Source organism: Marinobacter pelagius (assembly GCF_003315345.1).
GTDB lineage: Bacteria > Pseudomonadota > Gammaproteobacteria > Pseudomonadales > Oleiphilaceae > Marinobacter > Marinobacter pelagius_A.
In genome coordinates, this window is sequence record NZ_QNRO01000014.1 from 56,582 (window position 1) to 113,935 (window position 57,354).

47 protein-coding genes and 1 pseudogene (1 of these 48 running past the window's edge) are annotated in these 57,354 nt (G+C 60.0%); 16 read left to right on the forward strand and 32 right to left on the reverse strand.

Features of this window, described 5'->3' with window-relative positions:
- From nosZ to DET50_RS12900, 11 genes are all read right to left on the reverse strand, one after another.
- On the reverse strand, positions 1-1,849 hold the 5' portion of the coding sequence (gene nosZ, locus DET50_RS12850) for a TAT-dependent nitrous-oxide reductase (RefSeq protein WP_113863242.1). It extends 50 nt beyond the left edge of the window; only the first 1,849 of its 1,899 coding nucleotides appear in the window; its start codon is at positions 1,847-1,849; its stop codon lies beyond the left edge, outside the window.
- Positions 1,850-1,915: 66 nt separating this feature from the next.
- Positions 1,916-3,994, reverse strand: coding sequence for a transcriptional regulator NosR (nosR, locus tag DET50_RS12855; protein ID WP_404932744.1), 2,079 nt, complete (start codon positions 3,992-3,994; stop codon positions 1,916-1,918).
- Between the two features lie 173 nt (positions 3,995-4,167).
- Entirely contained in the window at positions 4,168-4,569 is a 402-nt protein-coding gene (locus DET50_RS12860) for a ribonucleotide reductase subunit alpha (RefSeq protein WP_113863244.1), read from the reverse strand.
- A 37-nt stretch (positions 4,570-4,606) separates the two neighbouring features.
- Complete coding sequence (locus DET50_RS12865; protein WP_113863245.1) at positions 4,607-4,993, reverse strand: putative zinc-binding protein; 387 nt, start codon at positions 4,991-4,993, stop codon at positions 4,607-4,609.
- 42 nt (positions 4,994-5,035) lie between these two features.
- Complete coding sequence (locus tag DET50_RS12870) at positions 5,036-5,785, reverse strand: Crp/Fnr family transcriptional regulator (protein ID WP_113863246.1); 750 nt, start codon at positions 5,783-5,785, stop codon at positions 5,036-5,038.
- Positions 5,786-6,156: 371 nt separating this feature from the next.
- Positions 6,157-6,963 (reverse strand): peptidylprolyl isomerase, encoded by an 807-nt coding sequence (locus tag DET50_RS12875; protein ID WP_092001953.1) that lies wholly within the window; start codon positions 6,961-6,963, stop codon positions 6,157-6,159.
- 143 nt (positions 6,964-7,106) lie between these two features.
- A complete protein-coding gene (gene narI, locus DET50_RS12880) occupies positions 7,107-7,787 on the reverse strand; it encodes a respiratory nitrate reductase subunit gamma (protein WP_113863247.1) in 681 nt (226 codons plus the stop codon).
- Between the two features lie 19 nt (positions 7,788-7,806).
- Positions 7,807-8,547 (reverse strand): nitrate reductase molybdenum cofactor assembly chaperone, encoded by a 741-nt coding sequence (gene narJ / locus DET50_RS12885; protein WP_113863248.1) that lies wholly within the window; start codon positions 8,545-8,547, stop codon positions 7,807-7,809.
- 10 nt (positions 8,548-8,557) lie between these two features.
- Positions 8,558-10,135: a nitrate reductase subunit beta gene (gene narH / locus DET50_RS12890; RefSeq protein WP_113863249.1), complete on the reverse strand. Its 1,578-nt coding sequence runs from the start codon at positions 10,133-10,135 to the stop codon at positions 8,558-8,560.
- Entirely contained in the window at positions 10,132-13,875 is a 3,744-nt protein-coding gene (locus DET50_RS12895) for a nitrate reductase subunit alpha (protein ID WP_113863250.1), read from the reverse strand. Before DET50_RS12895 ends, narH begins: the two co-directional genes overlap by 4 nt.
- A 112-nt stretch (positions 13,876-13,987) precedes the next feature.
- Positions 13,988-15,256 (reverse strand): MFS transporter, encoded by a 1,269-nt coding sequence (locus DET50_RS12900; protein WP_113863251.1) that lies wholly within the window; start codon positions 15,254-15,256, stop codon positions 13,988-13,990.
- A 186-nt stretch (positions 15,257-15,442) separates the two neighbouring features.
- Between DET50_RS12900 and DET50_RS12905 the strand changes: the two genes are divergently transcribed.
- The 3 genes from DET50_RS12905 (at position 15,443) to ubiT (ending at position 18,713) form a co-directional block, all read left to right on the forward strand.
- Entirely contained in the window at positions 15,443-17,302 is a 1,860-nt protein-coding gene (locus DET50_RS12905; RefSeq protein ID WP_113863252.1) for a histidine kinase, read from the forward strand.
- Between the two features lie 16 nt (positions 17,303-17,318).
- Positions 17,319-17,975, forward strand: coding sequence for a two-component system response regulator NarL (gene narL, locus DET50_RS12910; protein WP_113863253.1), 657 nt, complete (start codon positions 17,319-17,321; stop codon positions 17,973-17,975).
- Between the two features lie 234 nt (positions 17,976-18,209).
- Complete coding sequence (ubiT, locus tag DET50_RS12915) at positions 18,210-18,713, forward strand: ubiquinone anaerobic biosynthesis accessory factor UbiT (protein ID WP_113863254.1); 504 nt, start codon at positions 18,210-18,212, stop codon at positions 18,711-18,713.
- Between the two features lie 67 nt (positions 18,714-18,780).
- Here ubiT and DET50_RS12920 read toward each other — a convergent pair whose 3' ends face one another.
- Both DET50_RS12920 and DET50_RS12925 read right to left on the reverse strand, forming a co-directional pair.
- A complete protein-coding gene (locus DET50_RS12920; protein ID WP_113863255.1) occupies positions 18,781-19,404 on the reverse strand; it encodes a bacteriohemerythrin in 624 nt (207 codons plus the stop codon).
- A gap of 134 nt (positions 19,405-19,538) precedes the next feature.
- Positions 19,539-20,381 carry an iron-sulfur cluster assembly protein gene (locus tag DET50_RS12925; RefSeq protein ID WP_113863256.1) on the reverse strand — a complete coding sequence of 281 codons (843 nt, stop codon included), beginning with the start codon at positions 20,379-20,381 and terminating at the stop codon, positions 19,539-19,541.
- Between the two features lie 233 nt (positions 20,382-20,614).
- Here DET50_RS12925 and DET50_RS12930 point away from each other — a divergent pair, with 233 nt between their 5' ends.
- Positions 20,615-21,094 (forward strand): hemerythrin domain-containing protein, encoded by a 480-nt coding sequence (locus tag DET50_RS12930; protein WP_113863257.1) that lies wholly within the window; start codon positions 20,615-20,617, stop codon positions 21,092-21,094.
- An 18-nt stretch (positions 21,095-21,112) separates the two neighbouring features.
- A pseudogene (locus DET50_RS12935) lies at positions 21,113-21,826 on the forward strand (succinate dehydrogenase iron-sulfur subunit); the annotation flags it as partial.
- A gap of 13 nt (positions 21,827-21,839) precedes the next feature.
- Here DET50_RS12935 and DET50_RS12940 read toward each other — a convergent pair.
- Together DET50_RS12940 and DET50_RS12945 are read right to left on the reverse strand one after the other, a co-directional pair.
- Entirely contained in the window at positions 21,840-22,043 is a 204-nt protein-coding gene (locus DET50_RS12940) for a YgaP family membrane protein (protein WP_113863259.1), read from the reverse strand.
- A gap of 80 nt (positions 22,044-22,123) precedes the next feature.
- A complete protein-coding gene (locus tag DET50_RS12945) occupies positions 22,124-22,495 on the reverse strand; it encodes a DUF488 domain-containing protein (protein ID WP_113863260.1) in 372 nt (123 codons plus the stop codon).
- A 331-nt stretch (positions 22,496-22,826) separates the two neighbouring features.
- On the opposite strand from DET50_RS12945, the gene rnk reads away from it, so the two are divergent.
- From rnk to DET50_RS12970, 5 genes are all read left to right on the forward strand, one after another.
- Positions 22,827-23,213, forward strand: a complete 387-nt coding sequence (gene rnk, locus DET50_RS12950) for a nucleoside diphosphate kinase regulator (RefSeq protein ID WP_113863261.1) — start codon at positions 22,827-22,829, stop codon at positions 23,211-23,213.
- Between the two features lie 107 nt (positions 23,214-23,320).
- A complete protein-coding gene (locus DET50_RS12955) occupies positions 23,321-23,959 on the forward strand; it encodes a TetR/AcrR family transcriptional regulator (protein ID WP_113863262.1) in 639 nt (212 codons plus the stop codon).
- Complete coding sequence (locus DET50_RS12960; RefSeq protein ID WP_113863263.1) at positions 23,943-25,271, forward strand: efflux RND transporter periplasmic adaptor subunit; 1,329 nt, start codon at positions 23,943-23,945, stop codon at positions 25,269-25,271. Before DET50_RS12955 ends, DET50_RS12960 begins: the two co-directional genes overlap by 17 nt.
- Positions 25,268-28,426 carry an efflux RND transporter permease subunit gene (locus DET50_RS12965; protein WP_113863264.1) on the forward strand — a complete coding sequence of 1,053 codons (3,159 nt, stop codon included), beginning with the start codon at positions 25,268-25,270 and terminating at the stop codon, positions 28,424-28,426. The genes DET50_RS12960 and DET50_RS12965 overlap by 4 nt, the downstream gene beginning before the upstream one ends.
- 44 nt (positions 28,427-28,470) lie before the next feature.
- Entirely contained in the window at positions 28,471-28,941 is a 471-nt protein-coding gene (locus DET50_RS12970; protein WP_113863265.1) for a cytochrome c, read from the forward strand.
- Between the two features lie 6 nt (positions 28,942-28,947).
- Here the strand turns inward: DET50_RS12970 and DET50_RS12975 are convergent, their stop codons facing one another.
- The 3 genes from DET50_RS12975 to hemN form a co-directional block, all read right to left on the reverse strand.
- Positions 28,948-29,838 (reverse strand): U32 family peptidase, encoded by an 891-nt coding sequence (locus DET50_RS12975; RefSeq protein ID WP_113863266.1) that lies wholly within the window; start codon positions 29,836-29,838, stop codon positions 28,948-28,950.
- Positions 29,839-29,851: 13 nt separating this feature from the next.
- Positions 29,852-30,847: a ubiquinone anaerobic biosynthesis protein UbiU gene (gene ubiU / locus DET50_RS12980; RefSeq protein WP_113863267.1), complete on the reverse strand. Its 996-nt coding sequence runs from the start codon at positions 30,845-30,847 to the stop codon at positions 29,852-29,854.
- Between the two features lie 244 nt (positions 30,848-31,091).
- Positions 31,092-32,507: an oxygen-independent coproporphyrinogen III oxidase gene (hemN, locus tag DET50_RS12985; RefSeq protein ID WP_113863268.1), complete on the reverse strand. Its 1,416-nt coding sequence runs from the start codon at positions 32,505-32,507 to the stop codon at positions 31,092-31,094.
- A 218-nt stretch (positions 32,508-32,725) separates the two neighbouring features.
- On the opposite strand from hemN, the gene DET50_RS12990 reads away from it, so the two are divergent.
- The gene (locus DET50_RS12990) at positions 32,726-34,258 is read left to right on the forward strand and encodes a cryptochrome/photolyase family protein (protein ID WP_113863269.1); all 1,533 of its coding nucleotides are present in this window, start codon (positions 32,726-32,728) and stop codon (positions 34,256-34,258) included.
- 3 nt (positions 34,259-34,261) lie between these two features.
- On the opposite strand, the gene DET50_RS12995 is transcribed toward DET50_RS12990, so the two are convergent.
- The 7 genes from DET50_RS12995 to DET50_RS13025 all read right to left on the reverse strand — a co-directional run bounded on the left by DET50_RS12995 (position 34,262) and on the right by DET50_RS13025 (position 42,263).
- A complete protein-coding gene (locus DET50_RS12995) occupies positions 34,262-35,380 on the reverse strand; it encodes an ABC transporter ATP-binding protein (protein WP_113863270.1) in 1,119 nt (372 codons plus the stop codon).
- An 18-nt stretch (positions 35,381-35,398) separates the two neighbouring features.
- Positions 35,399-36,268 (reverse strand): carbohydrate ABC transporter permease, encoded by an 870-nt coding sequence (locus DET50_RS13000; protein WP_113863271.1) that lies wholly within the window; start codon positions 36,266-36,268, stop codon positions 35,399-35,401.
- The gene (locus DET50_RS13005; RefSeq protein ID WP_113863272.1) at positions 36,261-37,187 is read right to left on the reverse strand and encodes a carbohydrate ABC transporter permease; all 927 of its coding nucleotides are present in this window, start codon (positions 37,185-37,187) and stop codon (positions 36,261-36,263) included. The genes DET50_RS13000 and DET50_RS13005 overlap by 8 nt, the downstream gene beginning before the upstream one ends.
- A gap of 64 nt (positions 37,188-37,251) precedes the next feature.
- The gene (locus tag DET50_RS13010; RefSeq protein WP_113863290.1) at positions 37,252-38,511 is read right to left on the reverse strand and encodes an ABC transporter substrate-binding protein; all 1,260 of its coding nucleotides are present in this window, start codon (positions 38,509-38,511) and stop codon (positions 37,252-37,254) included.
- Positions 38,512-38,546: 35 nt separating this feature from the next.
- Positions 38,547-39,983 carry a carbohydrate porin gene (locus DET50_RS13015; protein WP_113863273.1) on the reverse strand — a complete coding sequence of 479 codons (1,437 nt, stop codon included), beginning with the start codon at positions 39,981-39,983 and terminating at the stop codon, positions 38,547-38,549.
- A 110-nt stretch (positions 39,984-40,093) separates the two neighbouring features.
- A complete protein-coding gene (locus DET50_RS13020) occupies positions 40,094-41,560 on the reverse strand; it encodes an ATP-binding protein (protein ID WP_113863274.1) in 1,467 nt (488 codons plus the stop codon).
- Positions 41,547-42,263, reverse strand: a complete 717-nt coding sequence (locus tag DET50_RS13025) for a response regulator (protein ID WP_113863275.1) — start codon at positions 42,261-42,263, stop codon at positions 41,547-41,549. The genes DET50_RS13020 and DET50_RS13025 overlap by 14 nt, the downstream gene beginning before the upstream one ends.
- A gap of 121 nt (positions 42,264-42,384) precedes the next feature.
- Between DET50_RS13025 and DET50_RS13030 the strand changes: the two genes are divergently transcribed.
- On the forward strand, positions 42,385-43,611 hold the full coding sequence (locus DET50_RS13030) for a transporter substrate-binding domain-containing protein (RefSeq protein ID WP_113863276.1): 1,227 nt from the start codon (positions 42,385-42,387) through the stop codon (positions 43,609-43,611).
- A 9-nt stretch (positions 43,612-43,620) separates the two neighbouring features.
- Here DET50_RS13030 and DET50_RS13035 read toward each other — a convergent pair whose 3' ends face one another.
- Entirely contained in the window at positions 43,621-45,309 is a 1,689-nt protein-coding gene (locus DET50_RS13035) for an HAD family hydrolase (RefSeq protein ID WP_113863277.1), read from the reverse strand.
- Positions 45,310-45,431: 122 nt separating this feature from the next.
- On the opposite strand from DET50_RS13035, the gene DET50_RS13040 reads away from it, so the two are divergent.
- From DET50_RS13040 to DET50_RS13055, 4 genes are read left to right on the forward strand one after another with little or no spacing between them, the layout of a single operon-like run.
- Entirely contained in the window at positions 45,432-46,271 is an 840-nt protein-coding gene (locus DET50_RS13040) for a cytochrome c oxidase assembly protein (RefSeq protein ID WP_113863278.1), read from the forward strand.
- The gene (locus tag DET50_RS13045) at positions 46,268-46,861 is read left to right on the forward strand and encodes an SCO family protein (RefSeq protein ID WP_113863279.1); all 594 of its coding nucleotides are present in this window, start codon (positions 46,268-46,270) and stop codon (positions 46,859-46,861) included. The genes DET50_RS13040 and DET50_RS13045 overlap by 4 nt, the downstream gene beginning before the upstream one ends.
- Before the next feature lie 56 nt (positions 46,862-46,917).
- A complete protein-coding gene (locus tag DET50_RS13050; RefSeq protein ID WP_113863280.1) occupies positions 46,918-47,064 on the forward strand; it encodes a DUF2256 domain-containing protein in 147 nt (48 codons plus the stop codon).
- Positions 47,061-48,581: an FAD-binding domain-containing protein gene (locus tag DET50_RS13055; protein WP_113863281.1), complete on the forward strand. Its 1,521-nt coding sequence runs from the start codon at positions 47,061-47,063 to the stop codon at positions 48,579-48,581. Before DET50_RS13050 ends, DET50_RS13055 begins: the two co-directional genes overlap by 4 nt.
- On the opposite strand, the gene DET50_RS13060 is transcribed toward DET50_RS13055, so the two are convergent.
- The 6 genes from DET50_RS13060 to DET50_RS13085 form a co-directional block, all read right to left on the reverse strand.
- On the reverse strand, positions 48,582-49,046 hold the full coding sequence (locus DET50_RS13060) for a universal stress protein (protein ID WP_113863282.1): 465 nt from the start codon (positions 49,044-49,046) through the stop codon (positions 48,582-48,584).
- A complete protein-coding gene (locus tag DET50_RS13065) occupies positions 49,018-50,637 on the reverse strand; it encodes a BCCT family transporter (RefSeq protein WP_113863283.1) in 1,620 nt (539 codons plus the stop codon). The genes DET50_RS13060 and DET50_RS13065 overlap by 29 nt, the downstream gene beginning before the upstream one ends.
- A gap of 88 nt (positions 50,638-50,725) precedes the next feature.
- Positions 50,726-51,220, reverse strand: coding sequence for a hypothetical protein (locus DET50_RS13070; protein ID WP_113863284.1), 495 nt, complete (start codon positions 51,218-51,220; stop codon positions 50,726-50,728).
- A gap of 152 nt (positions 51,221-51,372) precedes the next feature.
- On the reverse strand, positions 51,373-54,498 hold the full coding sequence (locus DET50_RS13075; RefSeq protein ID WP_113863285.1) for an efflux RND transporter permease subunit: 3,126 nt from the start codon (positions 54,496-54,498) through the stop codon (positions 51,373-51,375).
- Positions 54,495-55,793, reverse strand: coding sequence for an efflux RND transporter periplasmic adaptor subunit (locus tag DET50_RS13080; RefSeq protein WP_113863286.1), 1,299 nt, complete (start codon positions 55,791-55,793; stop codon positions 54,495-54,497). Before DET50_RS13080 ends, DET50_RS13075 begins: the two co-directional genes overlap by 4 nt.
- 5 nt (positions 55,794-55,798) lie before the next feature.
- Positions 55,799-56,968, reverse strand: coding sequence for a TolC family protein (locus tag DET50_RS13085; protein WP_473741717.1), 1,170 nt, complete (start codon positions 56,966-56,968; stop codon positions 55,799-55,801).
- Positions 56,969-57,354: the final 386 nt, after the last annotated feature.

Genomic DNA, 57,354 nt, shown 5'->3' on the forward strand with positions numbered 1-57,354 from the left:
GACAGAACCAGTTGCAGTAATACCAGTGAACGCCCGGCTTGTCTGCCACAAAGGTCACCGAAGACGTCTGCTGCGGACTGATCTCCATGCTCACACCATGGTTCACCATACAGAAACCATGAGTCACATCCTCGATGGTGTCCTGGTTAGAAACATAAACCGTGACCTCATCGCCCTCCTTGACCTTGAACTCAGTCATCCCGTACTGCGGCGCAACCGAGGTCATGTAAACACGCACCTTGTTGCCGTCACGGATCACCTTGTTATCGGCCTCCAGGGTCACACCATCCTTCTTCGCCTGTTCAACCGCAGAGGCAAAGTAAGGATCGTCACGATCGTAAATCTTCTTGGTCTTGATCTGGTCACGACGCACCAGGATGCAGTCATGGGGCTCCGCAAAGGTCGGGCCATCGTGCACCAGCTTCATTTCCTCGCCGGAAATATCGATCAGCTGATCGTTCTCCGGGTGCAACGGGCCGCACGGCAGGAAGCGGTCTTTCGAGAACTTCGACAACACCACCAGCCACTTGCCATCGGCGTCCCGGGACTCGGTCAGGGAGGCGTGGTTGTGGCCCGGCTGATAGTGAACATCCAGCTTCTGGCGGATGTAGTTCACCTTTTCGCCGTTGTAGTGCTTGATGGCGTCAGCAATGTTCCACTTACACACCTGGCTGTCGATGAACAGCGTGGTGTAAGCATTGCCCCGGCCGTCATAGGTGGTGTGCAGAGGTCCGAGACCCAGTTCCGGCTCCGCCACAACCACGTCACGCTCGTCCTTCAGCTTGCCGTCAAACAGATCGTCCAGCTTGTCGATAGCGATCACGGTACAGGTCGGGGACAGTTTGCCGTTGGCGATGAAATACTTGCCATCGGGCGAGGTGTTCAGGCCGTGCGGGTTCTTCGGAACCGGGATGTAACGGGTCAGTTCCGAACCATGGCGGCCATCGACCACCGGCACCTTGGAATCACCCAGGGTCTCGAAGTTACCGTCCTTGACCGCCTGCTCGATACGCTCAATGTTGAACACCACGGCCCAGTCGCGGTCGTTGCGCATGGTACCGGCCAGGTCCAGGGCCTTCTCGGAGTTGTAGCAGGTGGAACAGGCGTATTTACCGGTGTAGTCGGCATCGGTGTTATCCAGGTTACCGTCCACAATCACCTGGAAAGCCACCTTCATTGTGTCCGCGTCTACCGCATTGAACATGGTGAAGCTGCTTTCAAGACTGGTATCGCTGCCATCGTTCGGATGGGGAATCACATACTCGGCGTTGCAGAAAACATACTTGGTCCGGGGGACCTTCTGCAGACGCAAACCATGAATCGCCTGAACGTTGGGAATGGTGGTGATCTTGTCACACTTCATGATGTCCAGACGGATCCGGGCAACCCGGGTGTTGGCCTTGTCGTTGATGAACAGATATTTGCCATCGTAGCGGCCATCCGTCATGGAAATGTGCGGGTGGTGAGCATCACCGTTGGAGAAGCGGCTGCTTTCCCCGAGCACTTCTTTACTCTCGTTGGTGATGCCCCAACCGGTGGCGGAATCCACGTTGAAAACCGGAATCCGCATCAGCTCGCGCATGGAGGGAACCCCAAGTACACGCACTTCACCGGAGTGGCCGCCACTCCAGAAACCGTAATACTCGTCCAGCTCGCCGGGGTGCACCACAAATTTGTTGCGGGCTTCCTCCGCCGCGGCCGCGAACGACTCCCTGGACATCACGGCCGTACCGAGACCGGTTGCACCGGCCACGCCGGCCAATGCCGCAGCGCCCATGAACCGGCGGCGGCTCTGGCCGCTTTCCGGAAGCTCTGGCGTATCCTTGCTCAGATCATCTCTTTTCTTCATAACATCCAACTCCGTTATTGGTAATGGCGGTTTTTGCTTCTCATGCTTTCTTTTTTTTGGGACTGCTCAAGTCACCTGAACCACGGGGATTTCCTCCGGATGGCCCGGTGCGTTGTGGCCACGACGCTTACCGCGACGCTTGACGATCAGCGGCGGGCACTTGTGGTCATCGAAATAGGTCATCTGGCAATCCAGGCAGTAATGGCATTCCATGTAGTTGATGTGTCCGTCCGGATGGATGGCCTGAACCTCACACTCGTGGTCACACAACCGGCAGGGGTTGCCACATTCCTTGCGGCGCTTGAGCCAGTCGAACACCCGCAGCTTGCTCGGCAACGCCAGCGCTGCGCCCAGCGGGCACATGTACCGGCAGAACACCTTTCGGGTGAACAGGTTGACCACCAGCAGCAGGGCAGCGTAGGTGACAAAGGGCCAGCTGCGGTCGAACTTCAGGGTGATGGCAGTCTTGAACGGCTCCACCTCGGCCAGGCGCTCGGCGGTGGCCATGGAATCCAGCGAGACGCCGAACAGTACCAGCAGAATGATGTACTTGATGGCCCACAGCCGCTCATGCACGGCGAACGGCACGGTGTACTGTGGCACCTTGAGCTTCCGGGCAATCTCGTTCAGCAATTCCTGTAGCGCCCCGAACGGACACAACCAACCGCAGTACACCGCTCGACCCCACAGCAGGATGATGCCGGCGACAACGGCCCAGAGTATGAAAATGACCGGATCGATCAGGAAGGTCTTCCAGCTGAAGCCGCTGATCAGGCTGTTGACGAAGGTCAGTACGTTGACGATGGACAGCTGCCCCATGGCGTACCAGCCGATGAAAAACAGGGTATAGGTCAAGAAGGCGTGGCGGATCCAGCGCATCATCTTCGGCTTCTTTACCAGCCAATCCTGGAAAAACAGAATGAACATCAGCACACCGATACCGATGCCGAGCACCACAATCTGGAACTCGCGCTGATACCACACCTGTACCCACATGGGCTGGTCCGCCAGCATTTCCTCTTCGGTCATGACCGGTTCCGGGCGCGTGTAGTACTGGTCCGGCAACTGGTAAGTCAGCGGGAATACCTGGAATTCGCTGTCCAACGGACCGGTCTGACGTTTGACGGTCAGTTCGAGGGTCCATTCAGTGCCGGGATCGAAGTTGTACTGCTGGCGAATAATGAAAATCGCCATCTCGTTGAAATCGGGCATGCCCTCGGCGTACACATCGCTCAGCCGGTAGTAATCGAGATCCCGGAAGTTGAAGGTGTCACCGAACTGGCGGATCTGGATGCGATCGAAGATACCGCCACGAACGTAACCGGAGCCCTTGAAGGAGTATTCACCGTTGGCCATAACCGCGATGGCGTGTTCACCTTCCTTCAGCTCGCCGGTCAGCCACTGGAACTGGCTCTCGCCCAGCAGGTTACGGCCGATGGTTGGTACATCCAGGTAAGCCGTGTACAGGTCAATCAGCGGCTTGCCGCGGTGTTTCTTCGGCGTTGGGTCGATGCCTTCCGCATCCGTACCCTTGAAGGCGTCATCCACCTGGCCCCGGGTCAGTTTCATCCGGCGCACCGAGCCTTCTCCGAGCAGCGTCTGCCAGCCCTTGTCCTGGAAGCTTTCGGTCTGGACGTTTGCCATGGGTGGGCGGGCTTCGCTCAGGCTTTCAACGAGCCCCAGCTCGGCCCCAACCCGGTGGGCCGATTTCATGATGACCTCGTTCACCACCATAACCGTGACCGTTGCGCCGGACAGACCGTCAACAGCGACCTTGCGCTCCGACGACGTCCCACCCACCGTTACTCTTTGGTCTGCCTTGAGGCCCACGTATTGGTCGGTAAACTCGTGTAGCTTGCTCTCGGGGATGCCGACCAGAAGGATCGGTTCGTGATGCTCGATAACATGTGAGCTCACGATTTTTCCTTCGGTATCGAGAACGACCACAATATTGAGCGGCTTGCCGGAATACGCCGGAGTCTGGACGAAATCGAGACTCTGATAGGCATAGCCTTTCAGTTCATCTCCGGCATACAGTTCCTGGATGGCGCGGTTACCCTCTCTTGGAACCAGGTCGGTCACGGACGGCATGGCTTTCTGGATTACCTGGCGCGCAGCCACAGGCTCGTATTGCCCCACTGGCATGGCCAGAACGGCAGTGCTGACAAGGGTAAAAAGAAATACTGCAAAGCTTCTTACTGCTAAGCTCACGAGAGCCCCCATATCCATAGGTATATCAAAAGCTTGGTCAATTATTGATGGAAAGGAAATACCCCTAATTGAATACACCCCGGGGGGCAGGCCCACCGGGGCTCGGGTCAGCCCAGGTCGATTGCTTCGCCCTGGCCATTCAGAGGCAGGTAGTTGCTGATATGACCCATGCGGATACCTTCCACCATCATTGTCAGGGGCTGCTGGGCCTCGTCACTGGAGGGCGCGGTGCCACCGCGACCGGACATGGCAGCTACGAACACCATGTCCCAGGGCTGGCCGGTGGCTTGCGATTCCTGCGCCAGCACGTTGAAGTCGGGGGCTTCGTCCGGGGTTTTATCAACGCAGATAACGGGGGTCAGTGCACCACCCTCGCCGCGCTCGAACGCGGCTTTTTCTTCTGCAGATGCGTCATCCGGCAGCTCTGCTCGGCAGAAGACAAACAACAGACGCTGGGGTTCGGGCTGTTCACGGGTGGCCTGGATGAGATCCTGGTAGTTGCTGATCATGGGTGTTCCTTGAAAAGAAAGGGGTGTCCGCCGGGCCTTACGCCTGGCGGGCAATCAGTCGTTCGCCGAGCGAAAGGCTGCGAACTTCGTCGCAGACTTCCTCGACCGCCTCGTCACCGTAACTCTGGCCGTAGTGTTTCTTGAAGCCGAATTCGTACAGGCGGACGTGTTCATCCGGTTCCACACCGACGTTTTCCAGGCAGGCACGGGCGCAATGCAGGGGGCAGCCGTCGATCACGGTGATCGGGCGGCCGGACCGGGCGGTTTTAACCAGCGCCGGTACTTTGCCGCCCACACCTGAGATGCAGGACATCTCGAAGCTGCCTTCGTGGTCCAGGCGGACCGCCGCGTTGTTGGCGAGCTGCGCCACGTCGGAGCAGCCGGAGCAGGAATAGATCAGCGGGCGTTGCTTTCTCGGTTTCACACATCCTCCTCTGGAAGAGCCTGGAGGTTTCAGGGCAATGAATTACTGGCTGATTTCAATCAGTCGCTGGGGATCGGAGATAAACAGCTTGCTCCGGTTGACCCGCACGAGGCCGTTGGCTTTCAGGTCGGCCAGGATCCGGGAGAAGGTTTCCGGCTGCATGGCCAGTCTGGAGGCCACCAGGCATTTGGGCAGCGGCAGCTCCACTTCCCCACCCTGTTCGGTGCCGTTTGGCAGCAGGTCGATCAGGTAGCGGATCAGTCGGTCCCGGGCGTTCTGGACGGTCATGATTTCGAGGTCGTGGAAACGGGTGACGGCGCGCTTGGCGTAGTGGCTCAGGGCAGCCTGGGCGTACTCGGGATGCTGGTCCAGCAGCTCGCGGTAGGCTTTGACCGGGATCATCAGCACTTCGCTGGATTTCAGGGCTTCGGCGTAGCAGGCATAGCGGGGTGGATCAGCGTAGATCATGACTTCGGCGAAGCAGTCGCCCGGGGCGATGCTGTCGAGGGTGCGGTCGATGCCGGATGAATCCAGGCGATACAGGCGCAGGCGGCCGGAGATCACGAAGAAGAAGTGATGGGCCGGCATGTCCTGGCGGTACAGCAGCTGGTGGTGGCCCAGGCGGAGGCGCCGGGACTGCTGGATGAGGCTCTCAAGGTCCCGGGGCCGGAGGTTGCGGAACAGCGGGTGGCTGCGCAGTGCCTGGAGGCCATCTTCGTCGTCAAACGGTTTGTTGACGGCTACGAGTACGGGTTTGCTGTAGCGGGTGTCGGCTGATTGCATCAGTGCCATGTGAGTGTCCCCCTGCATATACATGCATTCAAAATCTTGATTTAAATAGTAGATGCAAACTGGTTGAAAATCGCTCCCCCGATGGGGGTATTCGGGTGGTTATTCCTGAGTAATTGATTTAACTCAAAGATTAGTTTTGCTATCTACTTAAGTAAAATCGGGGCGCGGACTGGACGGGAGTTTCTCTTCAAATCCCCCCTCCCTCTGTAGTTCAGTGGCGCTTCAGCTTTGGAGCACAGCCTGGCAGGAAGCCCCTTTCCAAAACACGCTCCTTCGGCACGTCCATGTGACGCTTGAGCTCCGCCATCCTTGGCTCCGCACAGTTTTGGAAAGGGGCTTCCTGCCAGTCTCCAGAGTTTTCTCCAAACGCCTTACTGCATCAGCGGAGAATCCGGCAGTTCCAGATCAACTCCTTCCACACCAGTTTCCGCAGCCAGTACCTGCAGGTACTGCCGGAACGCCCTTCTGGTCACGCTTTCGCTCAGGTACTGCCGGATCTGGGGCTTTACATGCTCATAGGGCAGTTGTTCACCGTCGATGCGCTGGTCGACGCGGACGATGTGCCAGCCGTAGCGGGTTTCGATCAGTTCCGGGTTCAGGCCTTCCTGGAGGCTGAGGACCGGGCGTTCGAATTCTTCCACGGTCTGGCCCTTGCTGATCTGGCCTAGGCTACCGCCCTGGTGGCGGGACTCGCAGGCGGAGTATTGTTTGGCCAGTTCGGCAAACTGGGAGCGGCCATCCAGGAGGGCTGACAACAGTTGGCGGCCGGCCTCTTCCTGGCGGATGCGTTCCTGGACGTCGTCCGGGGCGGCGGCGAGGAGGATGTGGCTGACGGCCATCAGTGTCGGGCTGCGGAAGCGGGCCGGGTTGGCGGCGTAGAAGCGTTCGCAGTCTTCCTCGGTGGGGTCCGGGACGTTGAGTTCCAGCTCCAGAACGCGGGCGATGCGGTCTTCTTCGTCTTCAATGTCGTCCAGCTTCAGGAGCGCGGCCTGTTGCAGGAGCAGTTCGCGGATGACGAGGCTTTTGGCGGCTTCGTGCCAGGCCTCTGCCACTTCTTCCGCCGGGTGGTGCTGCATTTCCCGGGCGATGTCGTCTTCCGGAATCAGCGTTTCGCCCACGTAGACCGGCGGGAACTGGTTTCTGGGCTTGTCGGCTTCGCCAGTGGGGATCAGTTGCATGGTGCTAACCTCGGTGGTGAACCTGAACTTGGGGTCAGAAGAAGGCTTTCTTCAGACCCCGTTTTCTTAAGCAAACTCAGGAGCTGGGACTTAACCCCGGGGTCAGATGAACGCTTTCATCTGACCCCTTTTTCATCTCAGGTTCACGCCCGCTTGCGCACCACCTGGTACTTCCGTCCGAAATACTCCACCGGCACACTCAGCATGTGCACCAGGCGGGTGAACGGGAACAGTACGAAGATGGTCAGGCCCAGGAAGATGTGGGTCTTGTAGATCCAGTTCACGTCCGCGATGTAGTCCGCCACACCGGAGCCCTGCAGGGTGAAGATTCCCTGCGCCCAGGCTGTGAACTTGAGCATGGTGGCACCATCCAGGTGGCCCATGGTGGGCAGGATGGTGAGCAGGCCGAGGGCCAGCTGGATTACCAGGATGATGATGATCATGTTGTCTGCGAAGGTGCTGCTGGCCTGGACCCTCGGGTCGGTCATGCGGCGGTAGGCGAGCATGCCGCCACCGATGATCGCCATCACGCCGGCGATGCCGCCAACCACAATGGCCATCACCTGTTTCTGACCCGGGGTCATCAACCATTCATAGGCCCAGTGGGGTGTCAGCAGACCGACCAGGTGACCAAAGAAAACCACCAGTACACCTACGTGGAACAGCACAGAGGCCATTACCATGTTTTTCTTGCGCAGCATCTGGCTGGAGTGCGCCTTCCAGGTGAACTGGCCATGGTCATAGCGCGCCCAGGTACCGACAAACAGTACGATCAGGGCGATGTAGGGGTAGACCCCGAACAAGAGTGTATTGATATAGGACATCGTCTTTTCCTCCTGCGCCTCAGGCGCGCCCTGCCGGACGGGGTGTCGCATCCGTCATCAGCTGATCACTCAGGTGAATGGTCTGGGTCTGTTCCAGTTCGCGGCGGCGCTGTCCAACCACGCCACCGGTGCTGCAGGAACTACCCTGGTCATCCACGAATTTCACCATTTCCTCTTCCCAGACCTTGTCCAGGGCTTCGGGGGTATCGTCGCGCTCTTCCGAGGCCACGATCTTTGCCAGTTCCTGGCGGTCGGTATTGCGACCGGACAGGATCAGCAGGGAGTCCATGGCGACGTGGTAGAAGCTCTGGCGCTGGAACAGACGTTCGCCCAGCAGGCCCAGGATGTGGTGGATGTCTTCGAGCCAGTTCCGGATTTCCTCCCACGGGCGGGTGGAGAGGTACTCCAGAAACAAAGGAAGGTAGTCCGGCAATTCACGGGCGTCGATTTCCAGCCCGTTGCGACGGTACTCTTCCATCAGGTCCACCATGGCCTGGCCGCGGTCGCGGGATTCGCCGTGGACGTGTTCGAACAGCAGCAGGGAGGTGGCCCGGCCCTTGTCGAAGATGCCCACGTAGTTTTCCTGCAGGTCCAGCAGGTCGCCGTCACACAGCCGGTCGAGGCAGGTGAGCAGCTGCTCCTTGTTCTGCCGGGGCAGCCGGCTGTCCTCGAGGACAGCGGCTACCAGGGCATCCTTGGAGGCCTGAAGTTCTTCGGTCGGGTATTCCAGTACCCGGGCCAGTACTTTGAGAAGTTGCATCTTGGCCTCCTTATTCCTGCAGCTGTTTCGGGTCGACCTGCTTCACGGTGGCCAGCTTGCTCACCATGCTGGTGGTCTGCTTCTTGCCACCGAACAGGCTGAAGTCGCTGTCGCCACCGCTGCAGCCGTCGCCGAAGCTGAAGCCGCAACCGCCGCGCTCGCCATAGGCGGTAGCGTCCGGGAAGGCTTCCTTGGCCAGCTCGCGGTGGCTGGTCGGGATCACGAAACGGTCCTCGTAGTTGGCAATGGCCAGGTAGCGGTACATTTCGTCCGCCTGAGCCTTGGTCAGTCCTGCTTCCTCGAGGGCACGCAGGTCTTCCTTGCCTTCCACGGTTTCCGCGCGCTTGTACAGACGCATGGCCATGATCCGCTTGAGAGCCAGAACGATCGGCTTCTCATCACCGGCAGTCAGCAGGTTGGCCAGGTACTTGACCGGGATCCGCAGGCTTTCGATCTTCGGCAGTACGCCGTCGAACTCGACCTTGCCGGCTTCAGCGGCAGACTGGATCGGGCTGAGGGGCGGCACGTACCAGACCATGGGCAGGGTGCGGTATTCCGGGTGCAGCGGCAGGGCCAGTTTCCAGTCCACCGCCATCTTGTACACCGGGCTCTGCTGGGCGGCTTCAATGACGTTCATCGGGATGCCGTCTTTCTTCGCCTGTTCGATCACTTTCGGATCGAACGGGTCCAGGAAAATCTCCAGCTGCTTTTCATAGAGCTCATGCTCGCCCGGGGCGCTGGCCACTTCCTCGATGCGGTCTGCGTCGTACAGCAGCACACCCAGGTAGCGGATCCGGCCTACACAGGTCTCGGAGCAAACGGTCGGCATGCCGGCTTCGATACGCGGGTAGCAGAAGATGCACTTCTCGGACTTGCCGGTCTTCCAGTTGAAGTAGATCTTCTTGTACGGGCAGCCGGAGACACACATCCGCCAGCCGCGGCACTTGTCCTGGTCGATCAGGACGATGCCGTCCTCTTCACGCTTGTAGATGGCCCCGCTCGGGCAGCTGGCGACACAGGCCGGGTTCAGGCAGTGCTCGCACAGGCGCGGCAGGTACATCATAAAGGTGTTTTCGAACTGGCCGTAGATGTCCGCCTGGACCTGGTCGAAGTTCTTGTCCTTGCGGCGCTTGGCAAACTCGGTACCGAGAATTTCTTCCCAGTTCGGGCCCCATTCGATTTTCTGCATGCGCTGGCCGGAGATCAGCGAGCGCGGCCGGGCAACCGGCTGGTGCTTGCTGTCGCCCGCGGTGTGCAGGTGCTGGTAATCGAAATCGAACGGCTCGTAGTAGTCGTCGATTTCCGGCAGGTCCGGGTTGGCGAAGATATTCGCCAGCACCCGGAAACGGCCACCGATCTTCGGGCGGATCTTGCCGGAGTTGTCGCGCATCCAGCCGCCCTTCCACTTGTCCTGGTTCTCCCACTCTTTCGGGTAACCGATACCGGGCTTGGTCTCGACGTTGTTGAACCAGGCGTATTCCATGCCTTCACGGCTGGTCCATACGTTTTTGCAGGTGACTGAACAGGTGTGGCAACCGATGCACTTGTCCAGGTTCAGCACCATGCCGACTTGGGAACGGATTTTCATTTTACAGCCTCCTGAACAGTGTCGTTGCCTTCGCCGTCGAGCCAGTCGACGTTGTGCATCTTGCGGACCACCACGAACTCATCGCGGTTGGAGCCGACGGTGCCGTAGTAGTTGAAGCCGTAGGAATACTGGGCGTAACCACCGATCATGTGGGTCGGTTTCGGGCACACGCGGGTAACCGAGTTGTGGATACCACCCCGGGTGCCGGTGATCTCGGAGCCCGGAATGTTCACGATCCGCTCCTGGGCGTGGTACATCATCACCATGCCCGGCATGACCCGCTGGCTCACCACCGCCCGGGCCGCGATGGCGCCGTTGGCGTTGAACAGCTCGATCCAGTCGTTGTCTTCCACGCCGATCTCTTTGGCGTCGTCTTCGCTCAGCCAGACAATCGGGCCGCCGCGGGACAGAGTCAGCATCAGCAGGTTGTCGCTGTAGGTACTGTGGATACCCCACTTCTGGTGCGGCGTGATCCAGTTCAGCGCTTTCTCCGGGTTACCGTTGCTGCGCTGGTTGATCATGCTACCCACCGCCTTGGTGTTGATGGGCGGGCGATACACCAGCAGGCTTTCACCGAAGGCGCGCATCCACTCGTGATCCTGGTAGAACTGCTGACGGCCGGTCAGGGTGCGCCAGGGGATCAGCTCATGGACGTTGGTGTAACCGGCGTTGTAGGACACGTGCTCGTCTTCCAGGCCCGACCAGGTGGGGCTGGAGATGATCTTGCGCGGCTGCGCCACGATGTCCCGGAAGCGGATCTTTTCCTCTTCCTTGTTGGTGGCCAGATGGGTGTGGTCCAGACCGGTGATGTCGGACAGTGCCTGCCAGGCCTTGACCGCTACCTGGCCGTTGGTTTCCGGCGCGAGGGTCAGGATCACCTCGGCAGCATCAATAGCGCTCTCGATCTTCGGACGGCCTGCGTTGGCACCCTCGATGTGGGTGTAGTTCAGGTCCTTCAGGAAGTTCACTTCCTTCTCGGTGTTCCAGTTGATGCCCTTGCCACCGTTACCCAGCTTGTCCATCAGCGGACCGAGGGAGGTAAAGCGGGCGTAGGTGTTCGGGTAGTCCCGCTCAACGGTGATGAAATTGGGCGCGGTCTTGCCCGGAATCAGGTCGCATTCGCCCTTCTTCCAGTCCTTCACGTCAAAGGCCTGACCCAGCTCTGCCGGCGCATCGTGCAGCAGCGGCAGGGTGACCACGTCTTTCTCGACACCGAGGTGGCCTTCGGCCGCCCTGGAGAAGGACTTGGCGATGCCCTTGTAAATTTCCCAGTCACTGCGCGCTTCCCAGGCCGGATCGGTGGCTGCGGTCAGCGGGTGGATGAACGGGTGCATGTCGGAGGTATTCAGGTCGTTCTTCTCGTACCAGGTCGCGGTCGGCAGAACGATGTCGGAATACAGGCAGGTGGTGGACATACGGAAGTCCAGGGTCACCAGCAGGTCCAGCTTGCCTTCCGGCGCCTCATCGTGCCATTTCACTTCCTGGGGCTTGGCACCACCTTCATGACCCAGATCCTTGCCCTGCAGACCGCTCTTGGTGCCGAGCAGGTACTTGAGCATGTACTCGTGGCCCTTACCAGAGGAGCCCAGCAGGTTGGAACGCCAGATGAACATATTACGCGGGCAGTTCTCCGGCGCTTCCGGGTCTTCGCTGGCGAAGGCCAGGGAGCCGTCCTTCAGGGACTGGGCCACGTAATCGGCCACTTCCATACCCGCCTTCTCGGCTTCGGCAGCGATGGTCAGCGGGTTGCGGTTCAGCTGCGGCGCAGACGGCAGCCAGCCCATGCGCTCGGCGCGCACGTTGTAGTCGATCAGGCTGCCACCGAATTTGGACTTGTCAGCCAGCGGCGACAGGATCTCGTCGACACCCAGCTTCTCATAGCGCCACTGGCCGGAGTGGGCGTAGAAGAAGGAGGTGGAGTTCATGTGGCGCGGCGGACGCTGCCAGTCCAGACCGAAGGCCAGCGGCTGCCAGCCGGTCTGCGGGCGCAGTTTTTCCTGACCCACATAGTGGGCCCAGCCGCCACCGCTCTGACCGATGCAACCACACATGATCAGCATGTTGATCAGGCCGCGGTAGTTCATGTCCATGTGGTACCAGTGGTTCATGCCGGCACCCACGATGACCATGGAACGACCCTTGGTCTTGTCAGCGTTATCCGCGAACTCACGGGCAATGCGGATCACTTTCTCGGCGGGTACGCCGGTGATCTTTTCCTGCCAGGCCGGAGTGTAGGGCTTCACTTCGTCATAGGAAGTGGCGCCGTCATCATCGCCCAGACCACGGCTGATGCCGTAGTTTGCGACCATCAGGTCGTAGACGGTGACCACGCGACCCTCGGAACCATCCGCCAGCTTGACCTTGCGGGTGCCCAGCTTGTGCTTGAGGATGTCCTTGATCTCGACATGCTGGAAGTGGTCGTGCTCGATGCCACCGAAGTACGGGAAAGCGACATCGACAACTTCGTCGTGCTTCTCGACCATGGACAACTGCAGGTTGACGTCTGTGTCCTTGGCGGTCTGCTTCAGGTTCCACTTGCCCTTCTCGCCCCAGCGGTAGCCGATGGAGCCGTTCGGAGCGGTCAGTTCGCCGGTGCTTTCGTCAATGGCGATGGTTTTCCATTCGGGGTTGTTCTCTTCACCCAGGCCATCCACCAGATCACTGGCACGCAGGAAGCGGCCCGGCGCGTAGCTGCCGTCGTCCTTTTCTTCCAGCATGACCAGGTACGGCATATCGGTGTAGCGGCGCACGTAGTCGGTGAAGTACTCACTGGGCTTGTCGACGTGGAATTCCTTGAGGATCACGTGGCCCATGGCCATGCCCAGAGCAGCGTCGGTACCCTGCTTCGGGTTCAGCCACTCGTCGGACAGCTTGGACACTTCCGCGTAGTCCGGCGTGATGGCCACGGTCTTGGTGCCCTTGTAACGGACTTCGGTGAAGAAGTGGGCGTCCGGGGTCCGGGTCTGGGGCACGTTGGAGCCCCAGGCGATGATGTAGCCGGAGTTGTACCAGTCGGCGGACTCCGGTACGTCGGTCTGCTCGCCCCAGGTCTGCGGGGAGGCCGGCGGCAGATCGCAGTACCAGTCATAGAAGCTCATACAGACGCCACCGATCATGGACAGGTAGCGGCTGCCGGCAGCGTAGGAAACCATGGACATGGCGGGAATCGGAGAGAAACCGATGATACGGTCCGGGCCCACCTTTCTGGCGGTATAGACGTTGGCGGCACCGATCAGCTCGTTGACCTCGTCCCAGCTGGAACGGACAAAACCACCCATGCCCCGGCGGGGCTTGTACTCGGCGGTTTTCTTCGGGTCCTCGACGATGGAGGCCCAGGCTTCGACCGGGTCGCTGTGCTGGGTCTTGGCCGCACGCCAGAGCTTCATCAGATGCTTGCGCATCAGCGGGTACTTCAGGCGGTTGGCGCTGTACATGTACCAGGAGTAGCTGGCGCCACGGGGGCAGCCACGAGGCTCATGGTTGGGCAGATCCGGGCGGGTGCGCGGGTAGTCGGTCTGCTGGGTTTCCCAGGTCACCAGACCGTTCTTGACGTAGATCTTCCAGCTGCAGGAGCCGGTGCAGTTCACGCCGTGGGTGGAGCGCACGATCTTGTCGTGCTGCCAGCGCTGGCGGTAGCTGTTTTCCCAGTCGCGGTTGACGTCGTGGGTTTCGCCGTGGCCGTTGGCGAACGGCTCGCGCTTCTTCCTGAAGTAGTTCAGTTTATCGATCAAATGACTCATGGTCTCTCTCCGGATCGGTTTCCGATGTGGAACCATTGTGGAATAGAGAAACCCTGAAATCTGCGTGGTTACTACTACATAACCCGGTTCTACCACCCTGGTGGTAGGCGCTCTATATCCCCGGGTGGAGAAGGCTCATACGCTCGTGCTCGCGGTTGTCCCGGGAGAACAGGAACAGGCAGCTGCACAGCAGAAGGAAAAGGATCATGAACACGGCGCTGCGGATACCCAGCCAGTGGTTTACCGCACCGAAAACGACGGGCAGAACAAAGGCGACCAAACTGGCCGCAACCAGCAACAGACCCGCCACAAACGCAGCGACTGACCGGTTACCCAGGATCACCAGACGCTGCAGGCCACCCATGGCACAACCCAGGGCCACGCCGAGCAACACCACAAATGCGCCTTCCATCATCAGTGGCAGGGCAAACTCCAACCGAATGGTGTCGTCCACCCCCCGGATGAATAACGTCATAGGCGGGTAGGACAGGACAAAAAGGGAGACCAGGCAAAGCAGCAGCGACCGGCTGATCACCCGCCCACTGCCAAAGCGATCAGACAATCCACCACCGACAATCTGCGCCAGGGCACCGGGTATGACAAACCATTGGGCCAGACTCGCCCCCGTCTGAACGGGCAATTCGAACTGAGAGGCCAGGTAATCCGGTAACCAGAGCGCAAGCGCGAAAAAACTGCCGGCCACCAGGCCGAAATAGGCGCACAGGTGCCAGGTCCGGTGATGGCTCAGCTGGCGAAGCAATACCCGCACCGAAGTCTCACTTCCAGGCTCGGCCCGGGAATCCTCAGCCGACGTCAGCAGCATCAGTAACGCAAGGACCAGGAGCAGAACAATAAGGTAGGCCACTGGCACGCCATGCCAGGAGAAGGCCTTATGGAAAAGGGGGACGAGGTAATAGTTAAACCCTGCCCCGGTCACACCGGCACCAAAGATACCCAACACCAGACCCAACCTCCGGGGTTCACAATGGCCGGTCACAAATTGCAGACCTGCGCTGTAGAAACCACCGGCCAGGCCAAGCCCGCTGGCAACGACCAGGTAACCGGCGTAGGTGTCTGCGGTGAGCATGAAAACCATACACAGGGCCAGCCCCGCCAGGCAGAACAGCATGATATTCCGGGCGCCGAACTTGCGGGCCGCCAGACCGGCGGGTACCGCCAACAAGGCGCTCACGGCCATGGGTACCGCCAGCAGAATGCCGAACTGGAGGCTGGACAGTTCAAGCTCCGCCCGCAGGTGCACCCCGGCCACCGCAAACAATGTCCAGCATCCGGCCGCCACGACAAAGCCGAACAACGCCAGGGGCAGCACTACCCACAGCGACGCCAGCGTGTCGTCATCCGGATCCATTTGCACCGTCATAGCCTTAACCCTTGATAACCCAACTTTTAGTCTCATCTTTTGCTCCTCAAGGGGTCAAAGACTATGATGGGTTACCAACTATCGGGGTAATTGACTATCCTCAAGGAGGTATCAAGAGCGGTGAAGTGCGGTCATAATTGAAGCCCCGCCAGCAAACTTTCGACAAGGCGTCGTGCAACTGACAGCATGAAATCCAGAAGCCCCCTAGTTAACCGTATCGCCATCGTTGTTGGCGCCATCGTACTGACCGCCGTCGTCAGCATGGCGACCACGCTCGCGGTCTCCAAGAGCATCGAGGGCAACGCCACCGCCATCAACCTGGCCGGGGCGTTGCGCATGGGAGCGTTCAACCTGCTGTCCCACGCAGCGGCAACCGGGCTCCACAGGGAAGATGAGCAAGGCCTGGCCGGCATGATGGACGACTATGGCGAAAAACTCTCCGATGCCACCATCCTCCGGGCCCTGCCCCAGGCTGTCGATCACCCGTTGAGTGCACAGTACCAGAGCATTCTTGACGCCTGGCAGGAAGAACTCCGGCCGGCCTTGCAAAACCACCCCGCCGGTGCGCCGATCACGCCGGCCATGCTCGACGCTGCGGAAAACTACGTGGCGGAAGTCGATACCATGGTGGGCATGCTCGAGCAGCGAACCGAAGCACGGATCGACCTGCTGCACCTGATCCAGATCATCAGCCTGGTGTTCTCAGTTCTGATCGTGATCGCCTTGTTCCTGGACCTCAAGAACCGGGTATTGCGGCCCCTGCGAAAGCTGGTGGGCATTGCCACAGCGGTGGGTGAACAGGACTTCTCCCACAAGGCGGAGCTGAAGGGCTCAGATGAACTGGCGCAGCTGGGCCAGGCGTTTGACCAGATGACCAGCGAACTCGCCCTCACCTACTACGAGCTGGAAGAACGGGTCCGCTCCAAGACCGAGGAGCTGGAGAAGAGCCACTCGGCGCTCCAGTTGCTGCATTCCGCCAGTCGCAGCCTGTTTGCCAACCATGACCTGTGCAGTGGGGCTGTCCCCATGCTGCAGGATCTCGAGCAGTTACTGGGTATCGGGCCAATTCACCTGTACCTCCACGACCGGGAGTCCGCGGAACCGGTGAGAGCCGTGACCACGGCCACCAAGGAACGCCCGTTCTACTGCCGGGACCACCATTGCAACGCCTGTCTGGTAACGCCCGAGGTTTATGATGACCTGCCGGTGGAAAACAACGATGGCCGGCGCCTGCTGCTGCCGATCCGGACGCCGGGCCTGCTGCTGGGCACCCTGGAAGTCTGGTACCCCAATGAGAAAGGGCTGTCCGAGACCGCCCGAAGGCTGCTTGAAACCCTGAGTGACCAACTGGCCACGGCCATCTACCTGGAGCGCCAGATCACCGAGGAGCAGCAGCTGACCCTGGCCGAAGAGCGCACCGTGATCGCCCGGGAACTCCACGACTCCCTGGCCCAGTCCCTCTCCTACCTGAAGATGCAGGTGGCTCGCCTGCGGCGCCTCAACATCGAGGGCCCCCAGAGGAAGGCCCACGACGGGATTCTGGACGAGCTCAGTACCGGCCTGAACAGTGCCTACCGGCAATTGCGGGAGCTGCTGGCCACCTTCCGCCTGAAACTGGACACGCCGGATCTGGCCACCGCACTGAGAAAAACCATTGACGAATTCAGCGAACGCCTGGGCAAGCCGGTGGAGCTGAATTACAACCTGCCGCCCCAGACCCTGTCGCCGAACGAAGAGATCCATACCCTCCAGATCGTCCGGGAAGGGCTGGCCAATGCCGTCAAGCATGCAGACGCCACGGATATATCTGTGGATGTGATGTTCGAGTCTCCGCAGGTCAAGGCCCGGATCCGGGACAACGGCAAGGGCCTGCCCGGCGGCGACCAGCCAGTAAATCACTACGGCCTGATTATCATGCAGGACCGCGCCCGTACCCTGGGCGGACAGGTAAACGTCAAGAACCGGGATGAAGGCGGCGTGGAAGTCACGCTAACATTCGTCCCCAAGAGCCGGAACCTGATTCCAACCGAAGTTTCCAGTGCCTGAACACAAGAGAGAGACCATGCCTGAATCACCCGCGAGTATTTTGCTGATCGACGACCACCCACTGCTGCGCCAGGGCATCAAGCAGCTGGTGGACATGGAAGACGACATGGAGGTTATCGGTGAGGCAAGCAATGCCACCGATGGCATCCGCATGGCCACCGAGATGGAGCCGGATCTGATCCTCATGGACCTCAACATGCCGGAGATGGATGGCATCGAGGCCCTGAAGAAGTTACGGGAACAGAATGTGAGCTCCCGCATCGTGATGTTCACCGTCTCCGACCAGGAAGATGACGTGGTCGCCGCCCTGCGCGCCGGTGCCGACGGCTACCTGCTCAAGGACATGGAGCCCGAGGAAATGATCGCCCAGCTGCACCAGGCTGCCGTAGGCAAAATGGTGATCAGCGACCGCCTGACCACCCTGCTGGCCCAGGCGCTGCGCTCCAACAAGCCGCAACAGACCGCACGCCCGGACTTTGACAGCCTCACTCCCCGGGAAAAGGACATCCTGCGCCTGATCGCCGAAGGCCTGTCCAACAAGATGATCGGCCGCAAACTCGACATCAGCGACGGCACCGTCAAGGTGCACGTCAAGCACCTGCTCAAAAAGCTCAACCTGCGCTCGCGGGTAGAAGTGGCCGTCTGGGCTGTCGAAGAAGGCCTGCACCGCTAAGGAGCCCCGAGGACGGGGTCTGAAGAAAGCCTTCTTCTGACCCCATCTTCACCCAATCTCCCAGCCACACCCGGGGTCTGAAGAAAGCCTTCTTCTGACCCCATATTCAGTCCATCTCCCAAGCTAACCGGGGGTCTGAAGAAAGCTTTCTTCAGACCCCGCCCCTGAGTTATATCAAAGCCTCCAAACCAGATTTCCCCTACCCTGCTCCCGAGCCAAATAACGGAGCCCACCATGCATCTCTCGTTACCCAAACTGCCGCCGTTCCCCGCGCACTACCCATTACTCAACCAATCCCTGGCAGTACTCCGGGAGTACCTCCCCTCTCCCGCTCCGGTGCTGGGCGCCATCGACCAGCGCATTCCCATGCCGGTCAAACAACTGGCAGCCGAGGCCCCACTGAATCGACTGTTCGCCGAGGCCATGGCCGATGGCGAGTTCGATGATTTCGAAGACCGCCGGATCCGCCTCGAACTCAATGGAGGTCACCCGGGCATAACCCTGGGTTTCTGGTCAGGCAGGCTGAGAGTGGTCAACGGGCCAGGCGAAGCGACCATCCGCGGCTCCCTGTCGGCATTCCGAACCCTCGCCGAGCGGCGCCAGGACCCGGATCAGCTCTTCTTCCAGCGTCGCCTCGTCATTGAGGGGGACACTGAGCTGGGACTTGCGCTGAAGAACCTGCTGGATGGACTGGAGTGGAATGTCAGCCTTCGGAGCATCCTGTTCCCGGCTGCCTGATCAAGATCACCAAACGGCTGTTTTTTATGGAGGGGAGATTGGCCCAGTATTCAACAAAACCGATGCATCACCGCCTTCGCTGAAGTCGATCCAGTTCAACCTCGGCCCTATGCCGCGCCAGTTTCTCCTGCAGCAATTGAACCGTAAGCGAAGACAGCTTGGCGTAGATTTCGAGCAGAGCATTCACCAGCACCGAGACGGACCCGCTGAGTTCCGAATCCACGTGCTCGCGGGCCTCTTCCAGGGGCAGCCCACCCTTCACTGCCTTGGCCGTAAGCGCCATACGCCGGTCCGACTCCAGAATGTGAAATGCCAGCCATCGAGTCAGATAATCAAACAGCTGTGAGAGTCTCTCCTCTTCGGTGCCATGGCCTTGCTTGAGTATCTGCACCTGGGCAAAAAACATCTGGTGGGCATCGTGATGGTTTCTGGCCATATCCGATTCCCCCAGCGCTTCCTGCCAGACCTTCTCCTCAGACTTGAAATGGTAGGCCGCGTACGAGAGTAACTCGTCCAGCACATGGTCAGAGGTGACTCGGGAAACATCGGACGCGAAATGCCACGCAAGCCGATTGAGAATATCGACCAGCACCTTATGTTGCTCATCAATTTCCTCGAGGCCTGTTTCGAAATTCCTGTTCCAGGGGAAAATCTCGAACTTTTCGGGCTGTGGCTGCCAATCCGGGTTCACCTTTCGCTCCGATCACTGAATATGGTCACTGCCCAGAATACTGCATAAGGGTCCGTCTAAAATTGCCCGATGTCAGGAACCTTCATTTCGAGTTACCCGCCCAGGGTATGACCTCAAGCCCACTCCTGGCAGGCTCAGATCAGCCCCAGCTCCAGGCGTGCTTCCTCATCAAGGCTGTCGTAGCTCCACGGGGGATCAAACACTATGTCCACGCTTGCGTCTTCGACCCAGGGAACTTGCAGCAATTTGTCTTTCACGTCGCCAGCGATAATGTCACCCATGCCGCAACCTGGTGATGTCAGCGTCATTTCGACACGGACAAAATGCTTATCCTGATCAAAATCCAGTTTATAGATAAGTCCCAGGCCGACAACATTCACCGGAATCTCCGGGTCATAAACCAATCGCAACGCATCCCAGCATTGCTGCTCGCTGATCCGGCCATCTTCCGGCGGCTCGAACAGGATGGCGTCTGAATGAAACCCCAGGCGGCGAGTCACCTCCGGAGACAGGCGATACAGGTTACCCTCGTACTTGACCGTGAAACTTCCGCCCAACGCCTGGGTTATGGAGACGGGCGCCCCCTCCGGAAGCGTTGTGGACGCCCCGGAAGGAACCCGCAGGGCTTCACAGCTCTCTGACAGAACAAAGGTTTTCGGTGGTTTGGCCGGCTTTTTGGAATGTGGCGCCTTGATGGTCAGGCTCTGGAGCTTCCCCTCACCCTGAAGGCCAATCTCCATGTCCTCAAGGTAGGGCACGCTGGCCGCCTCGAAATACAGGGTCAGCTCGTCAAAGTCCTGCCTCAAATCCCCGGTTGCTTCATGCCCTGGCGGACAGAAAGCCAGACAAGTCTCGGCCTGCTGGGTGCCGCCTTTCTCCACATAGACCCGGGCTGCCATTCCCGGCACTTCCTGTTTCGCCAGTATAGCGATCAGATAGTCACGGGCTTGCGGTGTCACTTGCGCGTTGATGTTCACGAGTTACCCCTCCTTCTGCGCTTCTCACGTTGCCGCTTTCGCTGATTGGATCTGCATTCATCGCTTACAAGATCCAGCCATCTCAGGTGCTGCTCCCAGATCTTCTGTTTAATGTGTTCCGGCTTGTTGCAGCTCATCTCTGCCTCCCCACGCACCAACAAAATGAGAACAATTCTTGACACCTTATAAAGTGCATTCTATATGTATGTTAAAGCAAGAGAGGAGGATGAGCAATGAACAATCAACAACCACCAATTGAGGAACTGGACACTGACGTGCTGCTGGAATTGATACTCCGGGGTTACGATGCTGCGCATCTGGCCAAGCTGCCAGAGCTTCACCGGCTGGCCCGAAAGATTGAAGCGGTTCACAGAGGGAGCCCTGACGTGCCCAAAGGCATTACCCTCGCTATCAAGAACCTTGAGCATACACTCAAGTATCACATTGAGCGGGAGAACGCCCACGTGCTGACCAAGATGGTGCATGACCAGCCGCCGCGGCCGGAAACACCGATTGCCCAGATGAATGAGGAGCACTCGATCATCAAGGGGCAATTGAAAAAGCTTCGTGAAATGACCCGCAACTACTGTGCTCCGGAATCCGCCTGCCGTTCCTGGAGGCGTTTCTACCGGGAGCTGAAAAGCCTGGACTTCCGGCTTTCCGAGCAAATCTACCTGGAACGGGATGTGCTTTTCCCGCGCTTCCAGTTCTGAAAGAGGGAGGGTAGTAAAATGTCGGCCTTTACTGTTCGCCTGTATCGCTACAACCCGGAACAGGATGACGCTCCCTACAATCAAGACATCGAAGTTGACAGTGAATTCCGCAACCGCATGGTTCTCGATGTCCTGGAGCATCTCAAAACCCGCGATCCAACACTCTCGTTTCGTCGTTCATGCCGGGAGGGTGTTTGCGGCTCGGACGGCCTCAGCATGAATGGCCGCAACGGTCTGGGCTGCATCACGAGAGTAGCGGATATTCTGGGCAAAAAGGGTATTCTGGAAATCCGCCCCCTTCCGGGGATGCCCGTAATCCGGGATCTGGTGGTGGATCAATCCCTCTTCTTCAAACAGTATGAGCGGGTGCAACCCTGGCTGATCAATGATGATCCCGAACCGGCCATCGAGCGCCTCCAGAGCCCGGAAGACCGGGCAAAGCTGGATGGACTCTACGAGTGCATCCTCTGCGCCTGCTGCACCTCAGCATGCCCTTCCTGGTGGTGGAACCCGGAGAAGTATATCGGTCCCTCGGGGCTGCTCCAGGCATATCGGTTCCTGGTGGATTCGCGCGACACCGCCACACGGGAGCGTCTGGCCAAACTGGAGGATCCGTTCAGCGTGTTTCGCTGCCGCGGCATTGGCAACTGCACCGCCTACTGTCCCAAGGGACTCAATCCCATGAAAGCCATTGGGCATATCAAGGCCATGCTGGTGCGCGAGCAGGTCTGATGGTGCCTCGAACTCAATTAACCGGCTTTTCCTCTTTCAACCCCATCTTTTTGAGGATCATCATCGCCGGGCACCACTTGGTGAAGGCGGACTGGATCAGGTTAAGGGCTATAAAGCCGGTAAACAGAAGCCAGTAAGGGCTCACGTAATGGGCGAGCACAATGGATATCAGCGTAAACACGCCGGCCATCAGGCGAAGGCCTTCGTTGACTGTCATGGCACACCTCCTTGAGAGCATATAGGCCCATCTTTTACCCGAAAGCCCGGTTGCGCAATGACACGCATCACTTTTCCAGATCAAAACGAACCGAAACGCCCGGCGTGGATAAACTCCCGAAGGGCAACCGCGTTGTTGTGTTCCTTATCTTTCGCCGCAAATACCAGCGTGATGCGGGCATGCCCTTCAAGCAAGCTCTTGAGTGCAGAAAGATCCTCACCGGCATCACCCGATTTCAGCTCTTTCAGATACCTCTCACGGAATTCCGGCCACTTCGCCGGATCATGTCCGAACCACTTGCGCAGCTCGGTGGACGGTGCCAGTCCTTTCAGCCAGTGGGTGATGTCGGCTTCCTCTTTCGCAACGCCCCGCGGCCAGATACGGTCCACGAGCACGCGCGGGCCGTCTGAGCGGGCGGGAGCCTCATAGGCTCTTTTCAGGCGAATATCCATGAGTTGAACTCCTGTGCTTGTCCACCTCACAGGTAGCCACCACTGGAAACCGAGGTCAAGGTCGACACTTGACCTCTGTGAGCGGGAATTCGTACAAAAACCCCGTTTGCCCTTTGTAAAGGGAAAGGCTAGATTCATATAAAATCCTGCAAAAAATCACCTGAGCCAGCCGATTTGTACGTTGTCACTTCTCTGACTGGTTTCCGGAATGCCCCGCGTGGCAGATCCGGCCACACCACAGCGTTACTTTCCTGACGCTGGGTCTGCGCGCACGCACGGCTCAGCACCAGCACCCAAACTATCTCGGTTAATCCCTTTTCTGGAGGTCACTATGTCCGATTTGCCCGCTATCACTGTTGCCGAAGAGGATTACAATCGCCTTGCCACCCTGCTTGAGAAAACCACCGATCCCACCGGCGTTGCCGACGGACTGGAAGAAGAACTCAGCCGTGCCGACTTGCGGCCTTTGTCCGAAATACCAGAAACCGTTGTCGTGATGAATTCGGTGGTTCTTTTCGAGGATCAGGATAGCGGAAAGCAACACAGGCTCGAGCTGGTCTACCCTCACCAGGCTAATGGCAGCCCCGACAAGATCTCCATCCTGGCGCCCGCCGGGGCTGCAATGATCGGCCTGAGCGTCGGAGACAGCATTGAATGGCCGGTGAAGGGCCGGAACCCGCTGCACCTGAAAGTGGTGCAAGTCACCCGACCCGACTGAAAAGTCGGGTCATCCCGACCTCAGGAACCCCCACGTTCCAGGGTTCTTGCAAAAACCGCTGCGAGCTCTCAGACTAAAGCAATTACTCACTTTTTTTTGGCACCACCATGTCAGCAAAATCAAAAGGCTCCAAGCGCACCTACCAGAGCACCGAACTGCGCCAGTCCGCCACCATCGAGGCGGTCGTCCAGCTTTGTGCCGACCAGGACCCGGCCACCCTCACTACAGCCCGGATTGCCGATGAAGTTGGCCTGTCGCAAGGCGCCCTGTTCAAACACTTTCCCAACAAGAACCGGTTGTGGGAATCGGTGGCTGGTTGGGTATCGGAACAGCTGACAAGCCAGGTTTTCCGTGAAGCAGACCGGCATGAGCTCGCCGATCAGGCTCTGGAAGCCATGTTCCTGGCCCATGTGAGGTTTATCGCCCGGCATCCGGGCATTCCCCGCCTGATGCTGGGTGAGTTGCAAAAGCCCGGCAATGGCGCCGCCAAAACAATCATCCGCCAGACCCTCGCCCGCTACCGCAGGAAGGTGGTCGGACTGCTGGATCTCGGCATACAACAGGGGCGAATAGCTCCCGGCATGGATACCGAAGCAGCGGCGGTGCTGTACCTCGGGGCCATTCAGGGACTGGTGGTTCAGGGTATGGTCAGTGGCGAGATTGCCACCCTTGAGCAAGCGGCTCCCCGAATTTTCAAACTTTACAGCGCCAGCTTCCAGGAGATGCCCGATGACCCGGAAAAATAAACTGACTCTGGCTCTGGCCCTGATCGCCGGCATTGCCTTCGTGGTGATCATGGTCAAGCTGAAACAGCCGCCGGAACGGGCGGCGGCGCAGGCAGCCGCGACCCCGGTGCGGATAATGGAAGTTACGCCCCGGGAATTCCGCACTGAAGCCCGGGGCTATGGCCAGGTGCTGCCGGCCCAGACCTGGAACGCGGTGGCCAATGTTGGCGGGCGGGTTATCTGGAAACACCCGGATCTGGAGAGCGGCAACCTGATCGCCGAGGGTACCCGCCTGCTTGAGATCGACCCCACCCGCTATGAACTGGCCGAAGCCTCCGCCAAAGCGGACCTGGCCGGTATTGAAGCCGAGCTACGTCAACTGGAACAGGAAGAGCGCAACACTGGGGAGTTGCTGAAGCTTGAAGAGCGCCGGCTGACACTGGCCAGGCGGGAGCTGGAGCGGGCAGAAACCCTGGCGGCGCGGGGCGCCCTGTCCCAAACCCGGTACGACGAGCAACAGCGGGCCACCCTGCAGCAGGAACAGGCGGTGCAGAGTCTGCGAAACCAGCTAAACCTGATTCCGGTCAGGCGGGATACTCTGGAAGCCCGCAGGGCCAAAACGGAATCGGCCCTGGCCAGTGCCCGGGAAGACCTGGAAGACACCCGTTTTGAAGCCCCCTGGGACCTGCGGGTACATCAGGCCGACATCGACACCGGCCAGTATGTCAGCCCCGGCCAGACCCTGTTCATCGCCGACGGCATCAGCCGGGCCGAAGCCACAGTACAGCTGGAAATACCGGAACTGCGCCGGGTGTTGTCGCAACTGTCGGGTGACAGCCTGCCTGATTCCGAAGCCGGTACTACCAATCACTTCACCGACTTTCATGACCAGTTACCCCTGGGCGATCTGCAAGTCCGGATAACGCCTACCAACGTGCCGGATGCCCACTGGCCCGGAAAACTCACCCGGGTCACCAGCAGCCTCGACCCGGCCACCCGGACGGTTCAGGCCGTTATCTCGGTGGAAGAGCCTTACCGCAACGCCAATCCGCCGGCCCGCCCGCCGCTGGTGCGAAACATGTTCGTGCAGGCCAGTATTAGCGCCACCACGCCCAGGCCGGTTATCGTGATTCCGGCCAGCTCGGTTCATCAGGGTGTGGTGTACCTCGCCGATGAAGACAATCGTCTGCAACGCAGGGAAGTCACCGTTGCCTGGCAACAGGGTGATCAGACCGTGATCAGCGAGGGACTGAAACCAGGCGACCGGCTGATTCTGGATGACCTGGTACCCGCCATCGACGGCACCCCGCTGGCCCCGGGAGATCAACCATGATCCGCTGGTTCGCGGGCCATCCCACGGCAGCTAACCTGCTGCTGATTCTGATTCTGGCCGCAGGGCTGTTTGCCGTTCCCAAACTTACCCGGGAAACCTTTCCGGACTATCTGCCGCCGGAAGTCAGCATCACCATGGAATACCGGGGTGCCACGGCGGCCGACGTGGAGGAAGCCATCTGTCAGCGTCTGGGTGAAGCCCTGCAACGGGTGGACTATATACAGGAGATAACCTGCACGGCCCGGGACAACCAGGCCCAGACCATTGCCAGCATGGAACCCGGTGGCGACATGGGCCGGTTCCTGGACGACATCCGCACGGAAATCGAAGCCCTGACCGACCTGCCGGAAGAAGCCGAAGATCCGATCATCCGGGAGCTTTATCGAACCGACCTGGTGGCTGCCATCGCCGTCACCGGGCCCATGAGCTTCGCCCACCTGGAAAGCTACACCGGACAACTGGAAGACCGCCTGTTTGCCATCGACGGCGTGGCTGATGTGGTGCCTGTGGGATTGTCCCAACGCCAGTGGCAGGTGGAACTATCCCGGGATCGCTTACGCCAGTATGGCCTGGGCGTACAGGATATTGCCCGGGCCATCGGCGGCCAGAACGTCGATATGCCCCTGGGCACCCTGGAAACCGAAAGCAGTGATATCCAGCTAAGGTTTGTGGATGAACGGCGGTCGTTGCAAACGCTGGCCAACCTGCCAGTGCTGGGCGGCCGGGCCGGAGCCGTGCTTACCCTCGGCGATATCGCCACGCTGTCTGAAACTTATGAACGGCAGGAAGAGCGCGCCGAGTTCAACGGCCAGCGGGCGATCATTCTGGAAATCCACAAAAACCGGAACGACGATGCCCTGCGGGTGATGGATTCACTGCAGACATTCATTGCCGAAGAAACTGCCCGCCGGGATGGCACCGTCAACCTGGAGATCACCCAGGACATGACTTCCATCGTCAGGGACCGCCTTCAGATGCTGGTTGGCAACGGCATCACCGGCCTGCTGCTGGTGGGGCTGGTGATGGCCCTGTTCTTCCGGCCCCGGCTGGCCTTCTGGGCGCTGTTTGGCCTGCCGGCGGCCTTTGCCGGCGCCTTTGTAATGATGGCACTGACCGGGCTGTCCCTGAACATGATCACCCTCGTGGCGCTATTGATGGCCATCGGCATTGTGATGGATGACTCGGTGGTGATCACCGAGAACATTGCCCGCCATGCCAACGAAGGCACCACGCCTCTGCGGGCCGCCACCGACGGGACGCTGGAGATCCTCCCCGGTGTGTTGTCCTCCTTCCTGACCACGGTATCGGTGTTTGTTCCTCTGGCGTTTCTGGCCGGTGAGCTGGGTTCGGTACTGGAAGTCTTACCGGTGGTGCTGATTGCCGCCCTGGCCGCCTCGTTGGTCGAAGCCTTCTGGATTCTGCCCCATCACCTGAAAAGTGGTTTGGGCAAAGGCCGGGACAAACCCGCTTCCCGCTTTCGCGCGCGCTTTGACCGGGGCTTTGAAGCCACCCGGGAAAAGGTGGGGCAACTGGCCGATACAGCCATCCGCTATCGCTACGGAGTTCTGGCCGGCATGCTGATCATCCTGCTGGGCTCTGTCGGTCTGATGGCGGGCGGCCACGTGCGCATGGAAGCCATGCCGGAAATCGACGGTGATGTACTCGAAGCGCGGCTCCTCATGCCCCAGGGCACGCCACTGCACCAGACCCGGGAAATCACCAAACGCATTACCGAAGCCATGCTCCGGCTGAACGAGGAATACAGCCCGCAGCAGCCAGACGACCAGGCCCTGGTGCGCAATGTCCAGACCCGCTTCAACCAGCACGCCGGGGCCGGCGAAAAAGGCGCCCATGTGGCCACCGTAATGGCTGACCTGCTCACTGCAGAAAACCGCACCGTCGACCTGGCCACCCTGACCGACCGTTGGTACGAGGAAATCGGTGACATTCCCGGCCTGATCGCCCTGAATATCCAGGAACCGGGGTTCGGCCCGGCAGGCATTCCCATCGAGATCCGGTTGCAGGGCAGCGATCTGGACCAGCTCAAGGAAGCGGCCCGCTACCTGGGCAACGAAGTGGCTGACTACACCGGCACCTTCAACGTGCTGGACGACCTGCGCCCCGGCAAACCCCAGCGTATCCTGACACTCAAGGACAGCGCCCTCGCACTGGGCCTGACCGCCAGCGATGTGGCCGGCCAGATCCGCACCGGCTTGCTGGGCGATATTGTCGATACCGTCCAGATCGGCGACCAGCACATCGAGATTCTGGTGCGCCAGAGCAGCGCGGAGCGCACCACCCGGGCGTTTCTGGAAGACACGGTCATCACCGGCAGGAACGGCCAGATGATTCCGTTGCGGGAGGTCGCCGACATTACCGACGAACGCCAGTGGGCCCAGGTGACCCGAATTGACGGCCTGCGCACCGTCACGGTGTCGGCAGATGTGAACGGCCGGGAAACCAACGCCGATGCCATCATCACCGATCTCCAGAATCGCGTGTTTCCGGAGCTTCGCGAACGATGGCCGGAAATCACACTACAGGTGGAAGGACAGACTGCCCGCTCCCGGGAAACCGGACAGTCGATCGCCCGGGGCCTGCTGATCGGCCTGCTGGGCATCTTCCTGATCCTGTCATTCCAGTTCCGCAGCTACCTGGAACCGCTCATCGTGATGCTGTCAATTCCGGTGGCGTTCATGGGGGCGGTCTGGGGCCATCTGCTCATGGGCTATAACCTTTCCATGCCCTCGCTGATCGGCGCGGCGTCCCTGGCCGGCATCGTGGTGAACAACGCGATCCTGCTGGTACAGTTCATAAAGTCCTATCGGGAACAGGGCATGAGCACTGCCGACGCTGCCGGTGCCGCCAGCCGGAACCGGTTCCGGGCCATCCTGATCACTACCAGCACCACCATAGCCGGCCTGCTGCCCCTGCTTGCAGAAACCAGCACCCAGGCCATGGCGGTGATTCCACTGGTGATTTCCGTGGTGTTTGGCTTGCTGGTCTCCACCCTCATCGTGCTACTGGGACTGCCGGCGCTCTACGTCATCCTGGCGGATCTGGGCTGGTCCGCTTCCGCCAGGTCCGATAGGCGTGAGGATTCGACAGACGACGGACAATTAACATATCTCAACGGGTCTGACGGCCAACAGTGATAGCCTGAAAGGCGCTCACCATTCATTGATAGAGGAGCATCACCATGACAAAAACGAACGGATCGCTTCTGAGCATACTCCTCCTGAGCCTTACCGTGTCATTCGCTGCCACGGCTTCCGAACCGGTCACTCCCAAGCTGACCGAGAAACTGGATCGACTGCTGCGTGAAGAGATGCGGTCCATTCAGACGGCGATGGGGCAGATTCATTCGGCCATCGTTATGGGGCAGCATGACAAGGTTGCGAAGCAGGCCCAGGATATTCACGACAGCTTTATCCTGCAGCAGTCACTCACTGAACAGGATCGTAAAGATCTGATGTCGGCGGTACCGGAAGGCTTTATCCAGCTGGACAAGGAGTTTCATCAACTCGCGGCATCGCTGGCAGAGGCCGGCAGGAATGACGACACGGAGAAGCAACACCAGCTGTTCGGCAAAATGACAGGCAACTGCATCCAGTGCCACAGCACCTATGTGTCTGACCGTTTTCCCGGCGTCAAACCTGTTCGGGACTGATCGGTCTCACCCGATCAGATCCATCCCCGGCTTGCCATACCAGTACCCGTTGCAGGGTGGTGCTTCCACCAGCTGCAGCGGGTCGGTGGCAGGCACTGCTCCCCGGCGTACCTGATCAAAGCGTTTTACCACTTCCTCCATGCCCTGATGTTCCGGGCTCAGGCGCACCGTATTCACGCCCATCCGCTCCATCTCCGGTAGCTCCCGCATCAGGTCGTAGCGGGAGCCCGAGAGCGTGGAAATTCCGTTCAGGCGGAACAGCTCCTGGGATTCTCGAGATCGTAACTCCATGCCATCCGGATGCTGCAGACAGCGGAACTCGCAGTTGTCCTTGGGCAGGTTGTAGTGACGGGCCGTGAAACAGCGGGATGACCACGCAAGGGGCAGGAAGCCCCAGGAAAACACTTCAGCTGGCAGATCCAGGCCTTCATGCTTCAGGCCGGTGACCAGCTGTTCCAGCGTCTCCTTGCCCAGCTCCACCGGCAGGTTCCAGCCTTTCAGTCCCTGCTTTGCCAGCACCTTGAGGGTGGCGACGTTGTAGATGTTCATGGAGGGGCCGGTAATAAATGGAATCTGATGACGGCTGGCGACCTGCACCGCGCTCTGGTCGTTGGCCTCCACCAGGAACTCGTTCTGATCGCAGATCCGGCGCAGGCGTCGCAGGTCGGCCTCCGACTCGATCAGGGTCTGAGTGGAGATCACCACCTCCTTGCCGCAGGCCTTCAGGTCCCGGGCCAGATCAAACCAGTCGTCCGGTTTGAGTTCACGGCGCCGGGAGCAAACCGCCTCACCCAGGTAGATAGTATCCACCGGCCATTCGGCCGCCTTGGCGTAGAAATCGAACACGGTCTGCTTGGACCAGAACCACAGGATGGGTCCGAGAGAGAGTTTCATCATGATTGGCAGAACCTTATTTCCACTTGCGGTGATAGGCGCCCAGGGTAGTCAGGCCGCCTTCGGAAAGTCCGGAGAGGGTGTTGCGCCAGTCATTCTCCACGGTGAACATACCCGGCGTTCTAGCCAGGTTATCCAGGGCCTGGCGCCAGGTGCGGGCAACATCGGCAATGTAGGCCGGGCTGCGCTGGCGGCCCTCGATCTTGACGGCGCTGATGCCCAGCTCCTGCAACTCCGGCAGCAGGTCCAGGGTGTTCAGGCTGACCGGCTCCTCGATGGCGTGATAGACGCTGCCTTCCACCTCGAACCGGCCCTTGCACAGGGTCGGGTAGCCGGCGGATTCACCCTGACCGTAACGGTCGATCAGCACGTCGTTCAGGCGCGACTCCAGACCCTGGGGTGTTTCCTGCCAGCGCACGGCCTTGGCGGGTGAACAGGCGCCGCGGGTGTTGGGGGATTCATCCGTGAGGTAGGACGACAGGTAACAGCGCCCTTCGGCCATAATGCACAGGCTGCCGAAGGCGAACACTTCCAGCTCCACGGGGCTGTGTTTGGCCACGCCGCGTACCTGATCGAGAGAAAGCACCCGGGGCAGCACCGCCCGGCGGATATCGAAGTTGTCCTTGTAGAAAGACAGGGCCTCATAGCTGGTGGCCGAACCCTGTACCGACAGGTGCCGGGGGATGTCCGGATAACGATTCGCGGCATAATCGAGCAGGCCCATGTCGGCGAGAATGATGGCATCCACCCCCAGGCCCGCGGCGCGGTCGACCGCAGCCTTCCACTGTTCCCAGCCATCCGGTTGCGGGTAGGTGTTGATGGCGCAGAACACGCGGCGGCCTCTGGAGTGAGCGTAATCGATGCCCTCGGCGGCGCGTTTGTCGTTGAAGTTCAGGCCCGCGAACTGGCGGGCGTTGGTGCTGTCGCGGAAGCCGATATAGACCGCGTCGGCACCATTATCCACGGCGGTTTTCAGGGCCGGCAGACTGCCGGCCGGGCACACGAGTTCCATGGGTTTCTCCGCTGGAATTGGGTAGTTAGAGGGTATCGGCTGGGGGGCCGGGGTGCCTTGACCTTTGTCAGCGGAGTGGCGTGGGGAGTGAAGTTGGGGTCAGATGAAAGCTTTCATCTGACCCCGTCCTGGAACCTGGCTTTGGGAATTGGCGCTAACTCGGGTGTGAAAATGGGGTCAGAAGAAAGCTTTCTTCTGACCCCGTCTTGGAATCTGCCCCGCCACTCAGGTCCCTGCCCGGCGCTCAGATAATCCGCGAAAACCGCTGGCTGGCCCCTTCCTTCCGATACAGGTCGAAGATCTGGCAGATAGCGCGAATCAACAACCGGCCGGCGGGCTGGACCTGCAGCACCTGGCCCTCGTCGGCCACCAGTTCGTCCTTGATCATCGGGCGCAGGCGATTGAGCTCGTCGGCGAAATAGCGGTCGAAATCCTCACCCCAGGCGTCGGCGAACTGCTGGCGGTCCAGGCGGAACTGGCAGATCAGCTGGCCGATGACCCAGCGGCGGATGCGGTCGTCGCGGCTCAGGCTCACGCCACGGACCGTGGCCAGCTGGCCAGCGTCGATGGCTGCTTCCCAGGCCGGCAGGTCGTGGTTGTTCTGGAAGTAGGCGTCGTCAGTCTGGCCAATGGCGGAGACACCGAGTGACACCAGATCGCAGTCCGAATGGGTGGTGTAACCCTGGAAATTCCGGTGCAGGCGCCCTTCCCGCTGGGCCACCGCCAGGCTGTCATCCGGCTTGGCGAAGTGGTCCATGCCGATGTACTCGTAACCGGCCTCCAGCAGGCGGTTGATCGTATTGTGCAGGATGGTCAGCTTCTGCTGCGGGCTCGGCAGAGTCTCGGCCTGGATCCGGGTCTGGGGATAGAACCGGTCCGGCAGGTGCGCGTAGCTGAACACCGAGAGCCGGTCCGGGGACATCTCGATAACCGCTTCCAGGGTCTCTGCAAAGCTCTCCGGAGTCTGGTACGGCAAGCCGTAGATAAGGTCCAGGTTGATGGAGCGAAAGCCGATCCTGCGCGCCTCATTCAGCACCGCCTCGGTCATGTCCCGGGGCTGGATGCGGTTGACCGCCTTCTGCACCTCGGGGTTCACATCCTGAACGCCCAGGCTGATGCGGTTGAAGCCCAGGTCCCACAGGGTCGGCAGGGTATCCTGGTCCACTTCCCGGGGATCGATTTCCACACTGTAGTCCCGGTCGTCGCCGGTCTGCAGATTAAACAGTTCACCGTACCCTGCCATCAGGTGCTGCATCACATCCTTCGGCAGGAAAGTGGGCGTGCCACCACCCCAGTGCAGCTGCTGGACCGGGCGGTCGGCGCCGAACAGTTTCGACTGGATCGCCGCTTCCTTGAGCACCCGCTCCACGTAAGGCATGGCCTTGTCGCGTTTCTTGGTGATCACCTTGTTGCAGGCGCAGTAGTAGCACAGGTGCGCGCAGAACGGCAGGTGGGTGTACAGCGAGATCGGGCCACCCGCGGCCTTGCTGCGCCCGGCCGCCTTGACCATGTCCTCGACCCGGTAGTTCGGGGTGAATTCCACCGCCGTCGGATAGGAGGTGTAGCGGGGTCCGCTGAGGTCGTAACGCCGGATCAGGGCGTCGTCCCAGATGAAGGCGGGGAGGTCGTTCTTGGTCGCGGTGGCGGTGTTGGAGGCCATAGGTAACTCTGGGTTGGTCGGTGAAAATGGGGTCAGAAGAAAGCCTTCTTCTGACCCCTTCTTTATAGACATTATCGCCGACTCCGGCCCTGAAGGGTTTGATTCGGGTCAGCTGATCATGATGTTCAGTCTAGCACCCCCCGCGCTGAACCACCCTTGCGCCCTTGGCGTATTCTGGCTACCTCTTTGGTGTAACCCGCAACTGCCGGAGTCCGTTCATGGCCAACGTCATTCTCATTCTGGGCGATCAGCTCTCCCCCAACCTCAGCGCCCTCGACGGAGCCGATCCCTGCGGGGATGTGATTGTCATGGCAGAGGTCCATGACGAGGCCAGCTACACCAACCATCACAAGAAAAAGCTCGTACTGCTGTTCAGCGCCATGCGCCATTTTGCCGCCCGCCTGCAGAAGGACGGCTGGCAGGTGCATTACCAGCACCACCATCCCGACAACCCGCACCAGAGCCTGGAGGCGGTAGTGGCAGATCAGGTTCAGCAGCTGAATGCGAACAAGGTGATCACCACCGAGTGCGGCGAGTGGCGGCTGCATGAGCAGATCAGCCAGTGGCATGAGCGCCTCGGCGTGTCGGTGGAGATCCGACCGGATACCCGGTTCATCGCCGGCAAACAGGAATTCGCCGATTGGGCAAAAGGCCGGAAACAGCTTCGAATGGAGTTCTTTTACCGGGAAATGCGCAAGAAAACCGGGTTACTGATGACACCGGAGGGTGAGCCGGAAGGCGGTCAGTGGAACTTCGATGCCGACAATCGCAAGAAATGGACCGGCAAGCCGCCGGCGCCGGCGCCCTTCCGCGTTGAACCCGACGACATCACCGGCGAAGTCATCGCCCTGGTCGACGCGCACTTCGCCGACCATTTCGGCACCACGGAGGACTTCCATTTCGCCGTGACTTCCGAGGATGCCCAGGCGGCCCTGGAACACTTCATCGACTTCGCCCTGTCCTGTTTCGGGGATTTCCAGGACGCCATCTCGGACACGGAGGACTGGCTGTTCCACTCCATCCTGTCGCCCTATATCAACTGCGGGCTATTAGACCCGCTGGCCGTATGCGAAGCCGCGGCTCAGGCCTGGTATGCCGGCCGCGCGCCAATCAATGCGGTGGAGGGCTTCATCCGGCAGATACTGGGCTGGCGGGAATTTGTCCGGGGCATCTACTGGTTGAACATGCCGGGGTATGCCCGGGAGAACCGTCTGGGCAACACCCGCGCCCTGCCCTGGTTCTACTGGAGCGGTGAGACAAAGATGCGCTGCATGCACAAGGCCATCGACGCCACCCGGCGCAATGCCTATGCCCACCACATCCAGCGACTGATGGTCACCGGTAATTTCGCCTTGCTGGCCGGCATCAGACCCGAGGAGATCTGCGACTGGTACCTGGCGGTGTATGCTGACGCCTACGACTGGGTGGAACTGCCCAATGTGCTGGGCATGGTGATGCATGCCGACGGCGGCTATCTGGGGTCGAAACCCTACGCCGCCAGCGGCAAGTACATCCAGCGCATGTCGGACCACTGCAGCAACTGCCGCTACAAGGTGAATAAAGCCACAGAGGAAGATGCCTGCCCGTTCAATGCCCTGTACTGGCATTTCATCGACCGGCACCGGAATGAGTTTGCGGGCAATCCCCGCATGGGCATGATGTACCGCAACTGGGACAAGCAGAAACCGGAGCGACGGGAAGCGCTGCTCCGGCGCGCCGAGCACCTGCTGGCGAACCTGGAGCAGCTTTAAGCATCAGTGGGGAGCAATCCGCTGTTCCGTCTCCGGATCAAAGAACACCACTTTTTTCATATCGAACATCAGCTCGGCGGTCTCGCCCCAGGTCACCGGGTGCTCCGGATCAATCCGGCAATGCACGTTGGTGTCGTTGAGCTGGATCAGCGCGATCACATCCGGGCCCGTGGGCTCGGTCACCTCGATGGTGAACTCGCCCTTGGTGACCAGGGTCTGATCGTTCTTCTGGTCCTGGGGCTGGGTGATGTGTTCCGGGCGAATGCCGAGGATCACCTGGCGGCCGACACGGTCGGACAGGTAGTCCGGTAACGGCAATTCAAGTTCGCTACCGTTGTTGCCCTGCACCTGCGCGTACAATCCCTGTCCGCCCTGCTCCACGGTGACCGGCACAAAGCTCATGGCCGGCGAGCCCATGAAGCCGGCCACGAACAGGTTGGCCGGTGTGTTGTACACCTCTTTCGGTGTACCCAGCTGCTGCAGCTCGCCGTCCTTGAGCACGGCAATCCGGTCCGCCAGGGTCATGGCCTCGATCTGGTCGTGGGTGACGTACACGATGGTGGTTTTCAAGCGCTGGTGCAGCTTTTTGATCTCGGTGCGCATCTCCACCCGCAGCTTCGCGTCGAGATTCGAGAGCGGCTCGTCGAACAGGTAGATGCGCGGTCGGCGGGCCAGGGCCCGACCCATGGCCACCCGCTGCTGCTGGCCACCGGACAGGTTTGCCGGCTTCTTGTTCAGAAGCTGGGAAATCTGCAGCAGATCGGCCACCCGCTCAACTTCCTGGTCGATCTCGTGCTTTGGCAGACCGCGGATTTTCAGACCGAAGGCGATGTTCTCGCGCACCGACATGGTCGGGTATAGAGCATAGGACTGGAACACCATGGCGATATCCCGGTCTTTCGGTTCCATGGTGGAAATGTCCTTGCCATCCAGCACAATCGAGCCGTCGCTGATGGTTTCCAGGCCCGCGATGGTGTTCATCAGGGTGGACTTGCCGCAGCCTGAGGGGCCCACCAGAATGATGAATTCCCCGGACGCGATGTCGATGTCGATCCCCTTGAGGGTCTCCTCGGCCACGCCCGGATAGGTTTTGCGGATGCTCCGCAGTTCCAGTTGAGACATTGTTGTTATCCTCTCAGATCAACCTTTGACAGATCCGGCGGTCAGCCCCCGGATGAAATATTTGCCGGCGACGATGTAGACCACCAGTGTCGGCAGCGCCGCAATCATGGCCGCAGCCATATCCACGTTGTATTCCTTCACCCCGGTGCTGGTGTTGACCAGGTTGTTCAGCGCCACTGTGATCGGCTGGCTGTCGCCGCTGGCGAACACCACGCCGAACAGGAAGTCGTTCCAGATCTGGGTGAACTGCCAGATCAGCGACACCATGAAAATCGGTGTGGACATGGGCAGCAGGATGCGGAAGAAAATGGTGAAAAAGCCGGCGCCGTCCAGCCGGGCTGCCTTGATCAGGGCGTCCGGAATGGCCACGTAGTAGTTGCGGAAGAAAAGCGTGGTGAAGGCCACCCCGTAGATCACGTGCACCAGCACCAGGCCGGTGGTTGTGTTGGCAAGACCCAGCTGGCCGAGCGTCGCCGCCATGGGCAGCAGCACCACCTGGAAGGGCACGAAGCAGCCGAACAGCAGCATGCCGAAGAACAGGTTGGAGCCCTTGAACTTCCATTTGGACAGCACGTAGCCATTGAACGCGCCCAGCAGGGTGGAGATCAGCACCGCCGGCACGGTCATCTTGAACGAGTTCCAGAAGTAACCGCGAATACCGCCGCAATCCACGCCGGTACAGGCCTCGGACCAGGCCTTGGTCCAGCCGATGGTGGTCCAGTCGGTGGGCAGGGCCATCAGGTTGCCGGTGCGGATGTCCATCGGTGTCTTGAAGCTGGTCACCAGCATGATGAACAGCGGGATCAGGTAAACCAGCGCGGCCAGCAGCAACACGCCGTAGACAGCCACGCGGCTGGGACGAAAGCCGGTACGGACGACATCAGTCATGGCGTTTCTCCCTCAGTTCGGAGTACAGGTAAGGCACCAGCAGGGCCAGAATCGCACCCAGCATCAGCATGGCGCTGGCGGAACCCAGGCCCATCTGGCCCCGGGTGAAGGTGTGGGCGTACATGAATACCGCTGGCAGGTCGGTGGAGTAACCCGGGCCACCGGCGGTCATGGCCATCACCAGGTCAAAGCTCTTGATGGCGATATGGGCCAGCACCATGACAGCACTGAAAAACACCGGCCGAAGGGACGGCAGGATGATTTTCCAGTAGATCAGCGGCAGGCTGGCGCCATCGACCCGCGCAGCGCGGATAATGGAAGAGTCGACACCCCGCAGGCCGGCCAGGAACAGCGCCATGACAAACCCTGAGGCCTGCCAGACCCCGGCCATCACGATGGTGTAGATGGCCATGTCCGAGTTGACCAGCCAGTCGAAGCTGAACGAGGTCCAGCCCCAGTCGTGCATCAGCTTCTCCAGCCCCAGGCTGGGGTTGAGGATCCACTTCCACACGGTACCGGTGACGATCATGGACAAGGCCATGGGGTACAGGTAAATCGTGCGAATGGCACCTTCCTGGCGGATTTTCTGGTCCAGGAAAATGGCCAGTACCACTCCGATCACCAGACAGCAGGCGATGAACAGGCCGCCAAAAATCCCCAGGTTAACCGAGGCGGTAAGCCACCGGTCATTGGCCATCAGCTTGGCGTACTGTTCAAAGCCGACGAACTCATACACCGGCAGGAAACTGGAACTGGTGAAGGACAGCACACCGGTCCAGATCATGAAGGCGTAGATACCGACACCGACCAGCACAAAGGTCGGTGCCACAACCAGCTTGGGCAGCCAGCGCTGCAGCGCGTCGAGCAGGCTCGGACGCGACCGGGCCACCCGGACAGGTTGGCGTTGAATGTGTTCCATGAAATGTCTCCCGAAAGGATCGGAGGCCACGCGTCATGTAATCTGACGGGTGGCCTCCGCCTGATCACATGGCGGCCTGGATGGCGGCTGCCAGTTGATCGGTAGCCCGGGCGGGATCCTTGTCGTCGTTGTTCACGAAGTTGGTGACAACGTCAAAGATCTGGCCCTGGATATAACTGGTGGTCGCCAGGCCATGGGCGAAGCTCGGGACCAGTCCGCCGGTATCGGCACTGCTCTTGAAGGTGTCCATGGAGGCCTGGGCGCAGGCATCGAAGCCGGACATTTCCATATCGGTACGCACCGGGATAGAACCCTTGGCCTTGTTGAACACGGTCTGGAACTCCGGCTCCAGGATGGTGCGGGCCAGGTCTTTCTGGGCTTCGGTGTTTTCCTCGTCGCTCAGGCTGAACATGGCGAACGAGTCGACGTTAAAGGTGAACTCTCCGGTGGTGCCCGGCGCCGGGGCGCAGATGTAGTCCTCGCCCGGGGTCAGACCGGCAGCGGTGAATTCGCCCTTGGCCCAGTCACCCATGATCTGCATGGCCGCCTCGCCACGGATCACCATGCTGGTGGCAGTGTTCCAGTCCCGGCCGGCGGCGTTGTCATCGACGTAGCTCATCACCCTGGCGAATTCGGAGAACACCTTTTCCATCATCGGGCTGTTGATCACTTCCATATCGTGTTCGACGAAGGCCCGGGCAAAGTCTTCCGGTCCCATCACGGCCAGGGCCACCGCCTCGAACACCGTGGCGTCCTGCCAGGGCTGGCCACCGTGGGCCAGGGGAATCACGCCGGCCGCTTCCAGCTTCTCGGCGGCTTTGTAGAACTCATCCAGGGTGGTCGGTACTTTGACGCCGGCCTGCTCCAGCACGTCGGGGTTGGCCCACAGCCAGTTGACCCGGTGCACGTTGACCGGCACGGCCACGTAGTTGCCCTCGTATTTCATGACATCGGCAATCACCGGCGGAATCAGCTGGTTCCAGTTGTTGGCCTCGGCCACGTCATCCAGGCTGGTCAGAAAGCCCAGCTTGGCCCACTCCCGGATGTCCAGGCCCTTGATCTGCGCCGCTGCCGGCGGGTTGCCGGACACAGCACGGGTCTTGAGGACGGTCATGGCGGCTTCACCGCCGCCACCGGCCACGGCAAAGTCTTTCCACGTGTGGCCCTGTTCTTCCATCATTTCCTTGAGGGCGGCTGCAGCGCGGGCTTCACCGCCGGCGGTCCACCAGTGCAGCACTTCCACTTCACCGGCCTGGACGGCCTGGGCTGGCAACAGTGCGGCAGTCACGGCCGCAGCGGTAAGGGTTTTCTTGAATAGGTTCATGGTCATTCCTTCCTGTTTTGTTGTCTTGATCAGGTTCAGAACCAGATTTCCATTTGCGTGCCAAAGGTCCACTGGCCGCTCTCGAAATCGCTGTCGGCACCCAGCGGGTCGCCAGCGGCATAGGTTTCAAGCTCGTCATCCCAGGTGGAGTAGCTGGCGAAAAGCCGGATCTCCGGGCGGTTCCAGAAGCCGCCAACCTGGGGCTTGAACGTCGGGGCAATGGTGAAGCGGCTGTAGTCGCCATCGACGGCATTGCGGTCATCGTAGCCCAGGGTCTCGAGATCCATGGTCTGCCAGGACGCCTCATACTGCATCTCGAAATTGGCGTTGAACTCCTGCGCCAGCCGGGCATTGAAGGTCAGCCACTGGTATTCGTCGCCCTTGATGTAACGGTCCTCGCTGGTTTCCGCCAGGATCGCCGGGGCGAAACGCCAGTTCTCACTCAGATAGGTGGTGCCGTACATGGCGACGCGGGTGCTGACTGCATCCTCGTGCAGGTTGCCATCGGCGCCGATGTTCTTGGTTTCCGCACCCAGGCCCTGCCCGTGCAGAACGGCGACCTTGAAGTTGCCCTCGGAAACGCCGAAGAAGCTGTCGCCATGGTAGGCGAGCATGGTGTGAACACCGGTCTCGGCCGCCTGAAGCGCCCCACCAACCACGCGCTGGTCATTGTCCTGCGCCTTCATGCCGCTGAGTGTCCACTGGACGTTACCGAAATAGTTGTCGGCAGTCAGGATCAGGTTGTCGGTGTTCGAGGTGATGTCCTGGTCCTGAATGTCAGACGGGAACTCCAGGAAACTGCGGCCATACAGGGAAAAGTTGGATTCCACGTTATCGGCAAACTTGACGTCGTAGATACCGGCGCCCAGGCCCCCGAGAAAGATGATGTCGCTGTCCAGCCAGTGGATGTCGAAGTTCAGATCCCGGTCAAAGCGCTTGCCGGCCCAGATCGACGCATCCTCGAAAATACCCGAGAAGCTGGCCAGATTGCTGAACTCCACATAGGCCTGGCGCACGTTCAGGGCGCCATCACCGGCGGTCCAGTCGTTCGATGACGTGGTGGAATCGGCGATCATCAGGCGGTAGTGGGATTTGGTGCCGTTCTCGGCCACCTGCTTGTAGTTCAGGATGGCTTCCAGGTAGGTGTCCGGTTCGTTGCCCAGTCGGCCTACAGCACCGCCCACGGAGCCAGCCGGGGTCAGGTAGGGACCGCCCGGCGCGCTTTGCAGGTCGCCATTGAGCAACAGCCCGGAGCGGGCGTAGGTGTTGAAGGAAAACCCTTCGTCACCGGTAGCCTTCGGCTCTACTTCAGCGAGCTTTTCTTCCAGTGCAGCCAGGCGCTCCTCGACGCTCTGCTGCTCCTGTGCCTGCACCGAACCGGCCGCCATGGCCAGCGAGGCCAGCCCGACTGCAACAGCCAGGGATCGACCGGCGAGCCGGCCCTTCACAGGGGAATTCGTGGTGTGAAACATAGTGACTCCTTGTTTTTGTTGTCTTCACAACTTCGGAGTCTATGGCAGGAAACCGAGACGATGAGTATCAAACTGAAAGACCGATGTAACACCTTTGTTACATTGACCTTTTAGTGCCGGGGCAAGGTGAGAGTGACGTGCAGCCCGCCTCCGGCGCGGTTGGCAATGACCAGCTCTCCGCCATGGTTCTGGGCAATGTTGCGGGCAATTCCCAGCCCCAGTCCATGGCCCTGACGCTGGCTGGCCTGCAACCTGTAATAGGGTTCAAAAATGCGGGCCAACTGATCCTCCGGCACCCCGGGGCCCTCATCCTCCACATGGATCACCAACCGGCCGGGCTCATCCTCGATACGGACTCGGGCCACGCGGCCGTACTTGACCGCATTGTCCACCAGATTGCCCAGGCACCGCTTCAGCGCCAGCGGCTTGCCCCGGTAACGCCGGCAGTGACCCTGAACGGTGACACGGCGCGCGCCCCCGGACTGATAAGCCTCACCCATACCGCGCAGCATACGCTCGATATCCACGGGCTCTGCGTTCTCGTGGATATCCGTGTCTTTCATGGACTGGAGCGCATTCTTGACCAGCAGTTCCAGTTCCTGCAGGTCTGCTTCGAGCCGCTGCCGCATGGGCTCGTCCTCGATCAGGTCAACCCGCAGCCTCAAGCGGGTAATCGGCGTTTTAAGATCATGGGAAATAGCACGGAACAGCTGTTCCCGGTCGCTGATGTAGCTCTGCAGGCGCCGGCGCATGGTGTTGAAGCTGCGGGTTACAGCAACAATCTCGGCACTGCCCTGCTCCTTCAGTGGCGGTGTGGCGTCATCCAGCGGCAGATCCCGGGTGGCCCTGGCCAGTTTGCGAAGGGGTCGGGTCTGCTGCCGGATCAGCCAAGCCAGCACCGGGAACAGGATGCCGATCATGACCACCACGAACAGGATCTGCTGACCGGGGATACCCTCCTCTTCCAGGGACACAAAGGGAGCCGGCAGGGCGGCGGCCAGGTACAGCCACTCTCCCTGATCCACCTCGATCTGGGTCACCATGACCGGAGGGTTCAGCGGCTCCAGGGTCAGTGCATAGTGGGCCCACGAGCGCGGCAAGGCGTCCAGCGGCAGCTCGGTATTGAGGATCCGCAAATTGTCGGGGTACACAAAATCCACGTGCAGGTTGATCCGGTTACCCAGGCGCTGATGCAGCACCGAGCGCACTTCCTCCATGACCAGCTGCTTGCGCGCGGTGTCCGGCAACGGAGTCATATCGATGCGTTTGTCATTCAGGGAGACAAAGAAACGGGTACCACCCATGTCCCGCAACTGATCCAGCACGATGTGACGGTATTCCTGGGGCAGGGAGTTGAAAAACTGCACGGTGGCCGACGCGGACTGGGCCAGGTTGCGAGTGGTGGCGACCAGGCCCTCTTCCTGTTGGGCCCGGTAGGTGGCAACCCAGGCAGCGCTGGAGATGATCTGGGCACCGGCCATGGCCAGCAGGGTCAGCAGCAACACCCGCCCGAGCAGGGAGGATGGCACCCAGCGCCAGAGCAGGGAGCGCTCCTTGCCGGAACTATTCAGGGCCATGACTTACCGTGGCGGCGAGCAGATACCCCGCGCCCCGCACCGTCTTGATCAGCCTCGGGTTACGCCCCTGGTCCCCGAGCCGCTGGCGGAGCCGGCTGACCGCCACATCCACCACCCGGTCCAGCGGCATGGACTCACGCCCCCGGGTAACATCGGAGATGGTGTCCCGGTCCAGGACCTGATTGGGGTGGTTCAGAAACAGCTGCAGCAGGGCGAAATCGGCACCGGACAGCGCCGTCGACTGGCCGCTCTCGTCGATCAGCTCATGGGCCAGGGTGTCCAGGCGCCAGCGGTCGAACAGGATGAATCGGGGGTTTTCCACCCTGGCGAACCTTGCCCGTCGCAACAGAGCCTTGACCCGTGCCTGCAGCTCCCGGGCACTGAACGGCTTGGCCAGGTAGTCATCGGCGCCGATTTCCAGGCCCACCACCCGGTCGGTCTCGTCGGAGCTGGCAGTCAGCATGATGATAGGCACCTGGGAATGCTCCCGGATCTGCCGGCACAGGGTGAAGCCGTCATCACCCGGCAGCATCACATCCAGCACGATCAGGTCGGCTGGCCGCTCGCCGAGCAGCTGCCGCATCTGGTCTCCATCCCCGGCGGTCCGTATGTCATACCCGACCCGGGACAGATGCTCCTGCAGCAACTCCCGGATGGCGGCATCGTCATCGACCACCAGGATCGACGCTTTGGTGTCAGTCATGGACTCGGATCTTGTTGTTTTTCATGGTTACAAGGATATGCCCAAACGTTGTGCGGCAAAAGCCCGAAGAGCCTGCTAGGCTGAGAGCACGATTGTCAACAACACGGACGAAACGACCATCATGCTTGCCAGGCCGTTGCTGTGGCTCTTGCCGATACTGGCCCCTTCCCTGACCGCGGCGGACCCACGGATCCTCGAACTCTATACCTACGAGGCTCCTCCTTACCAGTCGCGAATTCAATTGCTGGATCAACAGGTATCGGTGACTGGCGAAACCGTGGAAACCGTTGCCTGTGCTGCCAGGGAGGCCGGCTGGCAACCGAAGATTCATCTGGCGCCACAGAGTCGGGCCCTGTATGAGCTGCGCCGGAACATGATCGACGGCTACTTTGCTCTTGACGCCTCCACCGAACTGGACGCCGCGGCCTTGCGCAGCGATCCGGTAGCCCTGGAAGAATGGTACTTTTTCAGCACCGAGGCGCAAACGGAGCCCTCCAAAGGCCGTATCGGCGTGGTCAATGGCAGCAACGAGCTGGCCTGGCTGGAAGCTTCCGGCTACGATGATTTTCTCACCGTTGTCACGCCCGAACAGCTGCTCGCCCTGCTGAAACGAAAGCGGATTGACGTCGCGTTGATGGATCGGCGCCTGATGGAGGTGCTGGCCGGCCCTATGGGCGAAAACCTCGAAACTATGCACATGGAGTTCGTGCGTTACGCGCCACTTTACCTGTACCTGAACCGGGAGTTTGATGCCAGCCACCCTCACTTCCTGGCCGCTTTCAATCGCGCCCTTCCCGGCTGCATGGAGGATCAGATCACGCTGTCCTCGACCGAACGCCACCAGGCCGAGCGCCTGGCGATTTCTCTGCTGGAGAATCTGGCGCAGCAGATTGATCTTCAGCAGGCGCTGGCCGATGATTCGACCAATCCAGCCTCCGGGGACATCCGGGACATCGATCGTGACTGGCGGGCAAAGGCTCCCGGCGAGGCCATACCCCTGGCCCGACACATTCTTCAGCTGCCTGCTTCCACGGCACTGCGCCAATGGAAGGCAAAGTATCCGGGTCTGGTAACCGAAGCCATGGTGGTCAACCGGTCGGGGACGATTGCGGCCATGAGTCGCCTGTCATCCGATTTCTGGCAGGGTGACGAACCCAAGTTCAAGCAGATAATGGACGCCCCCGCCTCCACCGGCGATATCTACATTTCACCCATTCGCTATGATGGCTCCACTTCGCGCTTCCAGATCATGGTCAGCTCGGCGATTAAGCCGGCAGAGGGCGGTAAGCCGCTTGGCGTGGTGGTGCTCGGGCTGGATGTGGAAGAGGCACTCAGGACCCGGCCCTGACACCAATCCCTACGGCGGCCCCACCTCGCAAGCCAGCACCAGCGCCCAGAACTCGGAAAAATCATTGACCACCACGTCCGGCTTGTCCGGATGTTTGTGGGTGCCCGGAAAGATCTTGTTGAGCCAGGGCTGGTCCCACTGGGCGCCGTTGAAAAACACCGAGGTCATCCCTGCCCGCTTGGCGGCAATCACATCGGTGGTGCTGTCCCCGACATACCAGACACTGGGGTCCGGCGGGTAGTCCAGCTTCTGCACCGCCAGCAGCAACTGGTCCGGATGGGGTTTGCGCAACGGCGTGTCGTCCCCGCACACATCCACATCAAACAGGTGGGACCAGCCCGTGCCTTCCACCGCGTCCAGTTCGTGCTCGAAGAACTCCCGGTCCCGGTTGGTGATCACCCCGACCTGGATGTTCAGTTTCCTCAGCCCCTCGAGCACATCCCGGACCCTCGGCTCAAAGGCCTTGACGGTGCCGTAGTGGTTCCGGTAATGGTGGTTGAAGGCCTTGTGGGCAACCTGCTTGGCTTCCTGGTCCTCACCGAACAGCACCTCAAAGATATCCGTCCGGGAAATCTTCCGGTCCGCCTTCACCTTCGGGTGCAGTTTGGCGAATTCGCGCACGTAGGACACCAGCCGGGCATCCTCAAGGGTCTTGCTGTCCTCCGGGGCCACCATCCGGTCCATGAGATCGAGCTTGTGGAAATCCGGCAGCATGTCATCCACCGCGTGGTACATGGCGTCGAGGGTGTCCACCAGGGTGGCGTGCCAGTCAAACAGGATCACCGCCGGGCGAATCAGCCGGACCACCGCCGGGTGCCAGTCCGGCTCGATTCTGGGCTCCGGGCGCTCCGGTGAAGGGAAAGGCCTGGGTCGGACCTCGGCCGGGGCCTGGGTAAAGGCATCCGGCTCCTGGCGCTCCAGCAAGGCCAGCAGGTTGAGCAGATCCTCGAAACTGTCCAGGATCGCCGCCGGAGCATCCCGTTTGGTGAACCAGCTGTCGATGCGATCCTGCTCCCAACAGGCACCGTTGTAGAACACGCCCGAGACTCCTGCCTTGTGGGCGGTGAGCATGTCCACGTAGCTGTCGCCCACGTACCAGGCCCGGCTGTCCGCCGGCAGCTCCAGCTTTTCCAGGGCCTTCAGGATCACCTGGGGGTCCGGTTTGTACTCGGTAACGTCATCGGCACAGACGGTGGCATCAAACAGATGCTGCCAACGGCCTTCGTCCACCGTCCTCAGTTCCTTGTCCAGAAACTCCCGGTTGCGGTTAGTGGATACCGCCAACCGGATGCCCATGGCTTTCAATGCCGACAGATATTCATAGGCGCCCGGCTGGAAAGGTTTCACCTGGCCGAAGTACTTGCGATAGGCAGTATTGTAGGCCTTGTGGGCGATCAGTTTGGCTTCCTTGTCCTCCCCGAAGATCGCATTGAAGATGTCCGTGCGGGAAACCCGGCGCTCGGCCAGAATCCGGGGATGAAGGCGCCGGAAGATCCGGATGTAGCGCACCAACCGGGCATCATCCTGGGTGCGGCACTGGTCCTCCGATAATAGTCGGTCCACGAGGCCAAGTTCTTCCAGTTGCGGCAACATCTCCTCCATGGCACTGAACATGGCATCGTGGGTATCCACGAGGGTGCCGTGCCAATCGAAAATCAGCACCGAAGGAGCCGGTATCGCCTCGTTGAATCGCGCCATCTGGAGTCTCCGCACTGGAACTGTTTTTACCCTTGCAATCCGGACCGCAGGGGTTAAAACTCGGTGTTGTATAACAAAAAAGATAAACCCGGTTGGCTGCGATTGCACACAGAGTGGTTTCCATGCCCGATATTGGCTTCCTGGCCCCTTATGATTTCTCACCCCTGACCATACTCAGTTTCGCGCTGGTACTGGCAGGCTATGGTTTTGCGCTCTTACGCATGGCGCCAGACCAACGCCCCGGTTCCGTGCGTATCGTCGCCTTCGTGGTTGGAGTGCTGTTGTGCTACGGGGTCATGCAGACCCGCTTCGATTACTACTCCCAGTACATGTTCTTCGTACACCGGGGCCAGCACCTGATCCTGCACCACCTGGGACCGTTTCTGATCGCCTTGTCCAACCCGCTGCCGATTTTCCGTTTCTGGCACGAGAAAATGAGCCCCACCCTTCGCTCCTGGCTGCGGCCGGTGGGCTGGGTATACCGAATCCTGCAACAGCCGGTGATTGCCGCCGTCCTGTTTGTCGGCCTGATCTATTTCTGGCTGTGGCCACCGATCCATTTCGACGCCATGCTCTCGCGCCAGCTGTACTGGACCATGAACTGGAGCATGCTGCTGGATGGCCTGCTGTTCTGGTGGCTGATGTTCGATCCCCGCTCGCCGGTTCTGACCAGCGCGCTGGGGTACGGCAAGCGCATCCTGATTCTGGCGGCAGTGGCCATTCCCCAGATGATCCTCGGTGCCTGGATCGTGTTTTCACGGGGCATGGTGTATGACGTCTACGAAGTCTGTGGCCGGGCCTGGCCCATGGCGCCGGAAACCGACCAGCTGCTGGGGGGCCTGCTCACCTGGATTCCGCCGGCTATGATGAGCGTCATCGGTATCCTGCTGATCCTGCGCCGGGCCATGCACGAGGACGGCAGAATTGTAAAGCCATCAAGACTGGCGGGAGAGAATTTATGACCAAACGGCTGCTGCCCCTGATCCTGACCGTTTCGGTTCTGGCACTGACAGGCTGCTTCGGAAATGACGAGCAGTGGCATGGCAAGGACATTTCCGGCCTCATGCCCGAGCTCGAATTCGAACTTGTCGGCGCCGGCGGCCAGACCGTTACGCCGGAGGATTCCGCGGGCGACATCCGACTGCTCTACTTCGGATTCACGTCCTGCCCGGATGTCTGCCCCACCACCCTCACCGATCTGCGCAAGGCAGTGAACCAGTTACCAGCGGACTACCGCGATGACATCACGACGCTGTTCGTCAGTGTCGATCCGCAGCGGGACACCCCGGAACGCCTTGGCAGCTATGCCAGTTTCTTCGGCGATCACGTGGTGGGCCTGACCGCCGCGGAGCCGGAACTGCGGGAACTCACCAAACGCTACCGGACCACGTTCGGCTATGACGAGCCGGATGCCGATGGCAATTACAACGTTTCCCACAGCAGTGCGGTCTACGTCTTCGATCGGTCCGGCAACGCTCGTCTGCTGCTGCGCCCCGGGCTGACAACGCAGCAGGTCAGCGAGGATCTGGCACAATTGCTGAGCGAGGCCTGATCCCCACGCACGGTGCCGGCGTAATTAGAGGCGAAATCCCCAACCGGAACAAACTGGTGAGCCACAGCAAGCCCCATCTGCCGACGAAAACCTGCCCGGTGTGCCAGCGTCCGTTCGCCTGGCGCCGGAAATGGGCCCGGGACTGGGAGAACGTACGTTATTGCAGCGAGCGCTGCCGTCGCGCGGGGAGACATCGGCCATGACCACGGTAGTGTGGTTCAAACGCGACCTGAGAACCCATGATCACGGCCCCCTGGTGGCCGCAGCAGCACTGGGCGAACCGGTGTTGCCGCTGTTCGTTATTGAACCGGACTACTGGCAACTGCCAGATACCTCGGCACGCCACTGGGGCTTTATCGATGACTCGCTCCATGACCTGAAACGGCAACTGCGCAAGCTGGGCTCGGACCTGATCGTACGGAGCGGTCCGGTCACGGAAATACTGGCGCAATTGCACACAAGCGTTGGCGTGAGCCGGATCTTTTGTCACCAGGAAACCGGCGGAAAATGGACGTTTGAGCGGGACCGGTCCGTCATTGCCTGGTGTGACAGCAATAACGTCGAGTTCCGGGAGTGGCAGCAGTTCGGGGTGGTACGCCGGCTGCGGGATCGGGACTACTGGGATGACGAATGGTCCCGGCTTATGAAAACCGGAGTCCATGACGCGCCGACCCAGCTGCCGACATTGCCGGAAGGAGTCCATGCGCCCGCATCCTGGCAACCCCCGGAGGCAGCCTGTAACCGGGCCTGCCCGGATCGACAGGCCGGCGGCAGTGCCCGGGGAGAGAAGCTGTTGGCATCGTTCCTTGAGCGCCGGTGTGTGGGCTACCAGTACAACATCTCCAGCCCGGTAACCGCAGTCCGGGCCTGCTCACGGCTGAGCCCGCACATTGCCTACGGCACCGTCAGCCTGAGGGAGATCTACCAGCAAGCGAGGGCCACCGGTCAGCATCGCAATACCCTGCCCCGCAAGCAGCGCAGCCTGACCAGCTTCCGTTCCCGGCTGCACTGGCATTGTCATTTCATCCAGAAACTGGAAGACGAGCCGGAACTGGAATTCCGGGCCATGCACCGGGAGCTGGAAAAACTGAAAAACGGGCCCAATAATTCCGAGCGCCTGCAACGCTGGCAGGAAGGCCAGACCGGCTGGCCACTGGTGGATGCCTGCATGCGTGCCCTGCACCACACCGGCTGGATCAATTTCCGGATGCGGGCCATGCTGATGGCGGTGGCCAGTTACCAGCTCTGGCTGCACTGGCGCGAGCCGGCCCTGCATCTGGCCCGGCAGTTCACGGATTTCGAGCCGGGTATCCATTACCCCCAGGCGCAGATGCAATCCGGCCTGACCGGCATCAACGCCCTGCGGATCTATAACCCGGTCCTCCAGAGCCAGAAGCTGGACCCCGACGGCGAATTCATTCGCCGCTGGCTGCCGGAGCTGGCCGGCGTGCCGGCAGAAATGATTCATACCCCCTGGCTAATGACCCCGACACAGAAGCAACGGTTCGGAGGCAATACCTACATCAGCCCGGTGTGCGACCACGAACAGGCGGCGCGGGCCGCACGCAAGGCGATCGGCGAGTTCCGGAAACAGCACGTGAGCCGGGCCGAAACCGAACGGGTCCTGCAACGCCATGGCAGTCGCAAGGGACCGGTCCAGAAGCGGCCGACACTGCCCACAGACATGGGCCAACCGGACCAGTTGTCGCTGTTTGACTGATCAGTCGCTTTCCTCGTCCTTTGCCTCCGGCTCGGCTTTCTCCAGTGACGGCAGCACCAGCACCGGGCAGGGCGCGTTCACCGAGACATACTCCACGGTGGCCCGGCGCAGGGGCCAGTAGCCGCTGCTACCACGAGACACCAGGATCAGAAGGTCGGCACACAGCTGGCCGGCCAGTCCCACCAGCTTGTCACCGGCGGTGCCCGCCACCACATGAAAACTGGCGTTAAGATTCAGGGGCAGGTATTTGCGTGCCAGCAGATCCAGCATTTCGCGGACCTCCGCTTCCTTTTGCTCGGGCGCTTCCTCCGTTACGTGGGGGAAAAATCCGCCACCGCCCGGGCTGTAGACACTGGCAAGGTGCAGTTCACCATCCTCGGCCAGCAGATCCACCGCGGCCTCCAGGGCACGTTTGCCCTCGCCGTCATCCTCCGGATCAATGGCGATCAGCAGCTTCCGATACATACTCGTTCTCCTGTTTGGTTTCGGCGGTGGCCTCCACTTCCGGGAAGGCTCTTCCCTTGACCAGGGCTTCGACGCTGTAACCACGGTAATCCGCTCTCAGAGCCCGGAACAGTGATACAGCCATGAAGATCAGTAAGATGCAGAAAGGCAGGCCCAGGGAGGTAATGACGTTTTGCAGGGCATCCAGTCCACCGGCCAGCAAGAGCGTAGCGGCAATCACACCCTGCGCCGCCGCCCAGAAAATCCGCTGGCGCACCAGTGAGGGCTGATCATCCCGCCGGGTCAGCAGGTCTATCACCAGGGAGGCGGAATCCGAGGAGGTGGTAAAGAAGATCACGATAATCACCACACTCAGCGCAGATGCCACTTCCGCCAGCGGGAAGGCCTCGAGAAACGCGAAAATGGCGACGGAGGGGTCCTGCTGTACCTGGTCCGCCAGCGCCACGACACCGTTCATCTCGACCTGGATGGCAGACAAACCGAAGATGCCGAACCACACCAGCGTGAAGGCAGTGGGGGCAAAAAGGACACCACCGACAAACTCGCGAATGGTCCGCCCCCGGGAGATGCGGGCAATGAAGATACCGACATAAGGCGCCCAGGAGATGGTCCAGGCCCAGTAGAACAGGGTCCATTGCCGCTGCCAGTCGGTCTCCTTGAAGGTTTCGGTCCAGAATGCCAGCCAGGGCAAGGCATCGAAGTAGTCGCCCACACTCTGCACCATGCCTTCGGCAATGAACACGGTTGGCCCAACGGCGAGCACGAATGCGAGCAGGACCATGGCCAGCAGGATGTTGAGCTGGGACAGCCGGCGCACTCCCTTGTCCAGCCCCAGCGCCACCGATGTGGCGGCGATGCTGGCAATGACCGCAATCAGAATGACCTGGACCAGGCCGGTAGAGGGCACACCAAACAGGTAATTCAACCCGCTGTTGAGCTGCAGGGTCCCCAGCCCCAATGAGGTGGCCACGCCAAACAGGGTGCCAAGCACCGCGATCACATCCACTGCCCAACCCCAGGGACCAAACGCCTTCTCACCAAGGATGGGGTAAAAAAGACTGCTGATGCGCATGGGCAGGTTGTGCCGGTAGGCAAAGTAACCGATCGCCAGGCCCGGCATGGCGAAAATGGTCCAGGTATGCAGCCCGAAGTGGTACAGCGCCACCGTCATGGCATCACTGGCGGCCCGCTCGGTGCCGGGCTTTACCCCCTCGAACGGCGGATTGGCGAAATGGGACACCGGTTCCGCCACACCCCAGAACATCAGGATAGTGCCGATACCGGCCGCAAACAGCATGGTGAACCAGGTCAGGTTGGAATAGTCCGGCCGGCTGTCATCGCCGCCAAGCCGGATGGTGCCGTAACGGCTGACCGCCAGGCCCAGCAGGAACACCAGCAGGGAGGTGACCGCAAGGATGTAGAACCAGCCAAGATTGCGGGCCACCCAACCGGTCAGCAGGCCGAAATACTCGGCTACGGCCTGATCAAAGGGGACCGCCAGGGCAACAAACAACGTTGCCACCCCGGCAGAGGTGAAAAATACTCCCGGTATTGTCTGCAGACCCAATCGACGTTGCAGCCGTTCCAGCACGCAAGCCTCCGCATCCTGAAAATCGAAAAAGATGCTTCTCAACCTAGCACAGCTGTCAAACCGATTGGTGAACCGGGATCAATTTGCCTCAATTACTGTTTCTGTTCAGTTGCCGCTGATGCTGTAGCATCTGTTCCATCATCAACTGCATCTGGTCCATGCGCTCCTGCATGAACTGCAAACGCTGATCGGGTGACATGCCAGCGGCATTGCCCTGACGATTACCCTGGCCAGGCTGATTGTTCATCATGCCCTGCCCCTGGTTACCGCCCATCATGCCGCCGGCGCCTCCCATCATGCCCGGGCCCATCATGCCCCGGTGCATCAACTCCATCTGGTCTTCCATGGCCTCCCAGTGGTTTTCGAGGAAGCGCTGACGCTCCTCCGGTGATCCGGCCCCGGGCATCTGCTGCATGAATCCGTTCATACGCGACCAGTTCTGCTGCATTTGCTGCATCTGGTCCTGGTCCATCATCATTCCGGGACCGTGGCCCTGCCAGTTGCCCTGTTCACCGTGAGCAGACGCCCAGACAGGAGCGGCCGCCAGAATGGTGCATACTGCAAGCTTCTTTACTGAAACCATCTTCATTCTCCATCACGCGGGTTCAAAACACTCACCCCTATTTAACGCTCAAGAGCTGAATTCAAACTGAATTTCCTGGCCGAGACGGCAACGAATTGATCTCGCTCAAAAGATTCATCCGATTTGTCAACGGGCCGGCGAATACAGCCCGTTCACTCACCAGCCAAGCCTCTGGCTCTCCAAAGGTAGTAACCCACAGGAATCACCAGCAGAGCCAGAATCACAGCGCTGATCATCCCGCCAACCATCGGTGCGGCAATCCGCCCCATGACTTCGGATCCGGTACCGCCACCGATCATGATAGGCACCAGCCCTCCGATAATCGCGGCAGCCGTCATCATGACCGGCCGCACCCGCAGTCCAGCGCCGTGGAGGACCGCGTGGCGGAGCGTTTCCCGCCTCGGGGCCAGCCCTTTCCGTTCACAGGTTTCCAGCATTGCCTGGTACGACTGGTTCAGATACACAAGCATGATCACACCGATTTCCACGGCAACGCCGGCCAGGGCAATGAAGCCGACACCGACCGCCACCGAAAAGTTGTAGCCGAGCAAATACATCAGCCAGATGGCACCGATCATCGCAAATGGCAGCGTGCCCATGATGATCCCTACCTCTGCAAAACGGCGGAAGTTCAGGAACAGCAGGATGACAATGATCGCCAGGGTCAGCGGCACCACATAGGTCAGTTTTTCCTTGGCGCGGAGCATGTATTCATACTGGCCGGACCAGCTAACGGAGTAGCCTGCAGGCAAATCAAGCTCGTCGCTCACTATAGCCATGGCCTGCTCTACATAAGTGCCCACATCGACCCCATCAATATCCACAAAGGTCCAGCCATTGAGGCGGGCATTCTCGCTCTTGATGGCCGGCGGCCCGTCCTCAACCCGGATATCGGCCACATCCGCCAGGGCAATTCGCTGCCCGGACGCGGTCACGATAGGAAGCTGCTCCAGCTTTTCGGGCGAATCCCGGTAATCCTCGGGGTACCGGAGGTTGATGGGGTAACGTTCAAGACCTTCGATAGTCCTCGATACGTTGATACCACCAATCGCCGAGGCCACCACCTGCTGGACATCGGCGATGTTCAGCCCATAGCGTGCGGCACCTTCGCGGTCAATATCCACCTTGATGTAGCGCCCGCCGGCGACCCGCTCGGAGTAGACAGACGCCGTCCCGGGGATGTCTACCATGATCTCCTCAAGGCGTTTGCCGATGTTCTGAATAATGGCAAGATCAGGCCCCGCCACCTTGATACCGACCGGCGTTTTGATACCCGTTGCCAGCATATCGATACGGGTGATGATCGGCATGACCCAGGCGTTGGTCACTCCGGGAAAACGAATCAGGGTATTGAGTTCCTGCTTCAGTTTTTCGGTCGTCATGCCTTCCCGCCATTCATCCCTCGGCTTGAGCTGGATGAATGTCTCGATCATGGTTAACGGCGCCGGATCGGTTGCGGTGTCGGCCCGCCCTACTTTTCCGAACACCGTTTCGACTTCAGGCACGGTCGCAATCAGCTTGTCCGTCTGTTGCAACAGCTCCCGGGCTTTGCCAATGGAGATGCCCGGATAAGTGGTGGGCATATACATCAGATCGCCTTCGTCCAGCGGCGGGATGAACTCACTGCCAATCTTGGTAGCCGGCCACAGGCCGACGACCAGTATCAGCAGTGCAGCCACAACCGTCATCCTGGGAAACCGGAGTACCAGCTTCAGCACCGGCATATAGGCACCGACCAGCAGCCGGTTCACGGGATTCCTGTGTTCCGGCAGCACCTTGCCGCGAATGAAATAGCCCATCAGAACCGGAACCAGCGTCACCGCAAGAGCCGCACTCGCCGCCATGGCGTAGGTTTTGGTGAACGCCAGGGGCGCAAACATCCGCCCTTCCTGCGCCTCCAGGGCGAACACCGGCACAAAACTGACCGTGATGATCAGTAGCGAGAAAAACAACGCCGGACCCACCTCGGAGGCTGACCTTGCGACGACTTCCCAACGGTTCTCGGGTGTGAGTGGCGTCCGTTCCATGTGCTTGTGCATGTTCTCAATCATCACAATGGCGCCATCAATCATGGCGCCAATGGCAATGGCGATCCCCCCAAGCGACATGATATTGGCGTTGATACCCTGCCAGTGCATAACAATAAAGGCCGCCAGGATGCCCACGGGAAGACTGAGAATCGCCACCAGCGACGAGCGCACGTGGAACAGGAAGACAATGCACACCAGACCGACGACCAGGAACTCTTCAAGCAGTTTGAATCCGAGGTTATTGACGGCTCGCTCGATCAGACCAGAGCGATCATAAACCGTCACCACTTCCACACCTTCGGGCAGGCTGGATTTCAGGTCCTCCAGCTTCGCCTTCACCCCATTAATCGTTGCCTGGGCGTTCTCACCAAAGCGCATTACCACAACGCCGCCAACAGCTTCACCTTCCCCGTTCAGTTCGGCAACGCCACGCCTCATCTGAGGGCCGACCTCAACGCTGGCCACATCTTTCAGGAGAATCGGGGTACCGTTATCGTCAAGACCCAGCGGGATCGACAACAGATCATCACGGGACTGGATATAGCCCGACGTGCGAACCATGTATTCCGCTTCCGCCATCTCGATCACCGACGCGCCCACTTCCTGGTTGCCCCGTTTGATCGCGTTCTGGATGTGAGCCAGCGGGATGCCCAGTGCCCGTAGCTTTTCCGGGCTGACCTTGACCTGATATTGCTTCACCATGCCGCCCAGTGCGGCCACCTCCGACACACCCGGCACCGTTTGCAACTCGTACTTCAGGAACCAGTCCTGAAGGCTGCGCAGCTGGCTCAGATCGTGGTTGCCGGTGCGGTCAACCAGGGCATAAAGATACACCCAGCCAACGCCGGTGGCGTCGGGCCCCAGCTGAGGCCGGGCCGAATCCGGCAGACTGGGTGCCACCTGGGAAAGGTACTCCAGCACCCGTGAGCGGGCCCAATACATGTCGGTGTCTTCATCGAAAATCACATAAACGTAAGAGTCACCGAAGAATGAGTAGCCTCTCACCGTTTTAGCACCCGGCACCGAGAGCATGGCCGTTGTCATCGGATAGGTCACCTGGTCTTCAACCACCTGCGGAGCCTGCCCCGGGAAGCTGGTTTTGATGATGACCTGTACATCGGAGAGATCCGGCAGGGCGTCCACCGGTGTGTTCTTCAGTGAATAGAGGCCAAGCCCGGTGATAAGCAACGTCGCCAGCAGCACCAGGAAACGGTTACGCACAGACCAGTAGATGATGGCTGAAATCATGACTCGTCCCCGCCATGATTCATGGTGCTGTGGTCCATCCCCCCGTGATCCATCTGCGGGCCTGTCTCTTCACCGGCTGGCGCTGACATCCTCTGGAAATCCGACGTTTTGCTGGATTCGGAATCAATGAGGAACTGGGCGGAGGTCACCACGGTATCGCCCGGTTTGACACCATCAAGGATCTCCGCATAAGGGTCGCCGATACGACCGACGCTGACATTGACGGATTTGAAAGCGCCCTCCTCAAGCGCCAGCACCAGACGGTCGCTCTGCCCGGTGCGGATTATGGACTCCCTGGGCACAAGCATGCGCCGCTCTCTGCGTTCGCCCTGAACCTCCAGCCCGGCGAACATACCTGGCAACAAGGCACCATCGGTATTGTCAAAGCGCATTCTGACCTGCGCCGTGCGGGTTTTCGGATTGATCTCCGGATAGATATAATCCACGCGCCCGGCCCATTGGCGCCCGGGCATGTAATCCAGTGTCATCACCACCCTGTTACCCGCGTCAAGCGCGGCAAGCTGGCTCTCAAAGACTTCCCCGATCACCCACACCTCATCCAGTGACGCAATCGACAAAACCCGGTCGCCGGGCTTGATAAACATACCTTCCCGCACGTTCAGGTTATCGATAACGCCCGAGGCCCGGGCGTGGACGGTCATTGTTCGCTGAACTTCACGGGCGTCTTTCAGCTGACGGATCACGGTCGCAGGCACATTCAGTGCCCTGAGACGTTCTTCAGCCGCGTTGATCAGACGCTGGTTTCCCCGGTTCAGCGCCAGGATCAGCTCTTCCTGTGCGTTGACCAGTGTTGGTGAATAGAGGGTGTAAAGGGGCTTTCCTTTCTCAACCGTTTCGCCCTCCGCTTTTACATAGAGGGCTTCGATCCACCCTTCCACACGTGGGTGCACATGGGTCATTTCATCCTCGTTGTACTGCACGTAACCCACCGTCCTGACGGTGCTTGGCAGCCGCCCCTGGATCACGGACGCCGTCCGCACGCCGAGGTTGTTCACCACGGTGGGCGAGATCCGGACCGTGCCTGGTGCGTCTTCCCCTGAGCCGCCCTCCTTATAGACGGGCACCAGATCCATGCCCATGGGCGACTTGCCGGGCTTATCTCGTTTGAAATTGGGGTCCATGGGCGCCACCCAGTACAAAGGTTCGTTGCTTTCCGTGCTGGTTGGGCCAGTGGCGTGGTTCATTCCGGCTTCGGGAGCCAGCCAATAGGCAGTCGCTGCCCCGGCAACGCCACCCAGCAATACAAAGCCCAATGGGCGAATCAGATTGGCCATGGTCGTTAGTCCTGATCGTTCGGTAGTGAGGAAGAAGTTGTTTCAGGGGAGTGCGCAGTCAAATAACGAAAGCTCGCGAGATTTTTTGCGCGCTCGGCAACAATCTGTATCAGCTCAACCCGGGCGTTAAGCTCGTCGATACGGGCGCGCACGGCTTCTGCGAAATCGCCATCGTCGTTGTTGTAGGCTGTCAGGGCAGCGCTGGCCTGCTCTTCCATTTGTGGCAGCAGGGTCTGACGGTATAGCCTGATCCGGTCGTCCAGCTGCTCAATCCGTGCCAATGCGGCGCGGGCCCTGGCCTGAAGCTCCCGCATCTGCAGGATCCGCTCGGACCTGGCAGCTTCCAGGCGGGCTGTTGAGGAGCGCAGCTTCCGGTCCTGTCGGTTACCGGTAAAAATCGGGAGGTCAAAACCGATTCCGACAGAAAACAGATCGGCCCGGTCCTGTCCATTCGGAGCCCTGTCCCGATATCCATACTGCGCAAAAACAGACCATTCCGGCTTGTAGGCCTGGCGCGCCAGGTCCACATCAATCGCCTGGGCATCGATTAACTGATCGGTGGCACGGATTGAGGGATGGCGGATTAACCCATTAACATCTGTTTCCGTCTCCCTGTTCGGAATTTCGGCCAATAGCCCTGGTGGAATCTGTCTGGTGACCGGTAACTGTGTTGCCTCCGCGCCAATCCACTCACCCAGCGATTCACGGCTGGACGCCAGTTGGGTGTTCAGGGCTGCCAGTCGGTCCTCAAGCCGGGTCAGTTCCAGTGAAGCCCGAATGATGTCCTGTTGCCTGGAGCCCATGGTCGCAGAGGTGTAGCCCGCTTCGGCGACATCTGACAACTGCTCAAAGAGCCCCCGGTTGCTCTCTATCAACCGGATACTCTCCTGGGATCGCCAGAGCTCGAGCCAGAGGTGAGTGACCCTTTCCGTTACCTGCTCTCGGCGATTTTCCCGGCGGAATGGCTGCACTTCAGCCATCCGGGTCTTTTGTTCACTGGCCAGCTGACGACTGTCACCACGGGGAATGCGCTGGGAGAAACCGATTGTGGCCTGAGTCATTGCTTCCTGCCTGGTGTCGAAAGTATCCGTGGGCAGGTTTGCGGCGCCGAGGGTTACCCGGGGATCAGGGAGCGCTCCCTCTGCATAGGATTCTTCGATCAACGCCTCCTGCATCCGGGCGCTCTGCCGAAGCCAAGGGTCGTTCCCGATAGCCGTGTTAACGACCTTGGTCAGTTGAAGTTCTGAGTTTGCCCAACCGGACAGACTGGTTAAAACCAGAACACAAAAAATGGCAGGTTTTATAACGGGAGGAGGGATGGACAACTTTAAATCTCCATTGAAGTTATTTATGAACGGAGATCTTATGGCTCCAATCTGAAACCAAACTGAAACTTATAACAAAAATAGTATATTTTGATCTGGCTCAAATATTCTTCAAGCCTGACAAATATCAAAAAATATTAAGGAAGGTCTGAATAACTGCTGATATTTGCCCATCTTGGGTTTAAACGGCAAAAAATCGAAGATTCAGACACTATTTTCCCTTTATTTGTGTGTTT

Excerpts from the sequence above, each read along its gene's own strand:
- DET50_RS13070 (WP_113863284.1), bottom strand. The coding sequence starts at position 51,220 with ATGGTTTCAGTAAAGAAGCTTGCAGTATGCACCATTCTGGCGGCCGCT.
- DET50_RS13080 (WP_113863286.1), bottom strand. The coding sequence starts at position 55,793 with ATGGCCAATCTGATTCGCCCATTGGGCTTTGTATTGCTGGGTGGCGTT.
- DET50_RS13005 (WP_113863272.1), bottom strand. The coding sequence starts at position 37,187 with ATGGAACACATTCAACGCCAACCTGTCCGGGTGGCCCGGTCGCGTCCG.
- DET50_RS12940 (WP_113863259.1), bottom strand. The coding sequence starts at position 22,043 with ATGACAGTCAACGAAGGCCTTCGCCTGATGGCCGGCGTGTTTACGCTG.
- DET50_RS13000 (WP_113863271.1), bottom strand. The coding sequence starts at position 36,268 with ATGACTGATGTCGTCCGTACCGGCTTTCGTCCCAGCCGCGTGGCTGTC.
- narL (WP_113863253.1), top strand. The coding sequence starts at position 17,319 with ATGCCTGAATCACCCGCGAGTATTTTGCTGATCGACGACCACCCACTG.
- DET50_RS12930 (WP_113863257.1), top strand. The coding sequence starts at position 20,615 with ATGAACAATCAACAACCACCAATTGAGGAACTGGACACTGACGTGCTG.
- DET50_RS12870 (WP_113863246.1), bottom strand. The coding sequence starts at position 5,785 with ATGGCACTGATGCAATCAGCCGACACCCGCTACAGCAAACCCGTACTC.
- DET50_RS13085 (WP_473741717.1), bottom strand. The coding sequence starts at position 56,968 with ATGCAGGAGGCGTTGATCGAAGAATCCTATGCAGAGGGAGCGCTCCCT.
- DET50_RS12990 (WP_113863269.1), top strand. The coding sequence starts at position 32,726 with ATGGCCAACGTCATTCTCATTCTGGGCGATCAGCTCTCCCCCAACCTC.
- DET50_RS13030 (WP_113863276.1), top strand. The coding sequence starts at position 42,385 with ATGCTTGCCAGGCCGTTGCTGTGGCTCTTGCCGATACTGGCCCCTTCC.
- narJ (WP_113863248.1), bottom strand. The coding sequence starts at position 8,547 with ATGCAACTTCTCAAAGTACTGGCCCGGGTACTGGAATACCCGACCGAA.
- DET50_RS12945 (WP_113863260.1), bottom strand. The coding sequence starts at position 22,495 with ATGGATATTCGCCTGAAAAGAGCCTATGAGGCTCCCGCCCGCTCAGAC.
- nosR (WP_404932744.1), bottom strand. The coding sequence starts at position 3,994 with ATGCCAGTGGGGCAATACGAGCCTGTGGCTGCGCGCCAGGTAATCCAG.
- rnk (WP_113863261.1), top strand. The coding sequence starts at position 22,827 with ATGTCCGATTTGCCCGCTATCACTGTTGCCGAAGAGGATTACAATCGC.
- ubiT (WP_113863254.1), top strand. The coding sequence starts at position 18,210 with ATGCATCTCTCGTTACCCAAACTGCCGCCGTTCCCCGCGCACTACCCA.
- DET50_RS13035 (WP_113863277.1), bottom strand. The coding sequence starts at position 45,309 with ATGGCGCGATTCAACGAGGCGATACCGGCTCCTTCGGTGCTGATTTTC.
- narH (WP_113863249.1), bottom strand. The coding sequence starts at position 10,135 with ATGAAAATCCGTTCCCAAGTCGGCATGGTGCTGAACCTGGACAAGTGC.
- DET50_RS12905 (WP_113863252.1), top strand. The coding sequence starts at position 15,443 with ATGAAATCCAGAAGCCCCCTAGTTAACCGTATCGCCATCGTTGTTGGC.
- DET50_RS13055 (WP_113863281.1), top strand. The coding sequence starts at position 47,061 with ATGACCACGGTAGTGTGGTTCAAACGCGACCTGAGAACCCATGATCAC.
- DET50_RS12970 (WP_113863265.1), top strand. The coding sequence starts at position 28,471 with ATGACAAAAACGAACGGATCGCTTCTGAGCATACTCCTCCTGAGCCTT.
- DET50_RS13020 (WP_113863274.1), bottom strand. The coding sequence starts at position 41,560 with ATGGCCCTGAATAGTTCCGGCAAGGAGCGCTCCCTGCTCTGGCGCTGG.
- DET50_RS12965 (WP_113863264.1), top strand. The coding sequence starts at position 25,268 with ATGATCCGCTGGTTCGCGGGCCATCCCACGGCAGCTAACCTGCTGCTG.
- DET50_RS12995 (WP_113863270.1), bottom strand. The coding sequence starts at position 35,380 with ATGTCTCAACTGGAACTGCGGAGCATCCGCAAAACCTATCCGGGCGTG.
- DET50_RS13025 (WP_113863275.1), bottom strand. The coding sequence starts at position 42,263 with ATGACTGACACCAAAGCGTCGATCCTGGTGGTCGATGACGATGCCGCC.
- DET50_RS12895 (WP_113863250.1), bottom strand. The coding sequence starts at position 13,875 with ATGAGTCATTTGATCGATAAACTGAACTACTTCAGGAAGAAGCGCGAG.
- DET50_RS12875 (WP_092001953.1), bottom strand. The coding sequence starts at position 6,963 with ATGCAACTGATCCCCACTGGCGAAGCCGACAAGCCCAGAAACCAGTTC.
- DET50_RS12960 (WP_113863263.1), top strand. The coding sequence starts at position 23,943 with ATGACCCGGAAAAATAAACTGACTCTGGCTCTGGCCCTGATCGCCGGC.
- DET50_RS13075 (WP_113863285.1), bottom strand. The coding sequence starts at position 54,498 with ATGATTTCAGCCATCATCTACTGGTCTGTGCGTAACCGTTTCCTGGTG.
- DET50_RS12860 (WP_113863244.1), bottom strand. The coding sequence starts at position 4,569 with ATGATCAGCAACTACCAGGATCTCATCCAGGCCACCCGTGAACAGCCC.
- DET50_RS13015 (WP_113863273.1), bottom strand. The coding sequence starts at position 39,983 with ATGTTTCACACCACGAATTCCCCTGTGAAGGGCCGGCTCGCCGGTCGA.
- narI (WP_113863247.1), bottom strand. The coding sequence starts at position 7,787 with ATGTCCTATATCAATACACTCTTGTTCGGGGTCTACCCCTACATCGCC.
- DET50_RS13010 (WP_113863290.1), bottom strand. The coding sequence starts at position 38,511 with ATGAACCTATTCAAGAAAACCCTTACCGCTGCGGCCGTGACTGCCGCA.
- DET50_RS12900 (WP_113863251.1), bottom strand. The coding sequence starts at position 15,256 with ATGACGGTGCAAATGGATCCGGATGACGACACGCTGGCGTCGCTGTGG.
- ubiU (WP_113863267.1), bottom strand. The coding sequence starts at position 30,847 with ATGGAACTCGTGTGCCCGGCCGGCAGTCTGCCGGCCCTGAAAACCGCC.
- DET50_RS13045 (WP_113863279.1), top strand. The coding sequence starts at position 46,268 with ATGACCAAACGGCTGCTGCCCCTGATCCTGACCGTTTCGGTTCTGGCA.
- hemN (WP_113863268.1), bottom strand. The coding sequence starts at position 32,507 with ATGGCCTCCAACACCGCCACCGCGACCAAGAACGACCTCCCCGCCTTC.
- DET50_RS12975 (WP_113863266.1), bottom strand. The coding sequence starts at position 29,838 with ATGATGAAACTCTCTCTCGGACCCATCCTGTGGTTCTGGTCCAAGCAG.
- DET50_RS13040 (WP_113863278.1), top strand. The coding sequence starts at position 45,432 with ATGCCCGATATTGGCTTCCTGGCCCCTTATGATTTCTCACCCCTGACC.
- DET50_RS13060 (WP_113863282.1), bottom strand. The coding sequence starts at position 49,046 with ATGTATCGGAAGCTGCTGATCGCCATTGATCCGGAGGATGACGGCGAG.
- DET50_RS12955 (WP_113863262.1), top strand. The coding sequence starts at position 23,321 with ATGTCAGCAAAATCAAAAGGCTCCAAGCGCACCTACCAGAGCACCGAA.